This is a genomic window from Psychrobacillus sp. NPDC096426 (genome assembly GCF_044762745.1).
Classification (GTDB): Bacteria; Bacillota; Bacilli; order Bacillales_A; family Planococcaceae; genus Psychrobacillus.
On sequence record NZ_JBIWEX010000015.1, the window covers coordinates 57,672 to 111,060 of the forward strand.

Sequence of the window (53,389 nt, forward strand, 5' to 3'; positions counted from 1 at the left end):
TACTTCCGATAGTGTTCGGATTTAACCGTTAGAGCAAGTTTTGGATACTTTCCTTTATTAAGTTAATGATTCATTAGTTGTATGGCCGGTCATTAGATCAATTAAATTCTTCAATATAATTCCTTTTCCTATATCATTGAAAACTACTCGTTGATAAGCTTCTCTATTATAGTAGCCTTCAATACCTTCAATTCCATATGCAATGGAATTGCCGTTTACTACCGTACGCTTACTATTATCATGTATCTTTTCTTCACTTAACACACCAATTTCCTTCAACTTTCTATTTATTGCTGCTCCAGTTAATTTTTTTGAAACGTTTTCATCTATTACTAGATTTACCGCCCGTGCAAACTCATTTATGCCTATGAGCCCTTTTGGCAACTCCACTCTCTGTATTTGCTCTGGGGTAACCACTACTATATTAGGGCGTTTCTTCTACTTGTTTTTCTCTGCTTCTTCTCAAGTTCACTATCTAAAAAATTTATCAGGACAAATAAATGTCTAATCACTTGAGGTTTGTTCAATAAATGGTCTGACATAATAAACGATCCATCTATCGGTTTAATGCCATTTACTTAGTTCCTCCCAAACGGTAAATGCATTAGCTAGGATTTCGTCTTTCATCGCTCTAAATCCTCCAATTAAGATACAACAACCTCATTTGGAAGTAAATTGTCATAAATGTACTTTTAACGCAACAACTCGATTCTCAACGCAAAAATCGAATCAAAATTGAATTTTAACCCCTTTTATCGTTCCAAAATAAAATTTCTGACACTCATCCTTGAAAAAACTAAAAAACCTCGCAGAGATTACTCTCCACAAGGCTTCCTGTAACCAACAAACAAAATTATCAGAATTGCGTTCAAACTTTTTTTCTGTCACAGGGCCATTTTCCACATTGACGTACGAAAATATAAGAAGTAAAATATTAACCTAAAGTGTAGTTATTACGATTTGCGAGTTAGCATACAATTAATGAGCATCGATTTGGTTATTCGTTTAAATAATTGCAGCAGATAGGAGAGGTATAATGAATATCAATTCGAAAATTCCAGTATATATTTTGAGTGGATTTCTTGGAAGTGGCAAGACTACAGTCTTAATAAAAATGCTAGAGCACTGTAAGGAGAAAGGACAAAATCCAGGAATTATACTTAATGAATTAGGACAAGAAAACGTAGAAGGCCATTTATTTGAAGATAGAAAAGTTGTAGAACTCCTAGATGGTTGTATTTGTTGTACCATTCAAGATGATCTGAAAGAGACAATGAACAATTTAGTTGCAGAGATGGATAACAATCCTTTAGAAGTTTTATTTATTGAAGGGACTGGAGTGGCAAACCCGCTTGAAATACAAGAGATATTATTAAGCGTTCCCTATGTGGACCAATTTGAAATTATGTCAATCATTTCGGTGCTTGATGCTAGCCATTTCAGAGAGTATCAAAGTATTTTCGCAAGCTCTAGTGAAGTGCGTAAGCTAATAAAGGAACAAATTACCTGCGGCAGCCTCTTATTGTTAAACAAGACGGACCTTATTGGACCAGAGGAGCTTGAAAAAGTTATACGTAAAATTATACAAATAGGTGGAGACGAAACGAATATTATCCAATGTAAATTTGGCCAAATAGATAACGATATATTGTTTGAAAAACGTTTTCAATCCTTTGTTTTGAACCCGCAAAATACCGATATTGTCCATGAGCATGGACATCATCACTCTTTTATTCAAGCGATTAAATTAGAAGATATTCCATCCTTTCCGATAAAATCATTTGAAAAATGGTTTAAAAGACTTCCAAGTAACGTCTTAAGAGGAAAAGGGTACATCGAAATTGAACATACAAATGAACTTTTAAGCTTTCAATATGCTTCTAACAAAGTGACATTTACTAAACTACCTACTACCGTCCATAAAAAACCAATCATTATTTTAATCGGGACTGACTTAAACAATGAAGCAATAAATGAACATTGTAAACACTTATTAGAAGGAATTCTATAAAAGAATATTTTGCTAGGGTAGGTGGATAATCCATGCGAACGAACAGGATCTCATTGTGGAAGGAAACTTTTATCTTCCTGATTTTTGGTGTAATCATCTTTTCATTTATGGCTGCTGAATATATTGAAATACCTTTTGAAATCTCTAAGACTTGGTTAAATGCTGGCACTATATCCTTGAGCATTGTTTTAGAGGCATTGCCCTTTGTTTTTTTAGGTGTATTTGCTTCTGCCTTCATCCAAACTTTTGTATCAGAAAACACTGTTCAAAAATGGATTCCGAAGAATTCCCTTATTGCAATTGTACCAGTAGCATTATTAAGTGCGCTTTTTCCTGTCTGTGAATGTGCTATCATTCCTGTAGTGAGAAGACTGATCAAAAAAGGAATGCCTCTGCATTTGGGAATTATTCTTATAATTGGGGCTCCTATATTAAATCCGATCGTTTTCGCTTCTACCTACTATGCATTCCAATCAACACCCGGTATTGCCTATGCTAGAATGATTTTAGCATTTATATTGGCGATTATAATAGGCATTGCGGTGTTTATCTGCTATCGAAATACGAATCAGTTGAAGTGGACCACAACAGAGTTTTTAGATAGGCATGTGAAAATTGGGGAAACAAAAAGCAGTTCCAAGTTAAAACTTTTATTGTTTAATGCGACCGATGAGTTTTTTGACATGGGAAAATACTTAATTTTCGGGACAATCTTGGCTAGTTTATTTCAAACCTTTTTTAATCGAGAGATATTAGTTAGTATTGCTTCAAGCGACATTGTATCCCCACTTGTAATGATGGGTCTTGGCTTTATATTGTCTTTATGCTCAGAAGCAGATGCATTTGTAGCGTCTTCATTTGCTCATACATTTTCTACTAGCTCCCTACTAGCATTTTTATTATTTGGGCCTATGCTAGACTTAAAAAGTTGCTTGATGCTCCTTGCCTATTTTAAATTTAAATTTGTCATTGGCTATATGGTGATTGTGACAATATCCGTTTATGCAGTTATTTTGATCTTTCAACATTTTATATTGTGAGGTGGGATTATGCGAAAAGAACCCGATTATAGGTTTCATATTTTTTTGAGAGGCGTTATTTTGATTGGTTTTTTCTTGCTCCTCTTCAAATTACTAATCTCTGGTGATATTCAAAACTTAATTGCTCCTAAAATGATACCTTTTTCTTATTTATCTGTGTTGATATTACTAGTTTTAGGCGTTATGCAAATATGGCGTAGCAGTTCTAAAAATCGTACGGATTTATTTTGCAATTGCGGTTTTAACCATAACAACATGGGATCTTCTCTTGGAAATTTTTTTATATATGCATTATTTCTATTGCCCATACTTATTGGTTTTTGGTTTCCAGATACTATTTTAGACAGTTCAATTGCGGCAAAAAGGGGTATCAACTATGGATTCGACTTGTCTACACAAAACACCGTTTTTTCTGATGACCCATATCTTAGTGCTGATATTACGTATAATAATGATGGTTTAGATGGAGATAACGGAGTTGTACTAGATCCTCTACTCGGAAATAATTTATATGATGGCTTTGATGAAAGTGTGGAATATAAAAATAGAGAAGAGTTAAAGAATGAGCTTTTAAATAGTTCAAAAATTGTCGTAAAGGATGAGTATTACTTAGACTCTTTAGATATAATCGTTAATAGTATTGACTCTTTCGTTGGAAAAGAGATAGAACTAATAGGCTTTGTTTTTAAAGAACCAGATTTACAAGCTGATCAATTTGTTGTTGCAAGATTTGCTGTCTCTTGTTGTATTGCAGACTCTACTGTTTTTGGTATTATTGCCTCCACGGATATGTCCCATCCTGTTGTAACGGATGAGTGGATACGAACAACTGGTATTATATCTAAAACAACCGTAGATGACTGGGAGTTGCCAATGATCCAAGTGACAAAAATTGAGCGAATAGATCAACCGGAAGATCCATACGTGTATGAAATCTATATGCCTTACTAACGTATATGGCATCTAATAAAAGATTAATACAAAAAAGCATGAGCAAATTGCATCATGCTTTTTTAAAACGTTCAAATAGACTCATCTCTCACTATTTCGCTGACTATAAGCAAAAACAACCATCCCTAACCCCAAGATTGCACAAACCATATACATAGACAAATCCACTACCTGTCCCAAGCCAATGAACACGTTACGATTGGAATGAGGTAACACAAATGATAAATAAGTCGTTAATTTCGGGTATACAATAGCTTAGGCTATCCCTATTAAAATCGCTCCTGTATATAAGAACAATGCCCAGCTTCTCGTTTTCTTCATGCTACTTCAGCTGAAATATTGGAGTTAAATAGCTTCATTTCTCTTTTCATTCTTATTAAAAGGTAATCATTACCCTTTAAAATATAGAAAATCCCTTTTAGAACTTATCGACTTCAAAGAATTAGTTCTTAAATAAAAAAACACGTTTGCCTTCTACTTGAGGAAAATGATTTGTGTAGTCTATCCACTCTACTTTTTGGCATCGAACTTCTATTTTTTCATGCAGCTCCGCCTCTATTTCTTCCATCCATCGCACAACATTATCGTAAGGCAAGTTAAAGCGAGAGACTGCCAAGTCAAATGGTGAGTGTTTGAGTAAAAGTTGGCAAAATTCATCTACATTCTCTGCTTTTTCCGCCAAACTATCTTCTGTATTTACAATAAATCGATAAAATTCTCTTTTGTGATCCGGAAGCTTTGCTACCTCACTTCGAAACAAAAACTCCACAAGCCGTTCATTCAAATTACTCACCTCACGTGTAGAAATGAAAGAAACTCATGTCTTTCTCCAAGTGCTATAGACGAGAACTAAAGCGCTTATTTTAAATCTGATCCATATTACCAACTCGATTTTTTTACGCCGGGTAATTGTCCTTTATGTGCCAATTCTCTAAAAGCAATTCTGGACATATTGAATTTGCGCATATAGCCTCTTGGTCTTCCAGTCACTTCACAACGATTTTTCAATCGAGTTGGCGACGAGTTTTTGGGAAGCTTGGCGAGCGCTGCATAATCTCCATTTTCTTTTAGTTCCTTACGGAGTTCTGCATAGCGAATGACCAGTTCTCGCTGTTTTGTGTCTTTGACCACTTTCGATTTTTTTGCCATTGTAATACCTCCTGTAATGCCTATTTCTTATTTTGCTTCTCTATGAAGAGTTAATTTGCGTAGACGCGGGCAATATTTCTTTAGTTCAATACGTTCCGGATTGGTACGTTTGTTCTTCGTTGTAATATAATTGCGATCGCCCGTCTCCGTACAAGCCAATGTAATATTTACTCTCATGATTTCTGCTCCTCCTTGTAGTTTTTTTCACAAGCCTCTACAATGTATCAGCTATAAATCCTTAGCTGACATTAAAAACGCCACTATCGTAAATAGTAATTATTACGATTTATAGGATATATGAATTAAATCATAACATCATAAAAAAGTAAAGAAAATTTAATTACCTAGTACATATTACATTTCAAATAGCCCACTACCATTCTTTGGCCTCTACATAATGTATGCATGAGTATCAAAAATTGTAGGAGGTACGAAAATGGCATATGGAAATGACAACCTTCCGGAAAAGAAAAGTGATCAGTTCATCGAAACATCTGACTTTGGTTTTAAACCACTATGGAACTTGGTGCATCAAATGGATTCTTTTTTCAATCAATTCTTTAATCACTTGGACTCTAACCTGCTCCCTAATTCCTTGCAAGTGGACACATATGAAACCGAATCAGATGTGATTGTTGAAGTGGCATTACCAGGTTGCAATCGTAACCAGATTCAATTGGAGATTATCGGCAACCGGTTAAGAATTGGGATTGAGGACTCCATTCAAGAGGAAATTAAATATGAAACACATACTGGGAGAAAACAATTTTATTCACGACGAGAGCAAATTGTCTCCCTTCCGTATACAATTCCTGAAAAAGACACTTTAGTCACTTTTCAACATGAAGTATTACGAATCTCATTTCCAAGGGGAGATGGGGAGCGGAGATATTTGGAGATCAGTGAATAGGAAAAAGCCTACAACGGCAACGGCTTCACACAGAGGTTACCATATAGTCCACTGAAAAAGTCCAATCTTTAAAATTAAGCGTTCAATATCTCGATTGAATCGAGATACTGAACGCTTTTTAATTTTGTAGTTTATAACAGAACTTTCCGCACGCAGCGTTCGTTTAAGATCAACACAATAGTTGATTAGATATGTATAAAAAAATTAAGTTACATATCGTATTTTTCTCGCTTTTTTGTTACATACTAAAAGTAATAGGAGTGAGAAGGATGAAAAAAGATAAGTTTTTAAATATGGAAACAGCTGAAGCAAACATTGAGTTGAATGAAATAATGAATGAGGACAATAAATTTACTTTCAAAAAAGGGGCTAGCTCTGCAACTGAGGCGAATATTGCAATCCAAGAAGAGTTCTATGCTAAAAATAACCAGGAGGAAGTACTGCCAACATACATCAACAATGACACCCCAGCAATTAAAATCTCTGGTAAAGATAAATAGCCAATTATCAGCAATATTTTGAAAATGCGAGTTCAAACCATTATCAGCTTTTTGAGATATCGGGCAATGAAGACTGGTATAAGTCCGAGCTTGCATCAAAGGAGCAGGTTGGCAAGTACAGGAATTTATGCAAAATATCCTGCCTTCCAGATGACCAATTTGAGAAAATACTTAAAAGCGTACAATTATATAAAAAGTCGCCCAACCTCTGATTTCACAGAATGTGGAGCAACTTTTTTATGCCCCAAAAAATTAACGTGAGGGTCTAGGTTCTAAACAATTAGCACATTTTTTCTGATTGCTATCTTTAAATTTTGTTAACGTTTTTTCAAAAAGATTTCCGCAAGAACATTTAAACTGAAGTTTTTGCGAGTACCCTGCATATTCTTTTGAAAGCAATGTACATTCTGAATTCTTACTAACGTAATCTCTTATTTGATCTATATTCCATTTTTTATTCATATCGACACCTCCGATGGCGTTATTATTTAAGTATAGGAAGAAGCATTAAATACTTTCCGTTCATTAGATTCATGAATTCCAAATCTACCTCAATGTGTTATTATACCACCACTTTAAGAATCCTTATACAATTTTCCACAGAAATATTGCTTAATGAAATTATTTCTGCTATACTAGATTACTATCAACAAATATATTTTGACATCCATACTATTGATTATTATATTAGTCGACATTAATGGGTGCCAAACCCGCAAGAGTTCTTTAGGAACAAAGAATTCTTTAGAAAAAAAGCATTATCTCCTTGGAGATAGTGCTTTTTTTATTTCGTAATAGTGTTTGTTCCCTGTGTCAGAAACAAACATTAAATTCATATCATTCACGTTTGTTCGAATTAACATGAATGTTTCTAACACAGGGTATATGTTTAAGATGATTTCTTTTCCAAAACTGCTTGTTTTCTTCCAGTTTTAGCACACCATCACGTATGCCAAGATCATCATATAAATTTTTCTAGTTCAGCTTTTGACATATTGTCTTTTTTCACTTGGTCTAATAGCTTCATTTGATTATCGACGGTAAGGAATGGAACTAAGTTAGAAGCTTGCAGGATAAATCCAATTTCCTTCAATCTGATTTTTGAACGTTTTTTTTCGTTAAAATCAGAGAGATTTTGTTGATTAATAATCAATATCTCCACTAGAAGGATTTTGTAACTCCCCGCAATCGTTAAAAATGTACTTTTTCCAGACCCAGACGGTCCAGTGACTGCAATGAGTTCCACTTTATCCGCAGTAAAGTTTGTTTCTTTAAGTGCATCTACCTGTTTATGTCCTGAACCAAATGTTTTTTTCACTTTCTTTAATTCCAATATCGCCATCCTATTATCCTCCTATCGGTTTTAGCGGATCAATTCTCACAATGGTTAATACAGAGAATACTGCTCCCAGAATAGCTACAACGGTTGGAAGACGTGTTGGAAGGAAGCAAGAATACAATATAAAAAGGTTATTGAGCTACCTTGCTATAATTTAAAAATCTTTCTATGCTACTTATAAATAAGTCGAGCTTTTTTATTTTTATAGTAAATAAACATTTCGCAACCAATTGTACAAGAATTTTATCACTTTCTAAACAACACAAAAAATCACCTCCAACTAGTAAGTTGGGGTGAATTTTTGTGTTGTTTTTACTAGCAACTCGATTCGACTTGATCAAAATTAGAAAGTAATAACTCCCAAGACAATTGCCGCTATAATCATGACAAAACATGATCCTAATGCCCATTTAATTATAAACTTTTGATGATCTCCAAATTCCACACCAGCCATACCAACAAGTAAGTATGCAGAAGCCATTAACGGACTCATCGCATGAACTGGTTGACCTAGTAAAGACGCACGTGCAATCTCTACTGGATCTACACCATAAGCTGCCGCGGTTTCAGCTAAGATCGGCAACACTCCGAAATAGTAAGGATCATTTGCCATAAAATAAGTAAACGGAATACTTGTTACAGCTGTAATGACAGCAAAACTCGAGCCTAAAGATTCTGGAATTATGGAAACTAAGCTATTCGCCATTGCATCAACCATTTCTGTTCCAGATAATATTCCTGTAAAAATACCGGAAGCAAAAACTAACCCAACAACCGCAAGTACATTTCCTGCATGATTAGTGATTCTTTCTTTCTGATGATCTAAATTTGGATAGTTAATCATAAGCGCAATAACAAAGGCAATCATAAATAAAGTAGATAACGGTAATACAGACATAACTAAACAAATAATCAGTGTAACAGTTAAAGCAAGATTGACCCATAACAATTTTGGTCGCTTATAGTCTGCCACTGTAGAAGTTGCAGCTAGCTCACTTAAAGCAAGCATCTCTTCTTTTGAATATTGAATCTTGGCAACTCCCAATCTTTTGCGCTCTTTTTTCCCAAGAATAAACGCAGTAAATAAGTTCCATAAAAGACCTGCAACCATAACAGGGATAAGCGGTGTAAACACATCTGCTACATCAAGCTGCAGTGCAGCTACTGCTCTCGCTGTTGGTCCACCCCAAGGTGTCATGTTCATAACACCAAATGAAAGCATTGCAACACATGTTAATATAAGCGGATTCATTCCAATGCGTTTATAAAGTGGGAGCATTGCAGATACGGTAATCATATAAGTTGTCGTTCCATCACCATCAAGTGCTACTAGCATCGAAAGGATAGCTGTACCTAAAACAATTTTTAATGGATCTCCCTTAACAAATGCTAAAATTTTTGAAACAAGCGGATCAAATAAGCCAGCATCGATCATAATACCAAAATAAAGTATAGCAAACATTAACATGACACCAGTCGGTGCAACTTGCTTTATACCATTTAGCATCATTTCTCCAATGCCTGGTCCAAATCCTCCTAGTAACGCGAACAAAATTGGTATCGCAACTAACGCAACCATCGCGGACATTCGTTTTGTGATAATTAAAAACATAAATACGGCAATCATTGAAAAACCTAAAAACGCTAACATACTATTTCCCCCCATACTTCTTTTCCCCATTGTCCTTCATCAAATATGACAAATAGTTTTACAATTTAGATATTAAATATAAATATAGAATAGCAGCTTCCTTATGTAAACGTTTACAAAATATTGTTATTTAAATACTTTATAGCTATTTCGTACATTTAGTTCATAATCTTATAATTTGTTAGCCTACGTCGAAAAACGCTTGGAAACTCCAAGCGTTTTTCAACTTAATTCTACTATGAAGATTAACAACTCTATTATGGAGTACGAATGATCTATAATGCCTTTACCGACTCCTCAAGAACATCCTGTCTACCAAACAGATACCTCAAAAAAATCGGCACGATGAACAAGATGAAAAAAACGCGAAATAACTGATAGGCGGCAACCATTGATACATCTGCCTGGACCGTATGTGCCGTAACACCCATTTCTGGTAAACCACCTGGAGCTATACATAAAAATGCAGTTGTCATTGTAATCGGATAGATCATATGTAAGCCGTAAGCTAAAACGAGAGCAAAACCGACAATCAATAATCCAGAAATAAACGAAAATGGCAGTAGTTTTTTCCAATTTTTCAACATATTAATGTTGATTCCAAGACCTAAATAAACACCTAAGCATAGTTGCGCAAGTACGATAAAAATGGGAGGTAGTTGAGGTGTTTCAAAGCCACTTACAGTTAAAATAGCTGATGAAAGTAATGGCCCTATAATCCACGGAGTTGGACATTTGAAGCGAACTGCACATGCAGTGATAAATAGAACAATCGCAAGAACTGTAATAACCTGAAAAAAGCTACCGTATTCAGTTTGTGTTACTAGATCGATTGTAGGTTTACTTGGTTGTGTACCACCACTTGAAAATGCATGAATCGATAGTGTTGGTACAATGAAAATAACGGTTAACATTCTAATTGTTTGCATGAATGTAACAACTGTTGAATCCGCTCCCTTGATCTCTTCGCTCAATACAACCATTTGGGATAACCCACCTGGTGTCGTACCCATAACAGCACTTGGAATATTAATACCAGTTAACTTGGAAACAAAAAAAGCAATTGCCAGTCCAAAAACTACCATGAGAATAGTAATAATAGCCATCGATGGCAACTGGTCTACAATCTGACTCGCACTAGCAATCGTAAACGATAAACCCATACTATAGCCTAATAACATTTGACCACCGTTTCTAAAACTTACCGGCCAATATAAATCCCGTTTTGTTAGTAGCTTCCAAATCAAAATAGCCGTTAATGGCCCTAACATCCATGACAATGGTAAATTTAATAGGTTGAATAAAAAACCACCTAATAGGCCACATAGTAAAGTTTCTACAAATGGAAGTTGGCTTTGTTTTCTTATATTTATTAACTTTGTAATAGGTGTAAAAATCATGATGCCCTCCCATACTTACTACTCATCTACATACGAACAAAACGAGGCTGCCCGTGGTCGTGTTAACATGCTCAACCAGTAAACGATACGGTGGAAGTGTTGTTAACACATATTCTAAAGCAACCTCGTAATAATAAAACAGCTTCGATCCGAGTAGTTGTGATTGATGTATAATTTTGCTAATATCGTACAGCTATTACAATAAGAAGTAAATATTACGAAATATTCGTTCATAAAATTCATTTAAACTATTTTGTTTATTCTGTTCAAGATATATTAGTCTTCATCATCAACCTTCATTAAGGCCTCATACATCTTCCCCTGCTCTTCTAAAAATTTAGAAGTTTCACTACTATTCTTATAAAAATCTTTCCACATAAACTCCTGTAGCGTTTGTTGCCATTTATCTGTTCGCACCATTTTTTCAATCGTTCTATCCCAAAAATGAATTTCATCCTTCGTCATATTAGGCGGTCCCATAATCCCGCGCCAATGTTCAAAAACTAAGTCAATTCCTTCTTCTGACCATGTAGGGATTTCAGGAAGTTCTTTTAGTCTTTCATCAGATGAGATTACGAGTAGTTTTACTTGATTCAAATCATAATATTTTTTAGCCTCAGCTAACGTCATAGTTGCAACATCTATTTGCTTTTTTAATAGTGCCTCCACTACTTGGGCACTGCTTTCATATGTAAAAAAGTCAAGTTCTTTTGGTTGTAATCCAGCTTGTTTGCTCGCTAATACAAAAGAGAGCTGATCGTCATTCCCTAATCTTGGAGAAACGCCAATTTTATAATCACGGGGAGTTTCTTTCAAATTTTTCATTAAGCTTTTTGCACTATTGATGCTTGAATCTTTCGATACGATAACAACTTCCCACTCTGTAGCCAAAATAGCGATTGGTGTAAAATCTTTATAGGTTATCTTACTTTGACCTAATAAATGATTAGTAATGAGCAAGCTGGAATTGATGGCTAATACATGATCCTTTTGCTGCTTTGTATATTTCCAAGCTAACTCTCCACCAGCCCCAATTTTATTCAGTACACGAATATCCCCGTCAATTAGTTTTTCACTCATTAAAACGTCTTGTATCGCTCGTGCAGTTAAGTCCCATCCTCCACCAATAGAGCTTGGGGCAATAATCGTTATTTCCTCTGGATTCACTTCCTGATTCTCTTCCGGTGAACACCCGGTTAAAAGCATAACCAAAAGTGTGAAACCTACCATTATTTTTTTCCTCATTGTTCATCCCTCGTTAACTTAATCAAATACACCTCACATGCCGGCATTCATCTCACCACTTATAGCAGTAGAATACTTCTGCCGAATGTTCGTTGCATCTTGCTTGTTATTCTATCAAGTAATATTTCCGCTGAGGTCTTCCTACAATTCCATATTCATGTTTAGCTGTGCAGACATCTATCGAAACAAGATACTCTAAATATCTTCTAGCAGTCGTTCGAGATACCCCCATCTCTTCACTCATTTCATCGATGGAGACGCCTCTAAGCTCTTCCACCACTTCTTGCACTTTCTTTAAAGTATGGCGATCAACACCTGTAGGGAGATCATTTTGCAATATGGTAGATTGATTAGTGATTCCAAAGAATCGATCAATCAATTTTTGATCCATCTCCTCACTAAAACTAAGTAATTCTTTCTTTCTTTTATAATCTTCTATTGTTTCTACAAATTTCTTCATCGTTACTGGCTTTAATAGATAGTTGGATACACCATATCTGACAGCTTTCTCAAGCATTGTTCTTTCCGTTGCAGCAGTCACCATAATAATATCAATGGTCGGAAAACGCTCTCTGATTTTCGATAATAAATCAGTACCAAGTTCATCAGGCAAATAGATGTCTAGTAAAAGTAGATCCACTTCATTTTCACTTAAAAGTTCCATTGTTTCTTTCGCATTTAGCGCCTTCCCGACCAGTTTTACATCCGTTATTTTCTGCAAAAACTGCTCTTGAACTTGTGCAATTCGAAAATCGTCCTCTGCTATTACAACCTTAATCACTTTATTCCACTCCTTACTCTATCTATCTCAAAACCTTTTTTGGAAGGTAGACTGTAAAAATAGACCTTCCATTGCGTTCATTACTCACTTCAATGGTTCCGCCTAATGATTCTACAATGCGCTTCACATTGTATAGGCCATACCCCCTATTTTCGCCCTTAGAAGAGTATCCCATCGTAAACAAAGACTCTAACAAGTCATCTGAAATTCCTTTTCCGTTGTCTGTTACTTCTATGATAATATCGTTTCCTAGTCCCGTAATGGAAAAATTCACTCTTTTCTCTTTCTGATGTGCAACTGCATCCAGTGCATTATCGATAAGATTCCCTATAATGGTAACGATATCTGCTACCTCAATATGACTTGGTAAAGGATCTACGTAACTGCCTGCATCAATTACAAGGGTAATTTTCTTTTCTGATGCTTTTCCAAGTTTACCTAACAAAATAGCTTGGACATTTGCATCATGGATTTGATTAAATAATATCTGGTTTTGCTGTTGATGAGTGATAGACTCTTTTTGAATAAATTCTAATGCATCCTGATACCGTTCTAATTGTAATAATCCTGATAACAAATATAATTTATTGGCGTACTCATGTGTTTGCGCACGAAGTCCCTCTGAATAATCACGCACTTCTGTTATCGTATTCATAAGCTTTTTTAATTCCGTTTTATCGCGGAAACTAGAAACGACTCCTACAACATTTCCATTTTCAATAATCGGAATTAAATTGAAGATGAACATTTTTTCATTAATCAAGACCTCCACGTTATGAGCAGTCTTTCCTGTTTGTAACACATCATCGATTTTAATATCTTGCAGGACATGTCCAATATGCTGACCTATAAAATCTTCTTCATTAAGATTCAACATGGACTTTGCGGAATGATTGATTAAAGTTAATAATCCATTCTCATCAATAGCGATAATTCCTTCTTTGACGGATAAAAGAATTGCACTTCTTTCCCTATACAAGGAAGCAATTTCATGTGGTTCCAGTCCTAGCGTGTCTTTTCTAATGCTTTTTGTGAGAAAAATACCACCAATGATTCCCAATAGTAAAACAATTGATGATGCAATAATAATGATTTTAATTCGTTCATATATACTCTGATAAATATCCTTTTCCAAAAACTCGACGGATACTGTTCCTATCACCTGTGTATATTCACCAAAATCCGCAATAATAGGGACTTTCCCAACTAAAACGGAACCTTGCTCCCGTTCCACTTCAAAATTGTTAGAACCCCCAAAAATTAACGCGTGATAACTTGTGTCGTCTAAACTCTTTTGACCGACCAGGCTTGGATTTACGTGTGAATAAATGATTTCCTCGCGACTTTCGATGATAATATTTGACGCATTTACCTGATCTTTTACTTGCTCAGCAATTGGTCTGAAGTGAGTTTCTATATCTTTTTTTTCAATAGCATCCCTAAGTTCAGGCATGAGAGAAATCGACTTAGCCGATTGTAAAGCTAATTGTTTCACTTGATTCCTTGTATCAACCGATTGCATATATGCAAATATGCTTGCGAGAAGAATAATGATTAAAAGAATTAACGAACTAATTAACCCTAATATTTTTGTTTGTAATGGAATATTTTTTAAATTATTCATTATCATAACTCTTTTCTTAAAATACTATCTTTCTAATCATAGCATTTCGTCAAACGAATTTACATCTTCGCAAGCACCTTCCTCTTCACTACAAAGGATGACGGAGGAGAAATGAAGAACACCTGATTTTTATAGACACCAAAAAACCTTCTAATCAAAATTGATAATCCGTTCACTTGAATGGTACAAAACACAAATTAAACACACAAATGGACTGTTAATTGTATGCTAATTAACAGTCCACTTTTTATTAATATATAGAGGGAATACGTTTACTTCTTATCAATATGAAAATTACATAATTAAATAACATTAGACCTTCGAATGAGGCGGAATTTTCAAAGAATTGCCACCATTAATGTAATCATTTAGAAAGGGGTGTTATTTTGATAAAAGGTCTATATGAAGCACATTTGCCAGGAAAATCGCTTGGCATGATGAAGACACTGCTTTCCTTTGGATTGAAGAAGGTAAAAGCTGGTTGGGTTTGGGGGAAGGAAATGAGTATCAAACTCCATATCACCCTTCTTTACGACACATTGCTTTTCAGGTTTCACATGAAGATTTAAAAGAGTCTTTAAAATGGTTAGATTCTATTAAAGTTGAGGGAGTGCCATTTGGTGGTAGAAAATCTATTGAGCCATTTATTCTACCACATCAAGGCAATGCTTCAGTTTATTTCAATGACCCAGATGGTAACAGTTTAGAATTGATGTGTTATGTTGAAGTTCCAAATAATCTAAAACATATTACAGAAAAGTTGCCCTTTGAAGATTGGGAGAAATTAGCTGTAAATAAATTAAAATGATAGAATGCATAATTTTTTTCTTATTTCTTCATTTACACTTAATACTACTTCTCCTGTGTTTAAGCCTACCTATCATTAAAATGCATGTAAAATTAGGCCGATTGTAGAGTAAATAATTACCGTAAAGTAAATAACAATCATGTGCACTAAGGAGAATATAAACATTTTATTTGACCAGTCTTTCATATCCATTTTGCGAGAGCCAAATAAACTTAACCCCAACCAAGATAGACCCAAAACAAGTGAAACCAAAGTTAGACCTAAACTTAACGGTAAAAATAAAAAGCTAGATAGCACCAATAAAATTAAATAGAAATTAGTTTGGATATACGTACGTTTTCGGTCTTTTACAACGGGGAGCATCGGAATTTTTGCTGCAGCATAATCTTCTTTCTTACGAATAGCAATAGCATAAAAGTGGGGCATTTGCCATATTACCATTATTAAAAATAATGCCCAACACGCTGGATGCCAAATATCTGGACCGACTGCTGCCCAACCGATTAAAGGAGGCATTGCACCTGAAATACTTCCAACTTCCGTATTCCATATGGTATAACGTTTTGTCCACATTGTATAAGGGACTACGTAGAAAAATACCCCTAAAAACCCAAGAAAAGATGCTAACGGAGAGGCTAAATACAATAAAATTAATCCGATCACTAATAATAAAATTGCAACTAATAAAACTTTCTTAATCGATATGGCGCCTGTAACAGTCGGTCGAACTTTTGTACGGGCCATGATGGCATCAATATCGCGATCGTAAATGTTATTGAACGAACCAGCCGCTGCAATAACAGCTGCTGTTCCTAAAAATGCAAAAACTATATTCCAAATATTATCTGCAAAACTGTATTGATATGTAAATAAAGCCAGCATTAATCCTGCGACCATTGGAATTAGATTTGACTTGATAATTCCTGTTTTAACTACTTGAGCCCATAACGTCTTTTGTGATTGCTTTTTCATTATATTTTATAGCTCCTTATTTATACTCGAACTAATATAACCTAATTGATTAGCAAAATTGCTAAAATTGAAATTACTGAGTGGTTTAATGGAAAAAAGAAGACCAGCAACGACTAGCTGATCTTCTTTTTCTAATTATAGGATAAAGCTTACAATTACTGCCGATAAAACGCTTACTAAAGTTGCACCGTATAAAAGTTTCAAGCCCATTCGTGCTACAACGTTTCCTTGTTTTTCATGAAGACCTTTTACAGCACCTGAAATGATTCCAATAGAAGAGAAATTGGCAAATGAAACAAGGAAAACGGAAATAATTCCGATTGATCGTTCACTTAAGCCTGACGCTAAATCATTTAAGGAAAGCATTGCTACAAATTCGTTTGTAACTAGTTTGGTAGCCATAATACCGCCTGCTGTTACTGATTCTGAAACAGGAATACCCATTAAAATCGCAAATGGAGCAAAGACATATCCAATAATTTCTTGGAACGAGATGCCAAATATCATATCAAATAAGGTATTGACTCCTGCCATTAGTGCAACAAATCCAATTAACATCGCCGCAACTATGATTGCAACCTTGAATCCATCCATAATATATTCGCCTAGCATTTCAAAGAAGCTTTGTTTTTCTTCTTGCACAACAAGGAGATCTTCTTCTTCGGATACAGTGTAAGGATTAATGATGGAAGCAATGATAAATCCTCCAAATAAATTAACCACGATCGCAGTTACGACATATCTCGGTTCAATCATCGTCATATAAGCTCCGACAATAGACATCGATACAGTAGACATCGCTGACGCACTTAGTGTATATAGACGTTGAGGGGATAATTGTCCAAGCTGTTTTTTCACGGTTATAAATACTTCAGATTGCCCAACAATAGCGGATGCTACTCCGTTGTAAGATTCCAATTTACCCATGCCGTTTACTTTACTGATTACCCAGCCCAACCATTTCATAATGAAAGGTAGAACTTTAATATGCTGCAGAATTCCGATTAGTGCTGAAATGAATACGATTGGAAGTAAAGCAGTTAAGAAGAAAGTAGCTTGTCCTTCATTCACAAGGCCACCAAATACAAAATTGATTCCTTCATTAGCGAATTCTAGTAATTTTGCAAACCCAGCTGCAATTCCCTCAATAAGAATCAATCCAAATTTAGTATTCAGTAATAAAAAAGTTAAAATTACCTGAATAATGATCATCTGGATAATTGGTCTAATTTTTATTTTTTTACGATTGTTACTTGCAACCCATGCAAGACCCAGCACAACAATTAAGCCTATGATTGAGATTAAATAATTCATGTAAATTTTATGCCTCCACAAAGTTGTAATTTTAGAAGATTGGACGTCTGACCATCCAACTTACTTAGTATACATTCTTAACTCAGTTTGTCCAAATACTATTTTTTACATGTTACCCATCTTGATAAAAGAATATTATATTTTATGTAAGCGGTTCACCAAATTGTAACACTTTGACCGAATTCATTTGAATTCTAGACATTTGCACGAACGGGATGACACAACCAAAAAGCCACGATTACCGAATCATCTTCGGTAATCGTGGCTTTTAAATTTCTTATGTCATAGTTTTTAGGAATTGACAGGAACTGCTTTGCCTTATTTTCCTTCCCTACGTTCTTTATTTTAGCTGTTTTCTTTGTTCTTCACAAAATAATAAGCAGTAATCCATGTCGTAATCGGAATAACTAGTGTTACTCCAATTCCAGCACAAAGGATGGTAATCATTTCTGCACTAAAAATTTTTGAATTGACAACTTCCCCAACAGAATACGCTAAATCTTTAAACCATATAAGTAATGCTAAGTAACCTCCAAAGAACGCAAAAAACAACGTATTCGCACTTGTTCCTAATATATCTCTGCCAATAGTTAAACCAGAGAGAAACAGATCTTTTCGACTAATGTTCGGTTGGTGAAAATGGATTTCCCGCATAGGAGATGAAACCGCTATGGCCGTATCCGTAATAGCACCTATCGTACTCATAATAATCACAGATACTGTAATTTTAATAAAATCCACTTCTATTAATAAGGAATACATTCCAATTTCCCCTATCTCTTCTTCCCCAAACCCTTGAATCATGGCCTTGTTAGTGATGAATATAATAAATAACAATAAAATAACAATGCAGATAATCGTTGAAAAAAATGCTGTTTTTGTTTTGCTATTCACTCCATTAATATAGAAAAGATTGATGCAACTAATCACTACACATGCAATTAATGTTAAAATTACTGGATCAATATTCGGGTCGTTCATCAAAATGACAGTTACAATGATGATACCAAAGTTGAAAAATAAAGCGAAAAAAGATCGTACTCCTTTTCTTCCGCCAATAAGGGTCATCAATAGGAATAATATCCCCGCCAATAGCACTAATACATTCATAGTTTTGCCCTCTTTCTATTCACGAAAAATATTGTCGTATAGAGACCAATCGGAATGGTTAACACGATTCCTATCCCCCCAGCTAACGCTCGAGCCAATTCCAGCGAAAGCGTGAGAGAAATCGTATAACCAAATGGAGCTGCATTCTTAAAATACAGAATAAGCGTGGGAATCGAACCACTTACATAGGCAAAAAACAAAATATTGGTCATGGTTCCCATAATATCTTTCCCGATTTCCATCCCTGATTTTATAAGTGCTTTTACGGATATTTGGTTATTTTTCTCGTACAACCCGAAAATCGATGAAGACATTGTAATAGCTACATCCATCACGGCTCCTAAAGAGCCTAGGAATAATCCTGCCATAAATACCATTCGATAAGGTCGGGTGATAAATTGCATTTCCTCATATCGAAGTCCCTTTTCGCCCGTTACTAATAGAACGAGGTACGTAATTAAGAGTGAAATAAAAGTTCCTAGTAGGGTCGCTATAATAGCTGCATATGTTTTCTCATTTAAACCGTTAGCAAGTAACAAAGAAATGACCGTAAATAAAATAACACTTATCCCACAAATCCATAACAGACTTTGATCAGAATTGTGGAGATAGATATCTAATGCATAGGATAAAAGCACGGCATTAAATATTAAACTAATGAAAGAAAACAGCCCCTGCTTTTTCCCTACAATCAGTAATACAAAAATAAATACCCATGTAATCAACAACAAATATTTATCACGTTTGACATCCAGAATTGTCCCAGTTAATTCCGCATATTCTTTCATATTTTGATCGATTTTTATAAATAATTCATTTCCAATTTGAAACTCATGATCATTGGCTTTAGATTGTGAGTATTCATTTGTCAAATGAATCTCCTTCCCTTTATCTTTTCCATTGATCAATTGTGCAATTAAATGTTGTGTATATAATGTATCTTCATTACCATTTATATCAATTACTTTCGTTACATCTTCTATATTTGTCTTTATAACCTTGGCTATTGGTCTCTCATATAAGGAATGGTTATTAAAAACAAAAATAACTGAACCTATAAAACAACATAGGAGTATGGTGAGAAAGATTTTATGTTTGGAGCTCATCTTTTTATATATACTTCCAACCAAATTCATTCATAGACCTCCGATAAAATAATGTATCTAGATTATAACTTTATTATATCTATAGAAGAAATCAATTTGAAATTTCAGATGAATTGATTGTGCTATATTAGTTTAAAAAAGACAGGACTGCCTCGATGAAGAGAAAGCCCTATTTTTATTTCTATATGTTAAAAGCTTTTGACTCCTCTAAAATTATCCGCAAGCGTCATTGGTGCCTCTAGGTCGACTAGGAATAGCACAACGGTTGTATCCTTTGTCATTTGGATTGTTGTTAACTCTTCCACAGAACCTGAAATTGCATCGCCTTTATGAAGGCTTTTCCCACGTGCGCTAAATTCGCCGCCCATCACATATAACCAAGGTGTATAACCATCGAAACATATGTATTTATAAACTGACACAGGACGGATGAATCATTAAACATCCAAAAAGCCACGATTACCGAATCATCTTCGGTAATCGTGGCTTTGAATTTTTTTCTTAGGAATTAACAGGAACTGCTTTGTCTTGTTTTCCTTCTTTACGTTCTTTAGCTTCTTCAGCAGCAGCTGTAAACAATACGTCAGAAGATGAATTCAGTGCAGTTTCACAAGAATCTTGCACAACCCCGATGATAAAACCAACACCAACCACTTGTATGGCAACATCAGCTGGAACACCAAATAAACTACATGCTAGTGGGATAAGTAATAGTGATCCGCCTGCAACACCTGATGCACCTGCAGCAGAAATTGCTGCAATAACCGTAAGCAAAAGTGCGGTCATAAAATCAACTTCAATACCGAGCGTGTTTACTGTTGCAAGTGTTAGGACAGCAATAGTAACGGCTGCGCCAGCCATATTAATAGTTGCACCTAGTGGAATGGACACTGCATAAGTATCCTCATCTAAGCCAAGTTTTTCACATAATTTCATATTTACTGGAATATTTGCAGCAGAACTACGTGTAAAGAATGCCGTAATACCACTTTCTCTTAAAACCATTAAAACAAGTGGATATGGATTTTTTCGCGTATAGATAAATACTAGTAACGGATGTACGACAAATGCGATAAACAACATACACCCAACTAAAATTAATATTAATCTACCGTATTCAAGTAAAGCAGATAAACCACTTGTTACAATTGCATCAAATACAAGCCCCATAATACCGAGCGGTGCTAAATTGATCACCCATTGTACTACTTTGGTGATGGCATCTGAAAAACTACCTAACATTTCTTTCGTATTTTTACTGGCATTTTTTAGTGCAAGCCCAAGTACGATTGCCCACATTAATATACCTAAATAGTTAGCATTTATTAATGCATCAATTGGATTGGCAACTATGTTAAATAATAATGATTGGATAACTTCTAAAATACCCTCAGGTGGTGAAAGATCTTCTGCGCCTGTTTTGAGTGTTAATGTAACTGGGAACATAAAGCTTGCAACAACAGCGACAACCCCTGCTAAGAATGTACCAAGAGCATAAAGAACAAGAATCGATTTCATATTCGTTTTCTTACCACTTTTATGACCGGCAATGGCATGCATCACTAAAAATAATACTAATATTGGTGCAACTGCCTTTAATGCACCGACAAATAAGGAACCTAAAATAGTTACCCCACTTGCGGCATTAGGAACGGTTAAAGCTAAGATAGCACCGACAACAATACCAATGATAATCCTTTTTACTAGGCTCATTTGATTCCATTTAATTAATAAATTTTTCATCATACTATCCCCCAACATTATCTAATAACTTACTTGATAAAACAGCCACTTCTCCCCGTTAAAATAATATGTACTTATTTTATCATTAAATAGACTGATATTTTATCTTAACACAAGCCTTTAGAATTTTAAATTGTTTTTTTATGTTATTTTTTAGGATTTATTTTTAATTTTTTCCTGTTTTAGCCATAATTTTGAGTGTTTCTTACAGAGCATCATGAAAACAATAATAAGGCCACGATTACTGAATTATCTTCAAATGATGTAGAACAAGGCGGAGAAACTTCTTTCCCTAAACTGAATTTTTCAGATCACCCAAAAAAGGTATGGTAGTTTATTTCGAGTATTTCAGATGCTTGAAAAAGCCAAAATAGAAACGTAGAGTAAAATCTGAGTACAAAAAAAAACCATTTGATGTTAGCGCATCAAATGATCCAAATTCCAAATATAATAGTAGATTACCTTCAAGGGGATTGGCTATTGAGGTTAGTAACCCATCTGAGCTTTATGGTTAAATGATAGAATTGATACAATCAATGCTGTGTACGCTACTGCAAACATAAAGCTTCGAATACTGTCACCGGCACCACCGCATTTCATGTACAACACCTCTCAATATCCATTTATGTTGGTTTATCGCAAACTCTTCCTACGTTCAAAACAATGTTGAATAAACTCTTTTAACACCTTCATTTTTTCCTTTGTATCTATTACTTCTAAAGGAATACATACTTCATTGTTTTTCAATTTGAACTTTCTTAGCTCGGTAATATCAAAAGCTAGCTTCGCCTCAATATGCTGTTGAAGTTGTTCACCTAAATCGGTCTTCTTATCTCCAGGCGCAACATGAAGTATTAAACATTGATAATTTTTATTTCCATGTAATGTTGCAAACTTGGGCTGAATACCGAGAAAGGTAAAAGGCTTGTAACCTATTATTAAATTCTTTTCAGCAATCGTACATCTTACTTGAAAACTCATTAAGTATTGATGTAATTCATTAAATGCTAATAAATTATTCATCTTTCATCTCTCCCAGATTATATTTCTCCATAAGCTGCTTTGCTTGTTCAATCCCTGCTTCTGTTAAATAAACAGATTTTGATTTTATGCCACCACGTAAATAATCCAGTTCCTTCAGCTGATCAAGCGCTTCAAATGAATGGCCTTTCCAGCTTCTTTGTATTGTTTCCGGAAAATCTTCTTCCTTCCATGATGTTAAATAAAGTAGAAGTAATGTTAGCTCTTCTATTTCTTTTTTCATTATTATTTTGCACACCTTTCCTTTTAGTTTTCCCTATGGTCAGAAACAAACATGAATGTTTCTCACAGGGTAGTTTCTTTGTCCTCGACGTTTGCTCCTAATAGAACTATATACCCCATTTTTTTCTTAATTACCTAAGCCTACCTATAATCAAAATGTTTACGGAACAAAATACTTAGCAAGTCAATTCGCTCCCCATTGTTCATCGCTTTAAAATCCTTAAATATTTCATCAGCAGACAATCTGGGTTCTTCAGTTACATTAGCAAAATACTTATCTAGCACATTTTTCGGTGCTCTTTCACCATAATGTTCTCTGGAAAAGATATTTAACAGCTTAATTTTTTCTTCGTCCTCCATATTATTCATTGTTTGTAAAACTTTCTTAACTCCTTTTTCGAGAGTATCCTCGTCGTCTCCATACATAGCCTCATAGTTTAATTTAGTTATTTCCTCAATAGTGTGTATCTTCTTCCAAAATGCTTTTCAGATAAAGCCATTAATAACTTTATGCGTTCTCCATTTTCCATTTTTTCCATAGCCGTTAATAACTGCTCAGCAGTCATTTTATTATCCGTCAAGGTAGTCGCTTCTTCAGTATTAGCATCCATTAAATTCATGCCACCACCCGTCAACCATTTATGACTCTCTACTAGTTCTATAAACTCATCAAGAAATGTATCCATATCAATCTCAGTAATAGATTCATTGTCCTCATGAACAACAAAAAACTCTACATTGATTCCCATTTTTTTAGGTTCCGTCATGCGACACCATCCTAGCAACATATTTTTTCACTATTTCCTCTTAAATGTGTAATCTGAGTCAGAAACAAGCGTAAACTAAGAATAACATGTGAGTACAATAAAAAAAGACCATTTGATGTTTGCGCATCAAATGATCCAATATATAGGTTCCCTTTAAGGGGATTGGCTATTTAGTAGATAATAACCCATCTGAACTATACCAGATTCGAGTTGTAGACTTTACGAAACTTATAGTAACTAGAAATTTTCCAAGGAATAAGATAGCCACATGCAGCGATGAAGAAGAGCAGCATCCGAGAATCCGAATCCATATCAATGATTCCACGAATGGTCCATCGTATGGCGAAAATTAATACAAACAAAATGACGAAGGCTAAGCTTTTCTTTACATAGATCATTCTATCCTCCCGTCTTTCATAGCCGGTCGTAAGGATTAAAGGGATGGAGAGAACACATCCTAACAGCAACGCGACAGCAACTTCGAGTGATGTTACCTCTGCATTCGGGTTCATGATTAGTGCCGATCCTGGTGTTAACAAAAATAGCGTTATAATTATTCGAGTTCCTTTGCCTCTAATAGGTTTGAACATGGAGACAACTTGACGATAAAAAATTAGGGCAGCAACAAGGATAATTATGATAAAAATGGGATTATAGTTCATTAACAAACCACCTTTCGAGTTATTTGACTATCTCACTCTTTTAAAGAGCCAAACAGGAAAAATATATAGACTTCAGACCTATAAATATATCAAATTATTCATTCTCCCTTTTCTCACTAATCCTTTGAGTCGTCTTTGTAGTCAGATTGCAGTTGTTAGATCAAAAAGACATTATTAGGTGGATGACAGGCACTGTTCTAAAAATTCTTCGAAATATTGTCTAGGCAGAGATTGATGATCCTTTTGTAATTGGCTTTTTACTACTGCGACGAGTTCTAGTTTTGGAACTATGAAAATATATTGCCCAAATAAACCACTAGCATAGTAATAATCAATGGGATTGTCGGACGCAGAATTCTCATATATCCATAGTTGATATCCATAACCAAAAGTACCATGTGATAAGGTTTCAACATGTTTATTAGGTGATTTTGATTGAGATATCCACCCTGATGAAATCAATTGTTTTGAAAAATAATTCCCCTTGTTTAGAAGCAGTATTCCAATTTTCATCATATCTTCCAAGCTCATTGAGATGCTAAACCCTCCACCTTGAATACCTTGAGGGTCATTTACCCAAATATATTTTTTAATTCCTAATGGACCAAATAGATATTTTTCAGCAAATGCAGCTGTTGAAATTCCTGAAACTTGTTTTATTATGGAGCTTAGCAAATGGGAATTTCCAGAATTGTACTGAAAGGTTGAACCAGGTTTATGTAACATAGGTTGCTCTAAAATAAATTTAACCCAATTTTTTGACCCTTGGAAATTTCCCGCTTCTACCCCTGAGGTCATTGTAAGCAAATGAAATATGGTTATTTCTCTTTTCATAGATTCCTTTGATTCAAGTAATTCTGGAAAAAAGTTAAAAATTGGATAATTGACATCTTTAATTAAACCTTTATCAATTAGGATTCCAATTAAGATAGAAACAATGCTCTTTGTAATTGAATAAACCTTAGTAGGCTTTTCTCGAATCTTCTTATTCTTCATGTATTCAAATACCCGTTCATTCCTCTGATTTATAATAAATCCTTCAATTTTTACACTTTTAAGTTTCTTTTCTAAATTATTTAAAGTAATGATATCCAAAACTTACCCCCCTTGTAAAAAGTAGCACCTTCTACATATTCGGTATAAAGTATTGTTTTCCTCCTTCTGCCATGCTCTCAAACTCTTGTAAATAAAGCAGCTCTGATTTTAATAAGCCAAAGAACTCGATGACTGCATTATCTAGACAGTTGCCCTTACGGGACATAGTTTGTGCTATCCTATTTGACTGGTTATCACTATTGAATTTTTTCCAACAGCAATAATTTAGAAACAACTTTATAGTAAAATGAAAAAATAGATGCTTTTTGGAGGATATGTAAAATGAATACTGTAAAGAAAACCATATTAATAGTAGAAGATGAGGAATCCATATACGATATATTATCTTATTCTTTACGGAAAGAAGGATTTAGTGTTTATGGCGCTTCTACCGGGAAGAAAGCTTTAGAATATCTTCAAGGAATAGAAATAGACCTAGTTATCTTAGACTTAATGCTGCCTGATACAACAGGCTTTGAGTTATGCAAAGATATTACATCTACTAGTAATTTACCAATCCTAATGCTAACTGCTCGTAATGATATTGTAGATAAAGTTTTGGGACTAGAACTCGGAGCTGAAGATTATATGACCAAGCCATTTGATGTAAGAGAAGTCATTGCAAGGGTAAAAGTATTACTAAGGCGAAATTCATCACAAACTCCCTATCACTCTATAAAAGTAAATGAATCAATTCATATTGATCCTCGTGCATACGCTGTCTTCCAAGACGATGAGGTGGTCGTGCTAAAGCCTAAAGAATATGAGTTACTATTATTATTAGCTCAACATAAAAATCGTGTATTTTCACGAGAAGAGATCCTCGATATCGTTTGGGAGATGGATTATGAAGGAGGACTTCGGACGGTCGATGTTCATGTACAGAGAATCCGGAAGAAACTTGATCCCTCCATTATTGAGACTGTTTTTGGAATCGGATATAAAATGAAGGGAAACTAAACGATGAAATGGACCATTCGTAAAAAATTCTTTGTAGGCTTTTTCTTTTTGTTTTCTGTGGCTGCATTTCTATTTAACTTCGTATTGGCAAATATGCTAGAAAAGCATACGACAACTAACTTAGAATCAAATGTTACCACGTTACAATTTGCAACGAAACAATATATGAAACAATTTAATCAATTACATAAACAAGACGGAAGCTTTTTTACAGAAGATAGTTACACCATTGCAAATGAGCTTAGTAAAATCAATGACCAAAGTGTGGCTCTATATGATGCAGTTGGGCAATTTTTATATGAAGCTGCCCCCATCGACCAACCGTTACTCATTGAACATCAACGTTATCAAACGAATGTAGAAAATGACAGTAGTGAAGAATTAAAACAAGCATTTCAAAATAAATCTGCCTACACTATTCAACCTGTTGAAAATGGTACACTTCTTTATTTTGCTTATCCGCTTTATATCGACGATACCTTTTATGGTGTCATTCGATTTACCGCTGATTATACAGATGTTTTTCAGCATAACGAACGATTATTAAGAAGCTTTACTCTACTTACCATCTTTTTATTTTTAGGAGTCTTTATCATTTCTTTATTAATAACAAACCAGCTCACTAAACCACTTCATAACTTAACAAATGCGACCAAAAGAATGGCTCAAGGTGACTATCAGCCCATTCCTGCCATCCATCGAACGGATGAAATGGGCGATCTTGCGAAGCATTTTAAGCTGATGCAACATGAAATTCAGCAGCATATCCAGACAATTGAACTGGAAAAAGAGAAGGTCATGTTATTAGAAGAAAAGCGTCGAAACTATTTTAATAATGTCACCCATGAATTAAAAACCCCCCTTACGACAATATCAGGCTATGCACAAATTATTGGGGAAAAGGATTTTGATGATGCTACCTTTCTTAGCAAAGCGGCTCAAAAAATAAGAAGTGAAAGTGATCGTTTAAATGAAATGGTCAACCAATTACTAACATTATCAAAATATCAATCGGAGACTCCAAATAAACGAACGGAGGTATTCGATATATATCCGCTTGTGCAGGCGATTGCTGAGGACATGCAGATGAAAGCAACACAGAATGATAGTAACATTGTGGTAAGTGGAGAGCCATTTGTTGTGGAAGGCAATCAAAATGAAATGAAACAACTCTTTATCAATTTGATCAATAATGCTATTCAGCATGGTAAACCAGGTCACGATATTGACATCGAGGTACGTGGTCAAATCCTATTAAAAAATGCATGCTCCCCTATCCCTCCAACTATTTTGGGACATATCTTCGAACCTTTTGTCCACCAGAAAAAAGAAGGTAGTACGGGTTTAGGCTTATTTATTTGTGCCAATATAGTCGAACGTCATAAAGGAACCATTAGGTTTGAAGAAAAATTGGGACAGGCAGTTGTAACAGTCACCATTCCTCGTTGGCAACATTCTGGCAACAAGTCATACATAATTTGAAACAACATTTCCTTATGCTATTTATGCAAGCTACTAATAGGAGGAATAAAGAGATGAAAAGAAAATGGCAAGGAATTGCAGTACTCACAATATGCAGTATGATCGCAGCAGGATGCACGCTCAATGGAAACGCATCTTCAGAAACCGTAACAATTTCCGAAGACGTCAAATTAGAAAGTGCTTTAGCGGATGGAAGTATTATCGCAAAACATGATGGTTCCATACCTATTGATGTAGAAGTTAGCTACACAGGTTTCAAAGGGAATAATTTATTTTACAATCAAAATAAAGCAACGTACCATCTTGATCTGGAGACGATGAAAAAAGAGAAAATAGCAGATGAACCATTCTATTTGTTATCTGAGAACGGTAAACGCGCCTTGTCTCTTGTGAACGAAGAATTTTATGTACTCGATTTTCAAACGAATACGAAACAGTTTATTGGAACAGGTTCAGAAGAATATATGACATACTTTGGCAATGAAGAAGGTTCAACAGTCATTCAAGTCATTGATAAGGAAAGTGATATAGTTATAGAAAAAACAAACCTTTCAACTGAACAAAAAACTTCATGGACAATCTCAGACATGTTTGATTGGGACGGTTTATCAGTTTCATCCCTCCAAACTAGTAGTAATGGGGTATATATTGTGGGAAAATCATTACAAGAAGGTTATGGGTTTTATCATTTGACGGAAAATGGTGAAATCGAACAATTATCCCCATTAGAAAAAATAGATTCGATGGACCGCTATCACTTTTTAGACGAAGAAACCATTATCTTTAACGATACATACAACGGAAAATCTGGGATATATACACTAAACTTAAAAACAGAACAAGTGACACAGCTTGTTGCAGGTGGCGAAGACGAGGAAGGTATTTGGGTACCATTTTATAAACTATCACCAGATAAAAGCAAAATTCTATTTGACGCACCTGTCCAAGTAGGTAAAGAGTATAAAACAAATGTTTATATAGCTGAGCTAGTGAATGGAAAAATTTCCAACCCATCATTGATTATGCAAAACGCAGATTTATACGCTGTTATATCTTACACTGGCTATTGGAGTCAGGACTCGAATACTGCCTTTATAAGTACGAATCTTCTTGGAAATGAAACCATCGATACTATTGAGGTGTTTCAAATCCAATCAGATAAATAAAAAAATCAAAGAGGCTGGGACAGAAGTAGCCTTAATCAATAACAAAAGCGAAATTGCACAAGTGATTTCACTTTTGTTATTTTATTTTAAGGTTATACGGACTAAGTAGCTCGTTTTACAGCTGATTCGCTTTTTCAGGAGACAAAAAAAAGCGGTGAGCCCACGCGCTCACCGCCTTCGGGATGCCCCGACGCCCTCTAACGGGTCGCCGACATCATCCCATGGCCAGGGGCCTACCGATTAGAGTTCCCCTTGCCATTGCTATTGTCATTGGCTGTTGCCTTTGTTGTTACCTTGGCCATTACCATTGTTATTGCCTTTGTTGTTTCCGTTGTTTCCGTTGTTTGCGTTGTTTCCATTGTTGTTGCCTTTGTTGTTTCCATTGTTACCATTGTTGTTTCCTTTACCGTTGTCCTTGATGAGTTTGAAGTTCAACGGGACGTCCTTTTCCAGCGGGGTGTCTGCCGAGGAACCACCGACATGTACGCGGTACTTACCGTCAACGGTAGCCCACTCGCCATCAGCCCAGTTCGCTAGGTTGTCTGGTTCTTCCGGAACGAAATAAGAGAACGGGTGGTTAGAGTCAGCCTGGTTAATACGCACAGTCACCTGCTTGCTCTTACCGGGCTCAAGGTAAACCTTCTCGAAGTTAACAAGACGCTTACTCGGCTCCCCAGCCTTGTCCGGCAGGGTCAGGTAGACCTGTGCCGCTTCGGCGCCGGCAACATCACCTGTGTTCTTGACAGTGAAGGACACGTCAACACCAGACACCGAGCCTTTGTCCTGGACCTTTTTCACCTTCAGGTCATCATACTCGAAAGTCGTGTACGACAAACCGTATCCGAATGGGAAGACCGGCTTCACGTCGTTGGCTTGGTACCAACGGTAGCCCATTTCAAGATTCTCAGTGTACTGAGTGATTAGCTGGTCGGAACCATCACCGTACGCTCCTGGACCACCTGGCTTACCAGTATCTTGACGTGTTCCAGGGAACTGCTCTTCAGTCGCGAAAGCAGCTTCACGTTCAGTCGCACCGAACGTCATAGGTAGTTTGCCGGAAGGATTAACTTTACCGTAAAGTAAGTTGGCAACAGCATTGCCATCTTCCATACCTGGGTTCCATGCCTCGAGCACTGCAGGTACCTCATCTAACCACGGCATTAGCACCGTACCAGAAGTTTTTAGGACCACAGCTGTGTTCTTCGCGTTTGCCTTTAGGACAGCATCGATTAGCGGTTCCTGTTCCACCAAGTCTACTCGGCTATCTTTCGGGTCGAGGTCGATGGCTGGGAATCCGAGAGTCTCGCGGTCCTTACTCTCAGCTGGGTTGTCACCAATCATAAGAAGTACTACATCGGACTCAGCGGCAAGCTTAGCGGCAGCCCCTGGGTCACGGCCATCGTTGTACGTCACTTTAGTGTCGTAACCGAACTCTTTGATGACATTCTCTAAACCTTCTTGTGGTGTGACCGTGTAAGGAGTCACAACAGGTGTGTTATTAGCTTTGAGCGAGTGCTCCGGAAGCTTAGCTTGGCCGGCGAACCACTCAACGCCGATCAACGCGATCGACTTCGTCTTGCCGTCTAATGGTAGGAAGCCGTCATTGTTCTTCAATAGTACGGACCCTTCCTCGGCCATTTTACGTGCGCTTGCTCCGTTTGCCATTGGATCTACGATTTCAGGCAAGAACTTGTCGTAAGGCTCATCCATATGGCCAAACTCAATCATCTTGATATATCGTGGACGAAGCAGATTATCAATGTCGTCCACTGTCACTAAACCAGCGTCAAGTGCTTCTTGAATCTTCGCTTGGGTGTAGTACTGTGGTGTGTAGTCTAACTCGACATTCGTGCCCGCCTTGATGGCACCGACCGTGTCGTGAACCGCGCGACGGTCACTCATGACCCAACCGTCGAAGCCCCATTGATCTCGTAGAGCCTCTTGAAGTAATTCAGTGCTCTCACATGCAAAGGTGCCGTTAACATTCGGGTACGAGCACATTACGGAAGCCGGATCAGCATCCTTGATGGTCATCTCGAATGGCAGCATGTATAGCTCGTGCATAGCTCTTGATGGAATCTCGCTTCCCATCGTATTACGCTCAGTCTCTTGCTCGTTGCCGGCAAGGTGCTTAAGTTGGGCTTGAACACCCTGTTCTTGGATTCCCTTAACTTGCTCGGTCGCCATGGCACCAGTCAAGTACGGGTCCTCACTGAAGTATTCATAGTTACGGCCACCATACGGGTGACGCAGGAGGTTCATGCTCGGCCCGAGTAGCACGTGATGCCCGATGGCACGAGTCTCTTCACCGAGAATCCGGCCGGCCTCATAGTTCAGATCGCGGTTGAAGCTCGCGGCCAAGGCCAGGGTGGACGGAAGGCCCGTCGCCTCTGGGTCATTCAAACACGATCCGCCCTTCACGCCCGTACCACTGTTGGTCATGCGGATTGTGGGGATTCCCAGTTCTTCAATCCCACGAATTTGACGGCCGGTGTCCTGAAACTCACATCCAGGGAAGGTACCCTGGGGCGCAAATTCGCCGCTCCGGTACTTTGCACTACCTTGCTTTTCGATGACGACCGTCTTACCGGTGTCGTTCTCATTAAAGCGCGATATGGCGATTTGCTGGATTTTCTGCTCCATTGTCATTTCATCAAGAAGCAACTCGGTGCGTTGCTCAGCAGAGAGCTTGGTGTTCATCCAGGGGTTGGTCCCTTCCGTTCCACCGTTCATCGCATTAGCAGGAATTACTGAACCAAATGCAATAGTTGCAGCTAAGATGCTTGTTGCGAGTACGTTACGTACCTTTTTGCTGCGTTTACTCGTCATAAAAAAAATCCCTCCATTTTTAATTGGAAGAATCCAGAATCATTCTCTATTTTCGAGATTAAATTCAAGATTCTTCATTTGGTAGCCCAGCCATCATAGTTTCCCTTAGATCTGTGACTTTGCGTCTCTACCTTTCGATAGGTTTGCCTTTTTCAAACGAGGAACTTGTTTCGTTCTCATTCTCACTCTTAATATACTGCTTATTTATTTACTTAACTAGATTTAATATTTACTAATATTTACTAATTTCAATTATGAACTCATACCCATTTTTCGACTTAATTCATCAGAAATCTACCCATTATTCTAACAAATATCTACCATTTTAGCGTGGAATCGATAAAAAAGAGGTCATCAATAGTCAGTTTGGACTACTTTTTTTGTTTTTTCAGCCGTAGACAAGTTTTTATGTGGTACTGTGTTATTCCCGAAAAATCCCTACGCTGAAGTTTTCACAAAGTTGCGATATATAAAAATACTATGGTAAAATAAATGAAATTAATTCCAAAAAAGTATAATAGTAAACTCTGATATTCATGTATTTGAAGTAAAAGAAGACCGTTAACAAGTATAGTCATTACCCAAAAACGTACTAGTTTTGAAAATTAAATAGTTTAAGAGGTGGTTGGAAGATGATAACGGAGAATAGAGAGCAAACTATATTTGATCATGTTGGAAATAAAATAATTACAGATAGAGAGATTGACATAATCACTAGATTAGAAGAGCCATTGATCGTGATGTTAGGAAATGTTTTAAGTAACGAAGAGTGCGAGGAACTAATCAGATTGTCTAAAGACAAAATGAAACGTTCAAAAATTGGAGCGACACGCGAAGTAAATGAACTGAGAACAAGTAGTAGTATGTTTATTGAAGAAAGTGAAAACGAAATTGTTGCTAGAGTCGAAAAAAGGGTCTCTTCTATTATGAATATACCCATTGAACACGGAGAAGGCCTCCAAATCCTTCAGTATACTCCAGGTCAAGAGTATAAAGCTCATTACGATTTCTTTTCATCAACAAGTAACGCAGCAAATAATAATAGAATAAGTACGCTCGTTATGTACTTAAATGATGTAGAACAAGGTGGAGAAACTTTTTTCCCTAAGCTGAATTTTTCGGTATCGCCCAAAAAAGGGATGGCAGTTTATTTCGAGTATTTCTATAACGATCAAAATATAAACGATTTAACTTTACATGCTGGAGCACCAGTTGTAACTGGTGAAAAGTGGGTCGCAACGCAATGGATGAGAAAACAAAGATTACGGTGAGAAGGTGCTTAATTTTAATATATTTTCAACTGAATCAATTTCGGAAATCTGAGCTTTTATAGCACGAGGTTTTTTAGTAGCAAAAAAGAAGGTCCTCCTCAATATTATTAATCCTACTATTTAAGGGAAGAATAGAAACCAATGGTTAGTTTTTTAGTATTCTTGTTGAGAGTTTACAACTTAAAGGATTTTAAGAGGAAAAAGTTTTAGTGCCTCTCCAGTTTTACCGAGGAATTATTCTAATGATCTTCAACAATCTCGCCCATTAGGACGTGTCAGGCACCCGAAATATTCCGACTAAAAAAAGGAGCTTGTAAGCTCCTTTTTCTTTTACTGTTGTGCTTATTTAACTAAATCACCATTTAATACCCTGCCGTTATTCCTCCATCGATAACAAACTCGGAACCAGTAGAATAACTAGAATCATCAGATGCAAGGAACAAGATCATTTTAGAAACTTCTTCAGGTTCTGCAATTCTCTTTAACGGAGTAATTTTTACAACCATCTGTTCAACTATTTCGCGCGTATCTTCTTGCATAATCATTGGAGTACGGATAGGTCCTGGATGAACAGAGTTTACTCGAATCCCATATTTCGCAAATTCTAAAGCAGCTGCCTTAGTCAAACCTCGAACCGCAAATTTAGAAGCAACATATGCTCCACCTCCAGATGATTTTTCACCTGCAAGGCCAGCAGTTGAAGAGATATTAATAATAGATCCATTTTTTGTCTTTTTCATTGAAGGTAACACATTCTTCATTCCTAAAAACACAGATAACTCGTTAATGTTCATGACTTTTTGGTAGTGTTCAACACTTAATGTTTCTAAAGGTTCTATAGGAGCAATACCAGCATTATTGACTAAAATATCAACCGGACCAAAAGTAGATTCCGTCTTGCTCACGACATTTTCCCATTCAGATTCATTCGAAACATCATGTTTAATAAATTTAACGCTCTCACCCAGTTCTCTAGCAAGTGCTTCACCAGCTTCAACATTTATATCTGTAATAACTACTTTTGCCCCTTCATTAACAAATAAACGAGCATGGGTTGTACCTTGTCCACCCGCACCACCTGTAATGATTGCAACTTTACCATCTAATTTCCCCATATATATTTCCTCCCTTGTTTGTTTACAATTCAACGATAGCGCTTTCTAATTTACTTTTGGATAGTTTCTAAAAATGTTTTAACTTCCATCTAATCTATTTGTTCTAGAAGATATGCTATTGGGGCTGATTCCCACTATGCTAAAGCATTAACGCGCTAAAGATTTGGACCCTAAAACTATCGGGCAGTAGTTCCACCATCCGCTACCACTTCTGCACCTGTGATGAATTGTGCTTCATCAGATGCTAAGAATAATACAAGATATGCAATATCTTCTGGAGTACCGATTTTTTTCAGTGGGATGGTATTAGCGACTACTGATAACGCTTCTTCCCCCAGCGATGCAATCATTGGGGTTTTTACTGCTCCAGGATAAACCGAATTAACACGTATTCCATAACCTGCTAATTCAACAGCAGCCGCTTTGGACATTATACGAGTAGCACCTTTTGAAGTATGATAAGCGATATTTCCTTGTCCACCAACCAATGCTGCAATTGATGATATGTTAACAATTGAACCACCACCATTTTTTTGCATTTCTGGGACGACAGTTTGGAGACCAATAAAGTTTCCAGTTGTATTAATGTCCATTAATGCTTTAAATTCGTCAACACTGTAATCAAAAATACTAGGCACCGCATCATCTGTACCTGCATTTTTGGGGATTTTACCACTCACACCCGCATTGTTAACTAATATATCTACTTTTTCAAAATGTTTTACCGCTTCTTCGACAACTTTTTTCCAATCGTCTTCTAAAGCGACATTATGTTTTAGTCCCAAAACAACCTCCGAACCTGCTTCCTCATTAATAGATTTTACCGTTTTAGTTAAAAGTTCATAATTCAAATCAGTTGCTACAACTTTAGCCCCTTCTTTTGCAAAAAGGTGTGCTTCGGCAGCCCCTTGACCGCTCGCTGCTCCTGTAATGATTGCAACTTTTCCATCTAATTTCCCCATAGAGCATTCCTACCTTTCAAACATTGTTTACAATTTAATGATAACGCTTACTTTTTTACTTTAATAGTGATCTTTAAATACAAAGATTTACTATCCAAAAGTATAGTTTTATGTATTTCTTTACACTTCTGTCTAATCTATTTGTTATATTATTATAAAAGAATGGAGTGATTTTTGATGATAAAAAATTGGCAAAAGAAACTGTTCTCTATTCCACAAACTGATTTCGTTAATGAGCGCCTCTTTGAAATAATGAAAATATTTTATGAAGCATTTCCTTGCCGCATTATTCAACTATTTCAATATTCGAGCTTCAATGGGACGATTAGTGGTATTTTGTCTTACGAGTATCCGAATGTACAATCGATTGCCCATATACACCAAACGATGGAAATTAATGCGTATGTACATGAAGCCATTTTAGATAATGAGGTGCGCTTCTTTTATGATAGTAAATTCCAGCTTTCGATTGGTAGTCAAATTCTGCAATCAGAACAAGTTCATAATATGATACTCGTTCCTTTTTCGATTAATGGTGTGGTAATTGGCTTTATGATCGGTATTAATGTGCAGTTTGAGGTGACCGACGAAGTGATAGAAGAGATGCGGAGTTTTAGTGAAAGCTGTATACATTTGCTCCATCCAATGGACTATAGGCAGACAACACTTTTTACAGAAAAGGAGCTCATCGTAATGCAATACTTCACCAATGGCTATACGACAAAGGAAATTAGTAACATTCTTCACATCGCTGAATCGACTGTGAAATATTTTTTAAAAAATGCGATGTTAAAAACGAATAGCAAAAATAGGACAGAAGCGGTTGCGAAACTATTTCGTTTGAAATTATTACATTAATGTTTCTTATTAAAAGTCCGATTGTAGAGACGTTTAACTAGATGTATTCTACTAGCTTACACTGCTGAAATAGTGATTTAACAAGATTGAACATCGACTATTGATATAACAAAAACTTATATTGTTAATTTTAGGAGAGTGAAGATGAAGTAAATGTCCGTGTCAACTTCACAAAATAATGTAGGTCATTCAAAATCAAAGCTAATTTATTTAAGAAAAAAATTATCCAAAGAGCAAGATACTGAAGCTAAATCTAGAAAAGAAATTGTTAAAATAGATAAAGAACTAGGTAGAACAAAATTTCAATCACTAATTAAATCCAAATTATCGAAGCTTGATAGACTAAATAAAACTCTACAATCATCAATGAAGGAACAGTCATCTCTTAACCAAAAGATTACCGAGGAGTCTAAAAGATTGCATTGATATGAGGAACAACTAATTAACCAATAGAGAAGTGAAATAAAAAAACAAATCTCTAGCAGACTACAGGCAGAAAATAGAATTAAAGCAAAATAGATGGTTCTCTATATGAGCTTTATTTAAGTGAAGTGTAGGAATTGGTATACCATTGCCAATGGGATGGTACAGTTTGCGAAAGTGGATTGATGATTCTATGTTCCCTGTGTCATATAAAGTTTAGATACCATTCAGAATCGTTTAGAAATTGAGTCTAGCACAGGGAACTTTTTCAGTTAGTCCAAGAAGACCAACTACTCTCTCTAAATTTACGCAAAAAAAAGAGGACCCCTAACATATCATTGAGTAATCCTCTTCAAACATCTATTAATTACTTTCGTAAAATTCTTTTGGTATTCCTTGAATTAATGGGGAAGCTTCACCCGAATAGAAAATACGTAAATCGTGGAGAGACCTAGTGCAGCCAACATATAATAATTTGGCATCATACTTTGAATCTTTATAGTGACTTGCATCCACATCAATAAGTAACACTGCATCAAATTCCAAGCCTTTAGCTAAATACACCGGTACGACAGAAATACCACCTTCGTATTTCCTTTGATTTGCTTCAATGACGTTCACTTCAATCCCTGCTGTTTGTAACTTTTCATGTATTGAACGGCATTCAGCTTCTGTTCTACCTATAATCGCAATCGTCTTGAGATTTTCTTTTTGTAAATCTTGTAGTACCTTAACGATTTCGGTAATTTGATCATCTGTAGCAATCACTTTCACTTTATCACCGCTACGAAAAACTGGTGTTGCTAGACCTACTGGAACTTCGGCATGCTTAATGACCTCATTTGCAAATTCAATAATTTCCTTTGTAGAACGGTAGCTTCTCGTCAGTTCATAATAACCCGTTTCTTGAAACACTTCTTTAAAGTCATTCCAGTCCTCTATGCCCTGATAATTATAGATTGCCTGAGATAAATCACCTAAAATAGTAAAAGAATTACCTAGTGTAATCTCTTTTAATATATAAATTTGAAGCGGCGAAAAGTCTTGTGCTTCATCGATCACTACATGATGAAATTTTTGTTTGCCTTCTATTCCCGTTAACTGATGATAAATATAAATAAGTGGTGCTAAATCTTCTACATTTACTTCTTTTTTCCGGCAATTCCTCTCTGTTTCTCGAACAAGTGCTTCAGGTAATAGTTCTATTATTTCTTTTCGATTCATCAAGGATGTATAAAATGATAACGCGCTCATTTTTGGCCAAAACTTCATATATGCATTTAATCTGTTGTTAGCTTCTTTTTTCAATAGCATTTTCTCATTCGTTCCTTCGAACTTTTTGAGTTCTATCTCTATCCAACGCTTGATTCGTGCAACTAATCGTTCCCTGCGCTTTGTTAATGGATAATGCTTATATTCAACCATCCACTTCTTAATCTCATCTACTGTTATTACAGCTTGATCCCATAGTTCTAAATTAGTTGTTGGTACTAGATTTTCTTCAAATTGAATGAGACTTCTTTCAATAAATGACTTAAACTTGATTGACCCCTTTAGTTTATCGAGCATCACTTTATTATTGTCACGATTAATGGAAAAAGCTTCTTTCAACTTTTCTTCTGGATGTTTTAACATCACCGCATTATCTAAGAGACGCAACGCCCACTCTGGAAAAGTAGTTTGTTTAATATTACCTACTCCCAGTTCAGGAAGTACACCAGAAATATAGTCTAAAAACAAACTGTTTGGAGCAAAAATAATCATTCTATCTGCTTGTAGCTGTTCACGATATTCATAAATTAAAAAAGCAAGGCGATGTAAAGCGACAGTTGTTTTCCCACTCCCTGCAACCCCTTGGATCAATAATGGCATATTTTTCTCAGCTCGAATAATTTCATTTTGCTCAGATTGTATCGTTGAAACGATATCTTTTAATTTATTATCTTTATTTTCACCTAATCGGTACAAGAGAAATTCGTCTGTCAGAGATACATCTTCACTACCTTTTACATACGTATCAACAACACGCTCTAGCTCCCTTTTACGAATGACAATGTTTCTTTTTAAATAGACTTCCCCCTCAACCAATCCATCGGGCGATTGATAAAAAGCCAGTTCTTCTCCACCATTAAAGGAATAAAACATACTCGCAACGGGTGCACGCCAATCAATGACTATTGGTTTCTTGGCTCCCTCATCAGAAACACCGACTTTCCCAATATATAATGGGCTTGGCTCTAGATGTCCATCCTCCTTAAAATCTAAACGTCCAAAGTATGGCTCTTGTACACCAATTCTTAAGTTTTGCCGATTTAACTCCCTCATACTTTCAAGAACTTGCTCTGTATAGTTATCTCCATGATAAACTGGAATACTTTCTAACTTGTGTATTCGCTCATCCAATGTAGATAAAACCTCTTGCAATCTCTTTAATTCCGCTTCATATATAGTACTCATTATGATACTACCCCCTAACCTTTCTAAAATTTCAGTCGAGTTACAATTGTATAAAATATGCATATACAAAGTCAATAATTTAATCGTATTAAATTTGTTACCTGTGACAGAAACAAACGTGAAAATCATAACATTCACGTTTGTTTGAAATAACATGAATGTTTCTAACACAGGGACGTTATTTAAATGGTAATTCAAGTCCCGGCCTTCTTAAAGGTGGGGACATTTGTCGCTTACTTTTATTTTCTAAAAGCTTTTTTTAGAAAAAGGTAGGAGCGGACATATTGACAGCTCAAAATGCAGAAAGAGGGACAGACTCTTTTTGCATTTTTTATTGGCTAATTTCGGTTAGAATCGTGAATACTAAAAGTAGTCCCTAATAGGATGTATAACATTTATAAAGTTGTATATGTTCAATTGCTTTATTGTACTACTTGTTTCAACCAAATGAAAAAAGATGAAGATATTAGAGAACAGATAAATTTAAAGTCGCAAATTATTAGGAGATGAATCGTTATGTCATGGAAATTATTTTTTTCATACGAATTTATAATAGACATCGTAATTTCAGTAGGTATCTTTTTGCTATTCATACTTTTTCGGAAGATATTTGCCAAGTATGTCATTGCTCTGATCGTAAAAGGGCTTCGAAAAGAAACCCATCCTTTTTTCTCTCACATGTTTTTATCATTCGAAAAACCAATTCAGTGGCTGTTTATTCTATTGGGAATTTATGTATCGGTTTGGTATTTCCCATATTTGGATAGAACGCATGTGTTATTTCTGAAATTTGTAAAATCCGCTGTTATCTTTCTTGTGGGTTGGGGATTGTTTAACTTATCATCCTCATCTACGCTTCTTTTTGCAAGGCTTAACGAAAGATTCCATTTTGAAATGGATGAAATACTCATCCCGTTCTTGTCAAAAGTATTACGGGCTATCATTGTGGTACTAATCTTTATTGGGATTGCAGGGGAATTTAATTATAATGTTATGGGTCTTGTTGGTGGTCTAGGATTAGGCGGACTTGCAATTGCCCTAGCTGCTAAGGATGCAATTGGTAATCTATTTGGAGGAGTCATAATCGTTACAGAAAAACCATTTACAATTGGAGATTGGATTTTAACACCTAGCGTAGAAGGAACGGTTGAGACGATTACTTTTAGAAGTACAAAGATACGAACATTTGCACAAGCACTCGTAACTGTACCAAATGCAAAATTAGCAAATGAATCAATAACGAACTGGAGTGAAATGGGAAAAAGGCGGATTGTGTTCGATTTAAGTGTAACTTTTGAAACACCTAAAGAAAAGTTAGAAGGTGTTATTAAAAAGATAGAGTATATGCTGAAAAATCACTCTGGAATCCACCAAGACACAATCGTTACGAAGTTTGATAAATATGGAGTAGATGGGTTAGATATTTACATTTATTTTTTCACAAAAACAACAGTCTGGTTAGATTTCTTAACAGTAAAAGAAGAAATCAACTATAAAATAATGGATATCCTTGATAATGAAGGTGTTTCCCTTGCAATACCTAATAGAAAGTTATATGTAGATTCAAAAACTGAAGTGAATGGTAAAGTTAGTTAGAGGTGAGTCTTTAAAGTGAAGTACCTAAATCCAACACTAGAATTCATGATTTTTATCATCCCGTTTTAACAAGCTTAAGAGGGTGTCCCAAAAGTACAACTTTTATGGGCACCCCTTTTTGTTTAAGGTTCTTTAAATTTGTTCCCTGTGTTAGAAACAAATTAACTGTAAGGATGTGAATTGAATGCCTCCTGACCATATTCTCCCCCTACGCATGAGTTATTTCTTCTTTCTTGTTTGAATGTATTTTTCCGTCAATAAACCCGCATTAAACACCGATAAAATCAAAATAATAGTTATTTCGTAATTTGTTCTGTTGCATATTACATATTAAATGACTCTTTAAACTCTATTAATCCGATTTTTAAAATAGTCTTAAAAAAATTAATAACTAAAATAAATGATTATGAGTCAAATTACATAAACAAAGGTGCGGACTCAAAATTCTTAGAAGCGGAAGATTTTATTAAAGAGATTGCTAAAAAAAGTTCAAATTTACTTAATAGAAAACATTCCTATAATTAACTTAGATTATTTTATTTTTAGTTTAATAAATAATATATTGCGGAAGTGTATAACTTCTACTCCATCATTAGTGTTAATTAATTTGTTATTGCAATTGTGGAAGGGTAGCCATGTGTTTAAAGCGTTGACATGAAAAGAAATATATCGGAGGATATCGAACCTCCACCATTCCTAAACCAATTCTTAAGTGAGTACTAATTTACTTTATTGTAGCAAATTAGTGCGTCCAAATAGAAACCTTATCTTTTTTGAAAAAGAAAGTCGCTCAACCTCTGATTTCTCACTGTGACTTTAACCATAACATTGTTATACATTAAACCATAAGTATGTCATGATAATAAAGTCATTAATAACAACGTTTCTCAAACCAATTCTTATAATCATTAGCAATAATCTGATTCCTTTTGAGGGTGGTAAAAGTATTTCAATAACTTCAGCACAAAATTTTATACTCCTTTTTAGTAACAAGTAAAAATTCTCTATCTTTATCTGTAAATTTACTTTCAATTTCCATAATTATTTCGTTTTCATTATTAAAAATACTTTCTAGGGGGTCTAATCTTAACTGAAAAATAGTTTGTAAAAGTGAATCATTGAAACCAAATTGTTTCAAAAAAAATAAGTTACTTCTTATTTTTTTGGTCATAGTTTCCCCCCTTTCTCTTTTCGCTCCTGCTTCCGGCGCTTCCCCATGCTCCATTTTTATTCCATCATCAGGAAAAACGTAATAAACTGAGTCATCTTTAGTTCTTTGAATAAATGCAACTTGTCATTTTCTACTAATAATATGGATTCTCTATTTCTCATAATTATAACCTCTTTATGTACGTCGTTAGATGGAATAAATTTTCGTAATCTTAAAATTATATCATGCTTTCATATATTGAACAAAAGGTAAACACCGAACTTCGAGTAGAAGGGAACCTCTCTACCTTACGGTAGTTTGTGTTCCTCCCCCCTCACAGAGCCGTGCTTGCGCTATTTACGCACACAGCTCCTCCAAATCATCATTCACACTGACTCTGCTATCCTCAAAAGTTTACATTTATTATCTCTACCGCTGTGTGTAGTAAATGTGTACCTAGTAAGGGTGATCACTTGGTAGCAGCCTTTCCTCCATCGGCATTACACAACTTCATTGGTACTACGCTGCTATCCGACTCCCTACAACGGCATTTGGTTTCCTTGCTTATTATCACTTGTACACCATACTCTTCTATAAGAAGAGACCGGTAGGATCTCCCGAGTTGCCGTATCATATCGATGTGTGACCTGCCAAGGTCTCTGACTCCAGTGAGGTTTTATCCTTCTTGCCTTTAACGATGGATAAAATGTAGCTTTCTGCTGTACTTAAGGCATCAGCCCTCTCGATTTACTAACATTATGGAGCTCTATCCCTTCAACCAGTTGGCTTTCGGTCCGCCACCTAACTGTCTACGCTTAAAAGCTAATGTTACCATTAGCCCTCCAAGACTCGCTACGAGTGAATGGCTAGTTCTTTCTCGACGGGAATCCCACCCGCTATATGATACGACCTAGGCTCGGCCGCACAAGCACCCATTAGTTTAACAAAATCTTTTAACTCTCCCGTCTACATTGTATAGGGCTTTCTTTTCCAGAAATACCTTTTTGTATTAGCCTTTTCAATTTGACAGATTTGGGTTCCTATGTGCTCTTTTATTAATCGTGCGATCTCTTTCTTTTTCTATAATAAAGGAAAATAACGAATACAAACATTACTGTCAATAGGAATAATACTATATTGGAATAAGTATTCATATATCTAACAATCGTACTCCAGGAAGAACCTACCTTTGCTCCAACAATTACTAATACACTATTCCAGATTAAAGAACCAATTGTCGTAAAAAGTAAAAATACGATAAAGTTCATATGAGCCATACCAGCGGGAATTGAGATTAAACTTCTAATCAAAGGAACAAGTCTCCCGAAAAATACCGCCCAAACTCCGAATTTATTAAACCAGGCATTTGCTTTATGAATGTCTTTTGAGGTTAATCTTAAAAGGCGCCCCCATTTATTAACGATTTTTTCTAGTCTTTTTACATCAACAAGTAAACCTATTCCATAAAGCACAATCGCCCCAACCACTGAACCAATTGTAGAAAAAACAATTACCCCGATAATACTCATATTTGATGTTGTAGTCATAAAGCCGCCAAACGTTAAAATCACTTCAGAAGGAATAGGTGGAAAAATGTTCTCTAAAGCTATCAAGAGAAGAATCCCTAAATACCCATACACATTCATTACTTCAGTTATCCAGTTTTCCATTTTAATACTCCTTGTACTGATAAATTTAACAATCGTATACATAGAATTGCTATAATAAGTTAATATTTGCTTCCGGATAAATTTTCCCTTACATTCCGCTTTTCTTTATACCTTCTGAAAAAATAGATAGAAATAGCAAGCCAAAATCCACTGGCAAAATACCCCCCGATAATATCGCTCGGATAGTGCACACCAAGATAAATCCTACTGGTACCAATCATGAGAACCATTATAGTACTAATTATTATCAAAGTAATGCGCCATAAACGTGAAGGAATATGACGCCATAACAGAAATGACAGAATTCCATAAACTGCAAGAGCATTCATCGCATGTCCACTAGGAAAGCTATATCCTCCTATTTCAATCAATCGATGCAAATCTGGTCTCATTCGATGAAAGAATTGTTTTAAGACCTGATTTATGATGGGCGTTCCAATAACAACAGTACAAAACAATAAGAGTTCTGATCGATGCTTTAATACAAAATAAAGAAAAAAAGATACTATAACAAAAATACCAAACACAATATGAAACGATCCGACGTACGTAAAACATTTCATTATTGAGGTTAGAGTTGGAGATTCAAAACCTTGTATAAAGGAAATCACGTATTGATCTAATTGAACTATTTTATGTCCACTAATTAAAATGGCCATACAACTAAAACCGATAAGTGAAACTAAACCAATAATAAAAGCAGTCAATAAATACCCAGTTAATCTCATGCTGAAAACTCCTACCTTCATCTGTTCTTAGAAGATTTTTTTCTTTTTTTTTGTCCAATGAGACTCTGCAAATATTGATAAAACATAGCAAGGTATGATCACTAATTCACATCATTCTTTGTGTTTTTTGTTTTTGGGAATACAAGTTTTACAGAAGTACCTTTACCTAACTGACTTTCAATCACTAAACTTCCCTTGTATGTCTCCATCAACTTTAATGCAATAGATAATCCAATTCCATACCCACCCTTTTTTCGGTTGCGAGATTTCTCTACTCGATAAAATCGATCTGTTACGTGTGGTACATCTTCTTTCGGTATTCCGATTCCAAAATCTTGAATAGTTAATTCTCGATGCTGGTAATGTATCGTTACTCTTTTGTCATCATTTGAATACTTAATTGCATTATCGATTAATATCGTAAGTAGTTGTTCCAAATGTTGCTCTTTCATTGGAAGAAGAGTGCCATCAAATAATTGAAGAGAAAACATAAATTCCGGGTGCGTCATTTCAAAGTCATTTACGACTTTTTCAATAACATTTATTGGATTGATCATAGGAATCGTGGCATCAACTGTTTTTTCCGAATCAAGTCTGGAAAGTTCTAATAAATCCTTCACCAATTTGTCCATTCGATCCACTTCTCTCAAAGAAGAAACCAATGATTTATTTAACACTTCCCGATCATCTTTTCCCCATCTATTTAACATCATTAAGTTTCCATTCAATACAGATAAAGGGGTTCTCAATTCATGAGAAGCATCTTCTACAAATTGTTTTTGTTGATTGAAAGAAATTTCTAATTGATCCATTAGTTCATTAAAATGAATCGCTAATTCAGAGATTTGATCTTGTGCCGGTGGAACATTCACTCTTTCTTCTAAACCAAATTTTTTGATTCTAGTGAGTGAATGAGAAATAGCTTGAATTGGTCTAACTATTTGTTTAGAAAGAAAAAGTGCTCCCACTAAACTCAAAAATACTGCACCAATTCCTGTTAAAAACATAACAAGGCTAAATTGTTCTAATAGCCCATCGAAAATCTCCATATTTCTTACGATTTCAATTGTTCCTACATAATTCGTATCCACTAATGGTTCACGATATACAAGCAAACGGTCATCGCCTGATGTGACTAGCTCAAATTGTTCACTTTGAACTAATTGGGAAGGTACATGCAATAATTCTTCTTCACTTACTGCCACGATACTTTTTCCCTCTTTATCTAAGATCCGGATCGTCTCCGATTTCTCATTAATCGAATTGATAAAAGATTCATTTTCCTTAATGAATTGTACAGACAGTTTTTGATTGGAGTAATAATTTTGTATAGTATTCATTTTCTTTTCAATGGATTGCTCTTCATAATGAATCATCCAGCTGTTCATTACAAAATATTGCAATATATTATAAGAAACAAACAAACCAATCATAAGAACAGTCGCCCATAAAACAATTTTCATTTTTAACTTTAAGTTTTTCATCATTTCATCACATAGCCAATTCCACGGACAGAGTGGATATAGTTATCATTTTCTTTATTTATCTTGTTTCGCAAATATCGTACATATACATCGACCACATTCGTCTCTACTTCTGTCTCGTATCCCCAAATTTTCTCAAGAATCAATTCCCTAGAGAGTACTCGGTTCACATTTTGTAAAAACATTAAGAGGAGTTCATATTCTCTTTTGGTTAAGGGAATCTCTTCTTCCCCTTTCTTAACGGTTCGTGAAATAGTGTCTACTTCAATTTCTTTGAATTCTAAATGTTTCACGATGTTTTCCTCATGTCGTTCATTTCTCCGAAAAATTACACGCATCCTTGCCAAAAGTTCTTCTATTGAAAAAGGCTTTGACATATAATCGTCTGCCCCACCATCTAAACCCATGACACGATCCATCACGCTATCTCTAGCAGTAAGCATAATAATCGGTGTTTCTTTTACTACTCGAATTCTTCTGCAAATTTCTATGCCATTTAAATGTGGTAGCATTAAATCTAAAAGTATAAGATCAAAATGGTTATGTAGCGCTTCTTCTAATCCATCTCTGCCATCATGGAAAACCGTCACATCGAAGCCTTCGTGTTTAAGTTCTAACTCTAGAAATTCTGTAATGCTTTCCTCGTCTTCAATGATTAATACTTTTTTCAATGTGAACCCTCCCACGAATTAACTTACCTCCATGTTATCGAACAATGGTAGGACAAACAAATTTCATTAATGTTTTTTTCTTCTTGTAACGAAAAATAGTAATAGGAGTAAAATTACTGGCATTGCAATCGATACAATTTGCACAAAAAGTGGATTAATCTGTGTATTCCCTAAAATACGCACGGGTATTGACGCACTCGAATGAATTTGTTGATCGTCGTCACTACTTACAGTTACATACAATTTATATTGACTTGTATACACAAAACGAATTGGTAATTCAACTTTTACTGATTGCTGTGGCTTTAACGTATCAAGTAGAATAGGTACATCTGCACTATAGTCCTCTAAATTTACGGTCATATGTTTCCCGATATCCGCCATCGTAATATAAGCCATTGCATTTTTCAGCTCTGTGTCTGATAAATTGGTAATTTCAGCTTGCACACTCGTTTCAAGACCCGGGTAGTTTTCCACTACATCAGGAGAGAGAATCTTAATATCTATCGTATCTTGTGCAATTGCAACCCCACTTGTTTGCGTCATCATCTGAAAGGTGAAGAGAAAAGCAAAAGTAATCCATACCTTTTTCATCTTATTCTCCTCCTTTAAGCGTAATTTTATTATTTGCAAATAACAATAACGCAATACTTAATAGTAAGAAGACGAGCACTGGCAGTAAATCCACTATCAGTACGGTGTAGCCGAGCCGATTCACAAAATAATCCTTTAAAGTCAGTATGGATCGTGATAATGGGCTAACTGTGTCCACAATATGCGCAAATCCACTTTTTTTCATCGTTGTTGATAAGAACATTGGTATTGCCGTTACTAAAAATAAAACAAATGATAAAAGTGTAGAACTCTTGGTAGATGAAAGTATTGCGGAAAACCCTAGCGATAATGCTGCAAATCCAATGACTAAAGGAAAACAAATTAGATAAAGAAACACTAGTGCTTTCACAAATATATCTGTACCCATGGAGAGTGCAAAAAAGTAAGGTAGAGATAATAAAGAAATAATGAACCAAAATAAGAGCAACCCTACTAATTTCCCAAATGTAATTTGTGCTTTAGACAATGGTGATAATAAAAGACTTTCGAGTGTTTCTCTTTCCCTTTCCCCTGCATACATATTCGATCCAATAATAATCGTTACTAGAATACTAATCCCTAAAACTACTTTCATGAAGGTCATATTTACTTCTACCTGAGCAAGTAAACTAAGTTCTTTAACGGAGACAAAGCTAAACGCAAGACCGCTAAACAATAGTGTCACTGCAAAATATATCCACAAGCTCTTTTTAGAAAAAACGTTTTCCTTTATTTCCTTTCCGATTAGTGCCGCTATCATAGATTCATCTCCTTATCTTCTTGATCTGTAAGATAAAAGAAAACCTCTTCCAACGTAATTGGTTCCGTAGTATCTACTTTCAGTGAACCATACTTGTTCAAAAGAGATTCTAAATAATCTTCTTCTATTAAGGTTCCTTCTTTTACAATTGCCACTCGATTACATATTTCGGAGATTTCTTTTAGCAAATGAGAAGTGATGAATATCGTAACCCCATGTTTTTTATTTAAATCATGTAAAATCATTTGGATATCTCTTTGTCCTTGAGGATCTAAACCTAGTGTAGGTTCGTCCAAAAAAATAAGTACGGGTTCATGAATAATTGTTTTTGCAATACCGATTCTTTGTCTCATCCCTCGAGAGTATTGCCCAATTGGAATATTTGCTTTACTAGTCATTCCAACTTGGTGAAGTACTTCTTCTACCCGTTCTTTTTGTTTGTTTTTACTCACACCATAAAGTTGTCCAAAGAATAGTAAATATTCCGCACCGGTCATCCAGTTATAGTAGCCATGCGATTCTGGCAATACCCCTATCATTTTTCGAATTTCTCGTTCGTTTCGTATAACACTTTTCCCTTGAATAACAACTTCCCCAGCTGTTGGCTTTAATAGTCCATCTAACATTCGAATAGTCGTTGTTTTACCAGCACCATTCGGACCTAAAAAACCATAAATATCGCCTTTATTTACTTGTAAATTTAGATGATTAACTGCAGTGAACCCATTTGGATATTGCATTGTTAAATCCTTCGTTTGGATCATATTGTACCTCCTCCTAATAATTGTTAAAAGAAAAAAAGGAATAGATGGGATAACCACCTTTCCCCTTTAGAAACTCCGATTATTCGTTTCCTTCTTGTCCTTCATCTTCATTGTCCGCTTCAACTTTCACTACTTTTCCTGTAGCAGCATCAATTTTCACGTCTTGTACTCCGTTAGTTGTTTGGATTTCAAAACCGTAAACAACTACGCCATCTTCATCTTCTAACTCGGATTTATTTACAGTTCCGGGTTCTTCTTTTAATGCAATTGTTTGTGCTTCATCTGAAGTCAATTTTGCTTTTGCTTGAAGTTCCGCAATGTTATCGTCATTTTCTTCTCCATCATTTTCTTCACTTTCTTCAGTTCCGTTTTCATCGTCATTTGCATCATTTTCGACCTTTACGATCTCTCCATTTATTGCATTGACTTTCACATCATTTATATCGCCAGAAGCTGTTTGAATTTCAAAGCCGTAAACAACTACACCATCTTCATCTTCTAATTCAGATTCATTTACAGTTCCTGCTACTTTGTTTAGTGCAATTACTTGTGCTTCATCTAATGTCAATTTTGCCTTTGCTTGAAGTTCAACAATATTGTCATCGTCTTTTTGATCTTCTGCTTGAGTCGTTGTAGGTGCGTTATTGCTTGCAAATGCGGTAGTGAACACACCATTACCTACTACTGCTCCCCCAATAAGTGTTGATGCCAAAACTGGAATTATTAATTTCTTTTTCATCTGTATTCCTCCTAAAAAGTATTGTGAATCTTTCTTACAGCCTTTATTCTGCCAGATGGTTATGAAAAGTTAACGAATCTTTTTTAAGAAGTTGATGAAAGTTTAGTGAGGAATTTCTCATTTTCTAGGATGTCACTATTGTGCAAATCCTGCTACTTCTTCTCCATAAGCAACTTTATACTCTTCCATTTTCGTTCTCACTTCTTTTTTTCTCGAAATGTATTAGATATTTATAAATTTTTCACTAAATAATCCATACTTGATAAAGCAAATAATAATTGATATGAATTACTAGTGGGTAAAAATTTAATGAAAGAAGTGTAATCTACATGTGGTTTATGGTCTACAAGTGAAGGTTTATAAGTCGTATTTGTGTAATTTAAATGTTTAATATTGGCCACTTATGGTCCACCTGGATGGATGAAACTATTCAAATTCGAAAACGGCTGCGTGAAGGAATTGATGTGGCTTTGCAAACGGCACAATTTTTGAACGTCCCAAGGTTACGGTCACTGAGGAGTTTAAAGAACCGTATACTAGCTGGAAATCGGGAGAGATTACAGCAGTGAAAGCAATGCAATAAAGTGGAGTGAAAAAGACTACTTTTTATAAACTTGTCAGAGAGTATGAAGAAACCTTGTATTTATACCTATAGAATATAAAAGTGGTAAATCATTTCACATATTTCTTCTTACAATGAGAAGGAACTAATTGGTGTACTACCGAGAAGTACATATCAAATACTTTTTCATAATTCTGCTTCCATTTCAAGAGGACCATCACTACTTTTCCCAATTTGAAAGATAGTGATGGTCCTCTTATTTTTGACTAATTTCAACATTTACTTCGGATACTTCGTTCTTCGAATCTTTAACAAACGCACCCGTTAGCCATCCATGAAGCGCAAAATCAGCGCTTCACCACAGAGAATGAAAATGGTTAGGAAGTGTCAATACTGATACTGACCTTAATCCAGTCAACCGTAATCCATAGACTTATTTACGCTCTCCTCTTTTTTTTTAACGATTAAGTAGGGGTCTTCTTAAGTATTGTCATTTTTCATTTCTTGAGGAACTAATTTTCATGGGAGTTTAAGTGAAAGTTTTCACAAATTACTATTTCAACTGAAGTAGTCTCTTTCTAAAGAATAAAATTCAGCTATTAAAGTTTCGAACTTATAAGGGGATAATCCAATATAGCTCCCTTATCGCGTTTATCGTTTATCCCTCAAAATACGTAATATGATTATTTCTTTTGCAAAAGAAAATATTTAGTAGATTAATGTCACCCCTCATTTTTACTACTATACATATTATAGAGTATAGAAAGGAGGGGTTTTTATGGAAAACTGCGGAGAATTTCGCGAAGAGCGTCGCGAACGAAACCCATTCGCTTTAATCGTTGTACTGTTCATTCTTCTAATTATTGTCGGTGCTAGTTTCATGCATAGATCGTATTAACAAAAACATCTGTTGATAGCTATGATGGTCAATAAATAATAATAGCTAGGCACCTCCATTCTGATTTTTGGGTTTAGGGTCACTTTCCACGAAGTGGCCCTTTTTATAGTTTCTTTCCTCATATATATATTTAGTTCACACCACACTTACTGCACATTTTCTTTCAGATATTCATTCAATATAGTGATGAAATTTAAAATTCAACTTTGGTATATCTGTTTAAAATAACCTTCTACTCCTTCTTATTAAACTAAACTGCGACGTTAGTAAAATCACTCATTATGTCTATAATTCTATTAAGTTGGCAATAACCCCTTAAATATTACTATTTTAGGGGGAATGGAATTGTTACTGTTAAGAGAAAAAAATGTGATGCTAGTGATTCTTATCAAATTAGTCCAAGTTCATTCATATTTTTGACATAAACTATTTCTAAGGATGTATTCAAGTAATCCTTAATCTTAATGTAGGAGGTGAAAATATATGAGTGATGGTTCATATGAAGGAAACTATAGCGGTGGCGGTAGTAACATGGGTTCAAGCTTTGCATTGATTGTCGTATTGTTTATTCTCCTTATCATCGTAGGTGCTTCTTTTATGAGAAGTTACTAATCTCTATGTGGTGAATAATATTTGATATTTTTCGCTTCAAGGAGTATTACCACCACGATTAATAAGGATAATGGGCAGGTTCAAGCAATCTGCCAATTATTATGGATAATTGGATGGAGAAATATACGATCATCAATATAAGGGAATTTATTTAGCATGGATTCAAAGAATGAACAAGCTTTAGAAAGGAGGGATATTATGGAACCGTTTGTTATGAGAAACATGGGCCGTCGAGTTATGATGAGAGATAGAATGGGTAGAAGACGAATCGGAATGATAGATGGATTTGTCCCAGGAAGAGGAATGTTTATACGAAATCGCTTTAGAAGAGAATTTGTGCCCTTCTTCTTAATCGCAACTCTATTTTTAATATAAATTTAAGTTAGAAGTAAGTGTCAACGAATCCCCACCTGTAAATCAGATGGGGATTCGTTTAATATTTTGTTACTTTGATGGGATGAAGAACACACATAACAAATAGAAATTGCGCGATAAATGCGGTTATCTTACTTTCTTTACAATAAAAAACGACCAACTCATTTAGAAGAAGGTCGATTTTTTAGAAGAGAAGATACTTAAAGGGATTGTAACGATATTGATTTTACCTACTAAATTAATCATCTCTCTAAAATCGTTAATAAAATAGACAAATAAATTGCCCTACGACTAAAAAGTGATGTTGTCACAGCTGAAGCTCTCTCGATTAATCCAAATAATCTACATCATTTTTGTTTAGTATCTCATAAAAGTTGCTCCAACAATGATTAGTAAGATAAACAATACTACAATCAATACGAATGTCGACCCGTTGTTACTGTACCCACCATATGAGCTTTCACCACATCCATACATAATATATCCACTCCTTTCCTAATGATATTTATAGATTATGAAAAAATTTTGTTATAGATAAGGTAATTTATCATGTATCGAAGAATTAAATTAGTTGGGTTTTTTAGTGCAAATTTTAACTAAGCGCAGAATTTAGGAAGCTATTTTCAAATTAGACTTTCAAGAAAAATAATAAAGCCCCACCCACAATTAAGTGAGCAGGACTAATTATTATTTACATTTAAATCGTTGAAGCATTTCTTTAGAGGGAATTTCGTATTTGAAAAGCACAGGAATCTTAGTCACCCACATGCCACCTCAAACATTATACTGCCCTTCATGATCTTCACGGTAGTTGTATATGCGATATTCTTCAGTTGGGTCCAATATTCGAACAAATTCCAATTTCTCACCTTCATCCAACCATAAGTTGATTGGTTTAAGGATTGTGAGCTTGCCTAATTATTTTTCTTGAGTTCATCTTTTTTTAGAAAGTAACTATTTTTAAAAATACTACAGGCAGGGGTGTCCAGTGACATTATAGTGGGTAACTCCAAAATTCAATAACAGCAACGAAATACGGATGTTTCAAAAAACTTTAATTTACATTATAGTTGGTAACCCAATGGTTTTCGTAATGTTATGGTTTTAACAATACAATAAGCAGTAATTCTATACTGATGATCGATTATTTCGGAAAGCGAATATTTACCTAAAGCACCCGTTTAACAAGCACTTACAATTCTACTTGCACATTATGGTCGTACTACGTTTTAAACACATTAAAATCTTTTCACGAAAAAACACATATTTGAATATAATAAACACAATACGTGTAAGTAATTGGAGGTTAACAGTTTGAAAAAAGATAGCATATTTTTATTCAATGAAAATCAAGATAATCAAATTCTCCAAACAGACAGTTAAAGTGCTAAACTTGCTGTCATTGGAGAAGCAATAACTACATTGAGTGATGCCCTTACCACTATGGCAGCAGTCCTTGCAATAAAAGAAGCACGGCAAGAACAAGGTAATACTGGAGATTATAAAAATATGCAGAAACAGATTGATTATTTAACCTCTGAAATAGAAAAAATTAAAAGACAGATGAATCCCCCCAGGAGATAGGAAAATACTCCCTATTCATACATTTTTGCTAAGCATCTCTCGAGATGTTTTTTTTCATTCCCCTTATTCAACTAAACTGCTTCGTTAGTTTAAGTGTACCATTTCACAATGGATTTCTTAGATCTACTTGATGTTTCCGATAAAAATAAAGTAGGGAAACCATTCTCATGGCTTCCCCCTTATCAAACCGCACGTGCCTTATTAAGGCATACGGCTTACCCATATGTTTACAATGTTA

51 protein-coding genes, 3 pseudogenes and 1 riboswitch are annotated in these 53,389 nt (G+C 35.4%); of the genes and pseudogenes, 16 read left to right on the forward strand and 38 right to left on the reverse strand.

Annotated features, from left to right (window positions below):
• Window positions 1-57: 57 nt before the first annotated feature.
• Window positions 58-384, reverse strand: a complete 327-nt coding sequence (locus tag ACIQYS_RS13570) for a hypothetical protein (RefSeq protein ID WP_402980803.1) — start codon at window positions 382-384, stop codon at window positions 58-60.
• Window positions 385-1,036: 652 nt separating this feature from the next.
• Between ACIQYS_RS13570 and ACIQYS_RS13575 the strand changes: the two genes are divergently transcribed.
• From ACIQYS_RS13575 to ACIQYS_RS13585, 3 genes are read left to right on the forward strand one after another with little or no spacing between them, the layout of a single operon-like run.
• A complete protein-coding gene (locus ACIQYS_RS13575; RefSeq protein WP_402980806.1) occupies window positions 1,037-2,011 on the forward strand; it encodes a CobW family GTP-binding protein in 975 nt (324 codons plus the stop codon).
• A 32-nt stretch (window positions 2,012-2,043) separates the two neighbouring features.
• Entirely contained in the window at window positions 2,044-3,051 is a 1,008-nt protein-coding gene (locus ACIQYS_RS13580) for a permease (RefSeq protein WP_402980809.1), read from the forward strand.
• 9 nt (window positions 3,052-3,060) lie between these two features.
• A complete protein-coding gene (locus ACIQYS_RS13585) occupies window positions 3,061-4,002 on the forward strand; it encodes a TIGR03943 family putative permease subunit (protein WP_402980812.1) in 942 nt (313 codons plus the stop codon).
• 81 nt (window positions 4,003-4,083) lie between these two features.
• Here ACIQYS_RS13585 and ACIQYS_RS13590 read toward each other — a convergent pair.
• From ACIQYS_RS13590 to rpmG, 4 genes and pseudogenes are all read right to left on the reverse strand, one after another.
• A pseudogene (locus tag ACIQYS_RS13590) lies at window positions 4,084-4,302 on the reverse strand (staphylopine family metallophore export MFS transporter CntE); the annotation flags it as partial.
• Between the two features lie 142 nt (window positions 4,303-4,444).
• Window positions 4,445-4,786: a hypothetical protein gene (locus tag ACIQYS_RS13595; RefSeq protein WP_402980815.1), complete on the reverse strand. Its 342-nt coding sequence runs from the start codon at window positions 4,784-4,786 to the stop codon at window positions 4,445-4,447.
• Window positions 4,787-4,881: 95 nt separating this feature from the next.
• Window positions 4,882-5,151 (reverse strand): 30S ribosomal protein S14, encoded by a 270-nt coding sequence (rpsN, locus tag ACIQYS_RS13600; RefSeq protein ID WP_402980818.1) that lies wholly within the window; start codon window positions 5,149-5,151, stop codon window positions 4,882-4,884.
• A gap of 27 nt (window positions 5,152-5,178) precedes the next feature.
• Complete coding sequence (gene rpmG / locus ACIQYS_RS13605) at window positions 5,179-5,328, reverse strand: 50S ribosomal protein L33 (RefSeq protein ID WP_402980821.1); 150 nt, start codon at window positions 5,326-5,328, stop codon at window positions 5,179-5,181.
• A 259-nt stretch (window positions 5,329-5,587) separates the two neighbouring features.
• Here rpmG and ACIQYS_RS13610 point away from each other — a divergent pair, with 259 nt between their 5' ends.
• Both ACIQYS_RS13610 and ACIQYS_RS13615 read left to right on the forward strand, forming a co-directional pair.
• Complete coding sequence (locus ACIQYS_RS13610; protein WP_402980825.1) at window positions 5,588-6,061, forward strand: Hsp20/alpha crystallin family protein; 474 nt, start codon at window positions 5,588-5,590, stop codon at window positions 6,059-6,061.
• Between the two features lie 269 nt (window positions 6,062-6,330).
• Complete coding sequence (locus tag ACIQYS_RS13615; RefSeq protein WP_402980829.1) at window positions 6,331-6,561, forward strand: hypothetical protein; 231 nt, start codon at window positions 6,331-6,333, stop codon at window positions 6,559-6,561.
• A 252-nt stretch (window positions 6,562-6,813) separates the two neighbouring features.
• On the opposite strand, the gene ACIQYS_RS13620 is transcribed toward ACIQYS_RS13615, so the two are convergent.
• The 7 genes from ACIQYS_RS13620 to ACIQYS_RS13650 all read right to left on the reverse strand — a co-directional run bounded on the left by ACIQYS_RS13620 (window position 6,814) and on the right by ACIQYS_RS13650 (window position 14,601).
• Window positions 6,814-7,023: a hypothetical protein gene (locus ACIQYS_RS13620; RefSeq protein ID WP_402980832.1), complete on the reverse strand. Its 210-nt coding sequence runs from the start codon at window positions 7,021-7,023 to the stop codon at window positions 6,814-6,816.
• A gap of 499 nt (window positions 7,024-7,522) precedes the next feature.
• A complete protein-coding gene (locus ACIQYS_RS13625) occupies window positions 7,523-7,903 on the reverse strand; it encodes an ATP-binding cassette domain-containing protein (RefSeq protein WP_402980835.1) in 381 nt (126 codons plus the stop codon).
• Window positions 7,904-8,243: 340 nt separating this feature from the next.
• On the reverse strand, window positions 8,244-9,551 hold the full coding sequence (locus tag ACIQYS_RS13630) for a CitMHS family transporter (RefSeq protein ID WP_402980838.1): 1,308 nt from the start codon (window positions 9,549-9,551) through the stop codon (window positions 8,244-8,246).
• A 275-nt stretch (window positions 9,552-9,826) separates the two neighbouring features.
• Entirely contained in the window at window positions 9,827-10,951 is a 1,125-nt protein-coding gene (locus ACIQYS_RS13635) for an AbrB family transcriptional regulator (protein WP_402980841.1), read from the reverse strand.
• A gap of 276 nt (window positions 10,952-11,227) precedes the next feature.
• A complete protein-coding gene (locus ACIQYS_RS13640) occupies window positions 11,228-12,196 on the reverse strand; it encodes a tripartite tricarboxylate transporter substrate binding protein (protein ID WP_402980844.1) in 969 nt (322 codons plus the stop codon).
• A 106-nt stretch (window positions 12,197-12,302) separates the two neighbouring features.
• Window positions 12,303-12,977 (reverse strand): response regulator, encoded by a 675-nt coding sequence (locus tag ACIQYS_RS13645; RefSeq protein ID WP_402980847.1) that lies wholly within the window; start codon window positions 12,975-12,977, stop codon window positions 12,303-12,305.
• A gap of 22 nt (window positions 12,978-12,999) precedes the next feature.
• On the reverse strand, window positions 13,000-14,601 hold the full coding sequence (locus ACIQYS_RS13650) for an ATP-binding protein (RefSeq protein WP_402980850.1): 1,602 nt from the start codon (window positions 14,599-14,601) through the stop codon (window positions 13,000-13,002).
• 386 nt (window positions 14,602-14,987) lie between these two features.
• Between ACIQYS_RS13650 and ACIQYS_RS13655 the strand changes: the two are divergent.
• Window positions 14,988-15,409: pseudogene (locus ACIQYS_RS13655) on the forward strand (VOC family protein).
• Window positions 15,410-15,484: 75 nt separating this feature from the next.
• On the opposite strand, the gene cyoE reads toward ACIQYS_RS13655, so the two are convergent.
• The 6 genes from cyoE to sstT all read right to left on the reverse strand — a co-directional run bounded on the left by cyoE (window position 15,485) and on the right by sstT (window position 21,654).
• On the reverse strand, window positions 15,485-16,381 hold the full coding sequence (gene cyoE / locus ACIQYS_RS13660) for a heme o synthase (protein ID WP_402980853.1): 897 nt from the start codon (window positions 16,379-16,381) through the stop codon (window positions 15,485-15,487).
• Window positions 16,382-16,516: 135 nt separating this feature from the next.
• Complete coding sequence (locus ACIQYS_RS13665) at window positions 16,517-17,695, reverse strand: NupC/NupG family nucleoside CNT transporter (RefSeq protein WP_402980856.1); 1,179 nt, start codon at window positions 17,693-17,695, stop codon at window positions 16,517-16,519.
• 345 nt (window positions 17,696-18,040) lie between these two features.
• Window positions 18,041-18,805, reverse strand: a complete 765-nt coding sequence (locus ACIQYS_RS13670) for a YibE/F family protein (RefSeq protein ID WP_402980859.1) — start codon at window positions 18,803-18,805, stop codon at window positions 18,041-18,043.
• Window positions 18,802-19,941 carry a YibE/F family protein gene (locus tag ACIQYS_RS13675; protein WP_402980862.1) on the reverse strand — a complete coding sequence of 380 codons (1,140 nt, stop codon included), beginning with the start codon at window positions 19,939-19,941 and terminating at the stop codon, window positions 18,802-18,804. The genes ACIQYS_RS13670 and ACIQYS_RS13675 overlap by 4 nt, the downstream gene beginning before the upstream one ends.
• A gap of 158 nt (window positions 19,942-20,099) precedes the next feature.
• Window positions 20,100-20,333 carry a pirin family protein gene (locus ACIQYS_RS13680; protein WP_402980865.1) on the reverse strand — a complete coding sequence of 78 codons (234 nt, stop codon included), beginning with the start codon at window positions 20,331-20,333 and terminating at the stop codon, window positions 20,100-20,102.
• Window positions 20,334-20,412: 79 nt separating this feature from the next.
• Entirely contained in the window at window positions 20,413-21,654 is a 1,242-nt protein-coding gene (sstT, locus tag ACIQYS_RS13685; RefSeq protein ID WP_402980868.1) for a serine/threonine transporter SstT, read from the reverse strand.
• A 255-nt stretch (window positions 21,655-21,909) separates the two neighbouring features.
• Here sstT and ACIQYS_RS13690 point away from each other — a divergent pair.
• Window positions 21,910-22,004 (forward strand): annotated as a pseudogene (locus ACIQYS_RS13690) (2OG-Fe(II) oxygenase); the annotation flags it as partial.
• A gap of 283 nt (window positions 22,005-22,287) precedes the next feature.
• On the opposite strand, the gene ACIQYS_RS13695 reads toward ACIQYS_RS13690, so the two are convergent.
• The 6 genes from ACIQYS_RS13695 to ACIQYS_RS13720 all read right to left on the reverse strand — a co-directional run bounded on the left by ACIQYS_RS13695 (window position 22,288) and on the right by ACIQYS_RS13720 (window position 25,441).
• Window positions 22,288-22,677 carry a hypothetical protein gene (locus ACIQYS_RS13695; protein ID WP_402980871.1) on the reverse strand — a complete coding sequence of 130 codons (390 nt, stop codon included), beginning with the start codon at window positions 22,675-22,677 and terminating at the stop codon, window positions 22,288-22,290.
• The gene (locus ACIQYS_RS13700) at window positions 22,670-22,918 is read right to left on the reverse strand and encodes a DUF6429 family protein (protein WP_402980874.1); all 249 of its coding nucleotides are present in this window, start codon (window positions 22,916-22,918) and stop codon (window positions 22,670-22,672) included. The genes ACIQYS_RS13695 and ACIQYS_RS13700 overlap by 8 nt, the downstream gene beginning before the upstream one ends.
• Window positions 22,919-23,058: 140 nt before the next feature.
• Window positions 23,059-23,343 carry a hypothetical protein gene (locus ACIQYS_RS13705; protein WP_402980877.1) on the reverse strand — a complete coding sequence of 95 codons (285 nt, stop codon included), beginning with the start codon at window positions 23,341-23,343 and terminating at the stop codon, window positions 23,059-23,061.
• A 20-nt stretch (window positions 23,344-23,363) separates the two neighbouring features.
• Window positions 23,364-23,684: a hypothetical protein gene (locus tag ACIQYS_RS13710; protein WP_402980880.1), complete on the reverse strand. Its 321-nt coding sequence runs from the start codon at window positions 23,682-23,684 to the stop codon at window positions 23,364-23,366.
• 194 nt (window positions 23,685-23,878) lie between these two features.
• On the reverse strand, window positions 23,879-24,346 hold the full coding sequence (locus ACIQYS_RS13715; RefSeq protein WP_402980883.1) for a CcdC protein domain-containing protein: 468 nt from the start codon (window positions 24,344-24,346) through the stop codon (window positions 23,879-23,881).
• A gap of 174 nt (window positions 24,347-24,520) precedes the next feature.
• Complete coding sequence (locus ACIQYS_RS13720) at window positions 24,521-25,441, reverse strand: serine hydrolase domain-containing protein (protein ID WP_402980886.1); 921 nt, start codon at window positions 25,439-25,441, stop codon at window positions 24,521-24,523.
• A gap of 282 nt (window positions 25,442-25,723) precedes the next feature.
• Here ACIQYS_RS13720 and ACIQYS_RS13725 point away from each other — a divergent pair, with 282 nt between their 5' ends.
• Genes ACIQYS_RS13725 through ACIQYS_RS13735 form a run of 3 tightly spaced genes read left to right on the forward strand, consistent with a single transcriptional unit; the run spans window position 25,724 to window position 29,049 of the window.
• Entirely contained in the window at window positions 25,724-26,401 is a 678-nt protein-coding gene (locus ACIQYS_RS13725; RefSeq protein ID WP_402980889.1) for a response regulator transcription factor, read from the forward strand.
• A gap of 3 nt (window positions 26,402-26,404) precedes the next feature.
• Complete coding sequence (locus ACIQYS_RS13730; protein ID WP_402980892.1) at window positions 26,405-27,883, forward strand: sensor histidine kinase; 1,479 nt, start codon at window positions 26,405-26,407, stop codon at window positions 27,881-27,883.
• Between the two features lie 53 nt (window positions 27,884-27,936).
• Window positions 27,937-29,049 carry a TolB-like translocation protein gene (locus ACIQYS_RS13735; RefSeq protein WP_402980898.1) on the forward strand — a complete coding sequence of 371 codons (1,113 nt, stop codon included), beginning with the start codon at window positions 27,937-27,939 and terminating at the stop codon, window positions 29,047-29,049.
• 267 nt (window positions 29,050-29,316) lie between these two features.
• On the opposite strand, the gene ACIQYS_RS13740 is transcribed toward ACIQYS_RS13735, so the two are convergent.
• On the reverse strand, window positions 29,317-31,878 hold the full coding sequence (locus ACIQYS_RS13740) for a beta-glucosidase (protein ID WP_402980901.1): 2,562 nt from the start codon (window positions 31,876-31,878) through the stop codon (window positions 29,317-29,319).
• Between the two features lie 77 nt (window positions 31,879-31,955).
• Window positions 31,956-32,036: riboswitch (cyclic di-GMP riboswitch) on the reverse strand.
• 474 nt (window positions 32,037-32,510) lie between these two features.
• Here ACIQYS_RS13740 and ACIQYS_RS13745 point away from each other — a divergent pair.
• Complete coding sequence (locus tag ACIQYS_RS13745; protein WP_402980904.1) at window positions 32,511-33,149, forward strand: 2OG-Fe(II) oxygenase; 639 nt, start codon at window positions 32,511-32,513, stop codon at window positions 33,147-33,149.
• A 362-nt stretch (window positions 33,150-33,511) separates the two neighbouring features.
• On the opposite strand, the gene ACIQYS_RS13750 is transcribed toward ACIQYS_RS13745, so the two are convergent.
• Both ACIQYS_RS13750 and ACIQYS_RS13755 read right to left on the reverse strand, forming a co-directional pair.
• A complete protein-coding gene (locus tag ACIQYS_RS13750; protein WP_402980907.1) occupies window positions 33,512-34,264 on the reverse strand; it encodes a glucose 1-dehydrogenase in 753 nt (250 codons plus the stop codon).
• A gap of 176 nt (window positions 34,265-34,440) precedes the next feature.
• On the reverse strand, window positions 34,441-35,226 hold the full coding sequence (locus ACIQYS_RS13755; protein ID WP_402980910.1) for an SDR family NAD(P)-dependent oxidoreductase: 786 nt from the start codon (window positions 35,224-35,226) through the stop codon (window positions 34,441-34,443).
• A gap of 177 nt (window positions 35,227-35,403) precedes the next feature.
• Between ACIQYS_RS13755 and ACIQYS_RS13760 the strand changes: the two genes are divergently transcribed.
• Window positions 35,404-36,084 (forward strand): helix-turn-helix transcriptional regulator, encoded by a 681-nt coding sequence (locus ACIQYS_RS13760; protein WP_402980913.1) that lies wholly within the window; start codon window positions 35,404-35,406, stop codon window positions 36,082-36,084.
• Window positions 36,085-36,870: 786 nt separating this feature from the next.
• Here the strand turns inward: ACIQYS_RS13760 and ACIQYS_RS13765 are convergent.
• Window positions 36,871-38,964, reverse strand: coding sequence for a HelD family protein (locus ACIQYS_RS13765; protein WP_402980916.1), 2,094 nt, complete (start codon window positions 38,962-38,964; stop codon window positions 36,871-36,873).
• Between the two features lie 516 nt (window positions 38,965-39,480).
• On the opposite strand from ACIQYS_RS13765, the gene ACIQYS_RS13770 reads away from it, so the two are divergent.
• Window positions 39,481-40,560, forward strand: a complete 1,080-nt coding sequence (locus ACIQYS_RS13770) for a mechanosensitive ion channel family protein (RefSeq protein ID WP_402980919.1) — start codon at window positions 39,481-39,483, stop codon at window positions 40,558-40,560.
• 958 nt (window positions 40,561-41,518) lie between these two features.
• Here the strand turns inward: ACIQYS_RS13770 and ACIQYS_RS13775 are convergent.
• The 9 genes from ACIQYS_RS13775 to ACIQYS_RS13815 form a co-directional block, all read right to left on the reverse strand.
• Window positions 41,519-41,785, reverse strand: a complete 267-nt coding sequence (locus tag ACIQYS_RS13775) for a hypothetical protein (RefSeq protein WP_402980922.1) — start codon at window positions 41,783-41,785, stop codon at window positions 41,519-41,521.
• Between the two features lie 980 nt (window positions 41,786-42,765).
• Entirely contained in the window at window positions 42,766-43,380 is a 615-nt protein-coding gene (locus ACIQYS_RS13780) for a DedA family protein (protein ID WP_402980925.1), read from the reverse strand.
• Between the two features lie 59 nt (window positions 43,381-43,439).
• Complete coding sequence (locus ACIQYS_RS13785; protein ID WP_402980928.1) at window positions 43,440-44,108, reverse strand: phosphatase PAP2 family protein; 669 nt, start codon at window positions 44,106-44,108, stop codon at window positions 43,440-43,442.
• A gap of 101 nt (window positions 44,109-44,209) precedes the next feature.
• A complete protein-coding gene (locus ACIQYS_RS13790) occupies window positions 44,210-45,592 on the reverse strand; it encodes a sensor histidine kinase (protein ID WP_402980931.1) in 1,383 nt (460 codons plus the stop codon).
• Entirely contained in the window at window positions 45,592-46,263 is a 672-nt protein-coding gene (locus ACIQYS_RS13795) for a response regulator transcription factor (RefSeq protein ID WP_402980934.1), read from the reverse strand. The genes ACIQYS_RS13790 and ACIQYS_RS13795 overlap by 1 nt, the downstream gene beginning before the upstream one ends.
• A gap of 66 nt (window positions 46,264-46,329) precedes the next feature.
• Window positions 46,330-46,857, reverse strand: coding sequence for a hypothetical protein (locus ACIQYS_RS13800; RefSeq protein WP_402980937.1), 528 nt, complete (start codon window positions 46,855-46,857; stop codon window positions 46,330-46,332).
• A 1-nt stretch (window position 46,858) separates the two neighbouring features.
• Window positions 46,859-47,617 (reverse strand): ABC transporter permease, encoded by a 759-nt coding sequence (locus tag ACIQYS_RS13805; protein WP_402980940.1) that lies wholly within the window; start codon window positions 47,615-47,617, stop codon window positions 46,859-46,861.
• Window positions 47,614-48,381: an ABC transporter ATP-binding protein gene (locus tag ACIQYS_RS13810; RefSeq protein WP_402980943.1), complete on the reverse strand. Its 768-nt coding sequence runs from the start codon at window positions 48,379-48,381 to the stop codon at window positions 47,614-47,616. The genes ACIQYS_RS13805 and ACIQYS_RS13810 overlap by 4 nt, the downstream gene beginning before the upstream one ends.
• Window positions 48,382-48,460: 79 nt before the next feature.
• Complete coding sequence (locus ACIQYS_RS13815; protein ID WP_402980946.1) at window positions 48,461-49,120, reverse strand: PepSY domain-containing protein; 660 nt, start codon at window positions 49,118-49,120, stop codon at window positions 48,461-48,463.
• Window positions 49,121-50,460: 1,340 nt separating this feature from the next.
• Between ACIQYS_RS13815 and ACIQYS_RS13820 the strand changes: the two genes are divergently transcribed.
• The 3 genes from ACIQYS_RS13820 to ACIQYS_RS13830 all read left to right on the forward strand — a co-directional run bounded on the left by ACIQYS_RS13820 (window position 50,461) and on the right by ACIQYS_RS13830 (window position 51,567).
• Window positions 50,461-50,580 carry a YjcZ family sporulation protein gene (locus ACIQYS_RS13820; RefSeq protein WP_402980949.1) on the forward strand — a complete coding sequence of 40 codons (120 nt, stop codon included), beginning with the start codon at window positions 50,461-50,463 and terminating at the stop codon, window positions 50,578-50,580.
• 483 nt (window positions 50,581-51,063) lie between these two features.
• Window positions 51,064-51,192 (forward strand): YjcZ family sporulation protein, encoded by a 129-nt coding sequence (locus tag ACIQYS_RS13825; protein ID WP_402980952.1) that lies wholly within the window; start codon window positions 51,064-51,066, stop codon window positions 51,190-51,192.
• 198 nt (window positions 51,193-51,390) lie between these two features.
• Window positions 51,391-51,567 carry a hypothetical protein gene (locus ACIQYS_RS13830; RefSeq protein WP_402980955.1) on the forward strand — a complete coding sequence of 59 codons (177 nt, stop codon included), beginning with the start codon at window positions 51,391-51,393 and terminating at the stop codon, window positions 51,565-51,567.
• A 357-nt stretch (window positions 51,568-51,924) separates the two neighbouring features.
• On the opposite strand, the gene ACIQYS_RS13835 is transcribed toward ACIQYS_RS13830, so the two are convergent.
• A complete protein-coding gene (locus tag ACIQYS_RS13835; RefSeq protein ID WP_093268161.1) occupies window positions 51,925-52,044 on the reverse strand; it encodes a YjcZ family sporulation protein in 120 nt (39 codons plus the stop codon).
• Window positions 52,045-53,389 lie beyond the last annotated feature (1,345 nt).

What these genes read in the sequence shown, in the direction of transcription:
- ACIQYS_RS13575 (WP_402980806.1), top strand. Translation starts at nt 1,037, where the DNA reads ATGAATATCAATTCGAAAATTCCAGTATATATTTTGAGTGGATTTCTT.
- ACIQYS_RS13580 (WP_402980809.1), top strand. Translation starts at nt 2,044, where the DNA reads ATGCGAACGAACAGGATCTCATTGTGGAAGGAAACTTTTATCTTCCTG.
- ACIQYS_RS13585 (WP_402980812.1), top strand. Translation starts at nt 3,061, where the DNA reads ATGCGAAAAGAACCCGATTATAGGTTTCATATTTTTTTGAGAGGCGTT.
- rpsN (WP_402980818.1), bottom strand. Translation starts at nt 5,151, where the DNA reads ATGGCAAAAAAATCGAAAGTGGTCAAAGACACAAAACAGCGAGAACTG.
- rpmG (WP_402980821.1), bottom strand. Translation starts at nt 5,328, where the DNA reads ATGAGAGTAAATATTACATTGGCTTGTACGGAGACGGGCGATCGCAAT.
- ACIQYS_RS13610 (WP_402980825.1), top strand. Translation starts at nt 5,588, where the DNA reads ATGGCATATGGAAATGACAACCTTCCGGAAAAGAAAAGTGATCAGTTC.
- ACIQYS_RS13615 (WP_402980829.1), top strand. Translation starts at nt 6,331, where the DNA reads ATGAAAAAAGATAAGTTTTTAAATATGGAAACAGCTGAAGCAAACATT.
- ACIQYS_RS13620 (WP_402980832.1), bottom strand. Translation starts at nt 7,023, where the DNA reads ATGAATAAAAAATGGAATATAGATCAAATAAGAGATTACGTTAGTAAG.
- ACIQYS_RS13625 (WP_402980835.1), bottom strand. Translation starts at nt 7,903, where the DNA reads ATGGCGATATTGGAATTAAAGAAAGTGAAAAAAACATTTGGTTCAGGA.
- ACIQYS_RS13630 (WP_402980838.1), bottom strand. Translation starts at nt 9,551, where the DNA reads ATGTTAGCGTTTTTAGGTTTTTCAATGATTGCCGTATTTATGTTTTTA.
- ACIQYS_RS13635 (WP_402980841.1), bottom strand. Translation starts at nt 10,951, where the DNA reads ATGATTTTTACACCTATTACAAAGTTAATAAATATAAGAAAACAAAGC.
- ACIQYS_RS13640 (WP_402980844.1), bottom strand. Translation starts at nt 12,196, where the DNA reads ATGAGGAAAAAAATAATGGTAGGTTTCACACTTTTGGTTATGCTTTTA.
- ACIQYS_RS13650 (WP_402980850.1), bottom strand. Translation starts at nt 14,601, where the DNA reads ATGAATAATTTAAAAAATATTCCATTACAAACAAAAATATTAGGGTTA.
- cyoE (WP_402980853.1), bottom strand. Translation starts at nt 16,381, where the DNA reads ATGAAAAAGCAATCACAAAAGACGTTATGGGCTCAAGTAGTTAAAACA.
- ACIQYS_RS13665 (WP_402980856.1), bottom strand. Translation starts at nt 17,695, where the DNA reads ATGAATTATTTAATCTCAATCATAGGCTTAATTGTTGTGCTGGGTCTT.
- ACIQYS_RS13670 (WP_402980859.1), bottom strand. Translation starts at nt 18,805, where the DNA reads ATGAATGTATTAGTGCTATTGGCGGGGATATTATTCCTATTGATGACC.
- ACIQYS_RS13675 (WP_402980862.1), bottom strand. Translation starts at nt 19,941, where the DNA reads ATGAATTTGGTTGGAAGTATATATAAAAAGATGAGCTCCAAACATAAA.
- sstT (WP_402980868.1), bottom strand. Translation starts at nt 21,654, where the DNA reads ATGAAAAATTTATTAATTAAATGGAATCAAATGAGCCTAGTAAAAAGG.
- ACIQYS_RS13695 (WP_402980871.1), bottom strand. Translation starts at nt 22,677, where the DNA reads ATGAATAATTTATTAGCATTTAATGAATTACATCAATACTTAATGAGT.
- ACIQYS_RS13700 (WP_402980874.1), bottom strand. Translation starts at nt 22,918, where the DNA reads ATGAAAAAAGAAATAGAAGAGCTAACATTACTTCTACTTTATTTAACA.
- ACIQYS_RS13705 (WP_402980877.1), bottom strand. Translation starts at nt 23,343, where the DNA reads ATGTATGGAGACGACGAGGATACTCTCGAAAAAGGAGTTAAGAAAGTT.
- ACIQYS_RS13710 (WP_402980880.1), bottom strand. Translation starts at nt 23,684, where the DNA reads ATGACGGAACCTAAAAAAATGGGAATCAATGTAGAGTTTTTTGTTGTT.
- ACIQYS_RS13715 (WP_402980883.1), bottom strand. Translation starts at nt 24,346, where the DNA reads ATGAACTATAATCCCATTTTTATCATAATTATCCTTGTTGCTGCCCTA.
- ACIQYS_RS13725 (WP_402980889.1), top strand. Translation starts at nt 25,724, where the DNA reads ATGAATACTGTAAAGAAAACCATATTAATAGTAGAAGATGAGGAATCC.
- ACIQYS_RS13730 (WP_402980892.1), top strand. Translation starts at nt 26,405, where the DNA reads ATGAAATGGACCATTCGTAAAAAATTCTTTGTAGGCTTTTTCTTTTTG.
- ACIQYS_RS13735 (WP_402980898.1), top strand. Translation starts at nt 27,937, where the DNA reads ATGAAAAGAAAATGGCAAGGAATTGCAGTACTCACAATATGCAGTATG.
- ACIQYS_RS13740 (WP_402980901.1), bottom strand. Translation starts at nt 31,878, where the DNA reads ATGACGAGTAAACGCAGCAAAAAGGTACGTAACGTACTCGCAACAAGC.
- ACIQYS_RS13745 (WP_402980904.1), top strand. Translation starts at nt 32,511, where the DNA reads ATGATAACGGAGAATAGAGAGCAAACTATATTTGATCATGTTGGAAAT.
- ACIQYS_RS13750 (WP_402980907.1), bottom strand. Translation starts at nt 34,264, where the DNA reads ATGGGGAAATTAGATGGTAAAGTTGCAATCATTACAGGTGGTGCGGGT.
- ACIQYS_RS13755 (WP_402980910.1), bottom strand. Translation starts at nt 35,226, where the DNA reads ATGGGGAAATTAGATGGAAAAGTTGCAATCATTACAGGAGCAGCGAGC.
- ACIQYS_RS13760 (WP_402980913.1), top strand. Translation starts at nt 35,404, where the DNA reads ATGATAAAAAATTGGCAAAAGAAACTGTTCTCTATTCCACAAACTGAT.
- ACIQYS_RS13765 (WP_402980916.1), bottom strand. Translation starts at nt 38,964, where the DNA reads ATGAGTACTATATATGAAGCGGAATTAAAGAGATTGCAAGAGGTTTTA.
- ACIQYS_RS13770 (WP_402980919.1), top strand. Translation starts at nt 39,481, where the DNA reads ATGTCATGGAAATTATTTTTTTCATACGAATTTATAATAGACATCGTA.
- ACIQYS_RS13775 (WP_402980922.1), bottom strand. Translation starts at nt 41,785, where the DNA reads ATGGAGCATGGGGAAGCGCCGGAAGCAGGAGCGAAAAGAGAAAGGGGG.
- ACIQYS_RS13780 (WP_402980925.1), bottom strand. Translation starts at nt 43,380, where the DNA reads ATGGAAAACTGGATAACTGAAGTAATGAATGTGTATGGGTATTTAGGG.
- ACIQYS_RS13785 (WP_402980928.1), bottom strand. Translation starts at nt 44,108, where the DNA reads ATGAGATTAACTGGGTATTTATTGACTGCTTTTATTATTGGTTTAGTT.
- ACIQYS_RS13790 (WP_402980931.1), bottom strand. Translation starts at nt 45,592, where the DNA reads ATGAAAAACTTAAAGTTAAAAATGAAAATTGTTTTATGGGCGACTGTT.
- ACIQYS_RS13800 (WP_402980937.1), bottom strand. Translation starts at nt 46,857, where the DNA reads ATGAAAAAGGTATGGATTACTTTTGCTTTTCTCTTCACCTTTCAGATG.
- ACIQYS_RS13805 (WP_402980940.1), bottom strand. Translation starts at nt 47,617, where the DNA reads ATGATAGCGGCACTAATCGGAAAGGAAATAAAGGAAAACGTTTTTTCT.
- ACIQYS_RS13810 (WP_402980943.1), bottom strand. Translation starts at nt 48,381, where the DNA reads ATGATCCAAACGAAGGATTTAACAATGCAATATCCAAATGGGTTCACT.
- ACIQYS_RS13815 (WP_402980946.1), bottom strand. Translation starts at nt 49,120, where the DNA reads ATGAAAAAGAAATTAATAATTCCAGTTTTGGCATCAACACTTATTGGG.
- ACIQYS_RS13820 (WP_402980949.1), top strand. Translation starts at nt 50,461, where the DNA reads ATGGAAAACTGCGGAGAATTTCGCGAAGAGCGTCGCGAACGAAACCCA.
- ACIQYS_RS13825 (WP_402980952.1), top strand. Translation starts at nt 51,064, where the DNA reads ATGAGTGATGGTTCATATGAAGGAAACTATAGCGGTGGCGGTAGTAAC.
- ACIQYS_RS13830 (WP_402980955.1), top strand. Translation starts at nt 51,391, where the DNA reads ATGGAACCGTTTGTTATGAGAAACATGGGCCGTCGAGTTATGATGAGA.
- ACIQYS_RS13835 (WP_093268161.1), bottom strand. Translation starts at nt 52,044, where the DNA reads ATGTATGGATGTGGTGAAAGCTCATATGGTGGGTACAGTAACAACGGG.